General features: G+C 70.5%; 55 protein-coding genes and 1 tRNA gene (2 of these 56 only partly in view). 40 read left to right on the plus strand and 16 right to left on the minus strand.

The annotated features are described in order from the left end of the window. Positions 1-272 carry the 3' portion of a HEPN domain-containing protein gene (locus CKY28_RS10690; protein ID WP_281253234.1) on the plus strand. 109 nt of this gene lie to the left of the window's left edge, so the window shows 272 of its 381 coding nt (coding positions 110-381); its start codon lies beyond the left edge, outside the window; its stop codon occupies positions 270-272. A gap of 2 nt (positions 273-274) precedes the next feature. On the opposite strand, the gene CKY28_RS10695 is transcribed toward CKY28_RS10690, so the two are convergent. After that, positions 275-1,009 carry an SIMPL domain-containing protein gene (locus CKY28_RS10695; RefSeq protein ID WP_095998298.1) on the minus strand — a complete coding sequence of 245 codons (735 nt, stop codon included), beginning with the start codon at positions 1,007-1,009 and terminating at the stop codon, positions 275-277. Positions 1,010-1,232: 223 nt separating this feature from the next. On the opposite strand from CKY28_RS10695, the gene CKY28_RS10700 reads away from it, so the two are divergent. The 7 genes from CKY28_RS10700 to CKY28_RS10730 all read left to right on the plus strand — a co-directional run bounded on the left by CKY28_RS10700 (position 1,233) and on the right by CKY28_RS10730 (position 10,935). Continuing rightward, entirely contained in the window at positions 1,233-2,435 is a 1,203-nt protein-coding gene (locus CKY28_RS10700) for an efflux RND transporter periplasmic adaptor subunit (protein WP_095998613.1), read from the plus strand. A gap of 4 nt (positions 2,436-2,439) precedes the next feature. Continuing rightward, complete coding sequence (locus tag CKY28_RS10705) at positions 2,440-5,658, plus strand: efflux RND transporter permease subunit (RefSeq protein ID WP_095998299.1); 3,219 nt, start codon at positions 2,440-2,442, stop codon at positions 5,656-5,658. Between the two features lie 235 nt (positions 5,659-5,893). Then, complete coding sequence (locus CKY28_RS10710) at positions 5,894-7,168, plus strand: DUF445 domain-containing protein (RefSeq protein WP_176473055.1); 1,275 nt, start codon at positions 5,894-5,896, stop codon at positions 7,166-7,168. Positions 7,169-7,470: 302 nt separating this feature from the next. Beyond that, complete coding sequence (locus tag CKY28_RS10715) at positions 7,471-8,571, plus strand: ABC transporter permease (protein WP_095998300.1); 1,101 nt, start codon at positions 7,471-7,473, stop codon at positions 8,569-8,571. Further along, on the plus strand, positions 8,571-9,374 hold the full coding sequence (locus CKY28_RS10720; RefSeq protein ID WP_095998301.1) for an ABC transporter ATP-binding protein: 804 nt from the start codon (positions 8,571-8,573) through the stop codon (positions 9,372-9,374). Before CKY28_RS10715 ends, CKY28_RS10720 begins: the two co-directional genes overlap by 1 nt. After that, positions 9,374-10,339: an MlaD family protein gene (locus tag CKY28_RS10725; RefSeq protein WP_095998302.1), complete on the plus strand. Its 966-nt coding sequence runs from the start codon at positions 9,374-9,376 to the stop codon at positions 10,337-10,339. Before CKY28_RS10720 ends, CKY28_RS10725 begins: the two co-directional genes overlap by 1 nt. Before the next feature lie 8 nt (positions 10,340-10,347). Further along, the gene (locus CKY28_RS10730; protein WP_095998303.1) at positions 10,348-10,935 is read left to right on the plus strand and encodes an ABC-type transport auxiliary lipoprotein family protein; all 588 of its coding nucleotides are present in this window, start codon (positions 10,348-10,350) and stop codon (positions 10,933-10,935) included. Here CKY28_RS10730 and CKY28_RS10735 read toward each other — a convergent pair. Then, the gene (locus CKY28_RS10735) at positions 10,932-11,933 is read right to left on the minus strand and encodes a peptidylprolyl isomerase (protein ID WP_095998304.1); all 1,002 of its coding nucleotides are present in this window, start codon (positions 11,931-11,933) and stop codon (positions 10,932-10,934) included. The two genes, CKY28_RS10730 and CKY28_RS10735, sit on opposite strands and share 4 nt — an antisense overlap. A 97-nt stretch (positions 11,934-12,030) precedes the next feature. Between CKY28_RS10735 and CKY28_RS10740 the strand changes: the two genes are divergently transcribed. Together CKY28_RS10740 and CKY28_RS10745 are read left to right on the plus strand one after the other, a co-directional pair. Continuing rightward, positions 12,031-12,121, plus strand: a tRNA-Ser gene (locus CKY28_RS10740). A 116-nt stretch (positions 12,122-12,237) separates the two neighbouring features. Next, positions 12,238-13,344, plus strand: coding sequence for an L-dopachrome tautomerase-related protein (locus tag CKY28_RS10745; RefSeq protein WP_095998305.1), 1,107 nt, complete (start codon positions 12,238-12,240; stop codon positions 13,342-13,344). 206 nt (positions 13,345-13,550) lie between these two features. Here the strand turns inward: CKY28_RS10745 and CKY28_RS10750 are convergent, their stop codons facing one another. From CKY28_RS10750 to CKY28_RS10760, 3 genes are all read right to left on the minus strand, one after another. Further along, positions 13,551-14,558 carry a glycosyltransferase family 4 protein gene (locus CKY28_RS10750; RefSeq protein ID WP_095998306.1) on the minus strand — a complete coding sequence of 336 codons (1,008 nt, stop codon included), beginning with the start codon at positions 14,556-14,558 and terminating at the stop codon, positions 13,551-13,553. After that, positions 14,555-16,132, minus strand: coding sequence for an alpha-amylase family glycosyl hydrolase (locus CKY28_RS10755; protein WP_095998307.1), 1,578 nt, complete (start codon positions 16,130-16,132; stop codon positions 14,555-14,557). The genes CKY28_RS10750 and CKY28_RS10755 overlap by 4 nt, the downstream gene beginning before the upstream one ends. A gap of 267 nt (positions 16,133-16,399) precedes the next feature. After that, on the minus strand, positions 16,400-17,023 hold the full coding sequence (locus CKY28_RS10760) for a retropepsin-like aspartic protease family protein (protein WP_425442502.1): 624 nt from the start codon (positions 17,021-17,023) through the stop codon (positions 16,400-16,402). 75 nt (positions 17,024-17,098) lie between these two features. On the opposite strand from CKY28_RS10760, the gene CKY28_RS19110 reads away from it, so the two are divergent. Together CKY28_RS19110 and CKY28_RS10765 are read left to right on the plus strand one after the other, a co-directional pair. Then, positions 17,099-17,359, plus strand: coding sequence for a hypothetical protein (locus CKY28_RS19110; protein WP_245841772.1), 261 nt, complete (start codon positions 17,099-17,101; stop codon positions 17,357-17,359). Beyond that, positions 17,356-18,516 (plus strand): winged helix-turn-helix domain-containing protein, encoded by a 1,161-nt coding sequence (locus CKY28_RS10765; RefSeq protein ID WP_245841774.1) that lies wholly within the window; start codon positions 17,356-17,358, stop codon positions 18,514-18,516. The genes CKY28_RS19110 and CKY28_RS10765 overlap by 4 nt, the downstream gene beginning before the upstream one ends. 407 nt (positions 18,517-18,923) lie before the next feature. Here CKY28_RS10765 and CKY28_RS10770 read toward each other — a convergent pair whose 3' ends face one another. Further along, positions 18,924-19,853 carry a Gfo/Idh/MocA family protein gene (locus CKY28_RS10770; RefSeq protein ID WP_095998310.1) on the minus strand — a complete coding sequence of 310 codons (930 nt, stop codon included), beginning with the start codon at positions 19,851-19,853 and terminating at the stop codon, positions 18,924-18,926. Between the two features lie 113 nt (positions 19,854-19,966). On the opposite strand from CKY28_RS10770, the gene CKY28_RS10775 reads away from it, so the two are divergent. From CKY28_RS10775 to CKY28_RS10790, 4 genes are read left to right on the plus strand one after another with little or no spacing between them, the layout of a single operon-like run. Then, on the plus strand, positions 19,967-20,836 hold the full coding sequence (locus CKY28_RS10775; RefSeq protein WP_245841776.1) for an SMP-30/gluconolactonase/LRE family protein: 870 nt from the start codon (positions 19,967-19,969) through the stop codon (positions 20,834-20,836). A gap of 14 nt (positions 20,837-20,850) precedes the next feature. Beyond that, positions 20,851-22,008: an aldose epimerase family protein gene (locus tag CKY28_RS10780; protein ID WP_245841778.1), complete on the plus strand. Its 1,158-nt coding sequence runs from the start codon at positions 20,851-20,853 to the stop codon at positions 22,006-22,008. Between the two features lie 5 nt (positions 22,009-22,013). Then, a complete protein-coding gene (locus tag CKY28_RS10785; protein WP_095998616.1) occupies positions 22,014-23,186 on the plus strand; it encodes an endo-1,4-beta-xylanase in 1,173 nt (390 codons plus the stop codon). Then, positions 23,183-24,187: a family 43 glycosylhydrolase gene (locus tag CKY28_RS10790; RefSeq protein WP_095998312.1), complete on the plus strand. Its 1,005-nt coding sequence runs from the start codon at positions 23,183-23,185 to the stop codon at positions 24,185-24,187. The genes CKY28_RS10785 and CKY28_RS10790 overlap by 4 nt, the downstream gene beginning before the upstream one ends. Here the strand turns inward: CKY28_RS10790 and CKY28_RS18280 are convergent. Together CKY28_RS18280 and CKY28_RS10800 are read right to left on the minus strand one after the other, a co-directional pair. Then, a complete protein-coding gene (locus CKY28_RS18280; RefSeq protein WP_141243911.1) occupies positions 24,184-25,794 on the minus strand; it encodes a methyl-accepting chemotaxis protein in 1,611 nt (536 codons plus the stop codon). The genes CKY28_RS10790 and CKY28_RS18280 overlap by 4 nt on opposite strands. Before the next feature lie 48 nt (positions 25,795-25,842). Then, entirely contained in the window at positions 25,843-26,577 is a 735-nt protein-coding gene (locus CKY28_RS10800) for a FadR/GntR family transcriptional regulator (RefSeq protein ID WP_095998313.1), read from the minus strand. Positions 26,578-26,695: 118 nt separating this feature from the next. On the opposite strand from CKY28_RS10800, the gene CKY28_RS10805 reads away from it, so the two are divergent. The 11 genes from CKY28_RS10805 to CKY28_RS10855 all read left to right on the plus strand — a co-directional run bounded on the left by CKY28_RS10805 (position 26,696) and on the right by CKY28_RS10855 (position 37,445). After that, the gene (locus CKY28_RS10805) at positions 26,696-28,300 is read left to right on the plus strand and encodes a sodium/sugar symporter (RefSeq protein WP_095998314.1); all 1,605 of its coding nucleotides are present in this window, start codon (positions 26,696-26,698) and stop codon (positions 28,298-28,300) included. Positions 28,301-28,304: 4 nt separating this feature from the next. Then, positions 28,305-29,174 (plus strand): 2-dehydro-3-deoxygalactonokinase, encoded by an 870-nt coding sequence (locus CKY28_RS10810; RefSeq protein ID WP_095998315.1) that lies wholly within the window; start codon positions 28,305-28,307, stop codon positions 29,172-29,174. Continuing rightward, positions 29,171-29,809: a 2-dehydro-3-deoxy-6-phosphogalactonate aldolase gene (locus CKY28_RS10815; RefSeq protein WP_095998316.1), complete on the plus strand. Its 639-nt coding sequence runs from the start codon at positions 29,171-29,173 to the stop codon at positions 29,807-29,809. The genes CKY28_RS10810 and CKY28_RS10815 overlap by 4 nt, the downstream gene beginning before the upstream one ends. Before the next feature lie 151 nt (positions 29,810-29,960). After that, entirely contained in the window at positions 29,961-32,726 is a 2,766-nt protein-coding gene (locus CKY28_RS10820; RefSeq protein ID WP_095998317.1) for a TonB-dependent receptor, read from the plus strand. Positions 32,727-32,771: 45 nt separating this feature from the next. Beyond that, a complete protein-coding gene (locus tag CKY28_RS10825; RefSeq protein WP_095998318.1) occupies positions 32,772-33,710 on the plus strand; it encodes a hypothetical protein in 939 nt (312 codons plus the stop codon). 48 nt (positions 33,711-33,758) lie between these two features. Then, positions 33,759-33,962 carry a hypothetical protein gene (locus CKY28_RS10830; RefSeq protein ID WP_095998319.1) on the plus strand — a complete coding sequence of 68 codons (204 nt, stop codon included), beginning with the start codon at positions 33,759-33,761 and terminating at the stop codon, positions 33,960-33,962. Positions 33,963-34,131: 169 nt separating this feature from the next. Next, a complete protein-coding gene (locus tag CKY28_RS10835) occupies positions 34,132-34,533 on the plus strand; it encodes a DUF2382 domain-containing protein (protein ID WP_095998320.1) in 402 nt (133 codons plus the stop codon). Continuing rightward, positions 34,533-35,453: a YsnF/AvaK domain-containing protein gene (locus tag CKY28_RS10840; RefSeq protein WP_095998321.1), complete on the plus strand. Its 921-nt coding sequence runs from the start codon at positions 34,533-34,535 to the stop codon at positions 35,451-35,453. Before CKY28_RS10835 ends, CKY28_RS10840 begins: the two co-directional genes overlap by 1 nt. A gap of 94 nt (positions 35,454-35,547) precedes the next feature. After that, positions 35,548-36,228, plus strand: a complete 681-nt coding sequence (locus CKY28_RS10845; protein WP_095998322.1) for an OmpA family protein — start codon at positions 35,548-35,550, stop codon at positions 36,226-36,228. 67 nt (positions 36,229-36,295) lie between these two features. Beyond that, positions 36,296-36,718: a DUF937 domain-containing protein gene (locus CKY28_RS10850; protein ID WP_245841780.1), complete on the plus strand. Its 423-nt coding sequence runs from the start codon at positions 36,296-36,298 to the stop codon at positions 36,716-36,718. A gap of 172 nt (positions 36,719-36,890) precedes the next feature. Continuing rightward, on the plus strand, positions 36,891-37,445 hold the full coding sequence (locus CKY28_RS10855; protein WP_095998323.1) for a DNA-3-methyladenine glycosylase: 555 nt from the start codon (positions 36,891-36,893) through the stop codon (positions 37,443-37,445). On the opposite strand, the gene CKY28_RS10860 is transcribed toward CKY28_RS10855, so the two are convergent. Then, the gene (locus CKY28_RS10860; protein ID WP_095998324.1) at positions 37,420-38,478 is read right to left on the minus strand and encodes a patatin-like phospholipase family protein; all 1,059 of its coding nucleotides are present in this window, start codon (positions 38,476-38,478) and stop codon (positions 37,420-37,422) included. The two genes, CKY28_RS10855 and CKY28_RS10860, sit on opposite strands and share 26 nt — an antisense overlap. A gap of 96 nt (positions 38,479-38,574) precedes the next feature. Here CKY28_RS10860 and CKY28_RS10865 point away from each other — a divergent pair, with 96 nt between their 5' ends. The 8 genes from CKY28_RS10865 to CKY28_RS10900 all read left to right on the plus strand — a co-directional run bounded on the left by CKY28_RS10865 (position 38,575) and on the right by CKY28_RS10900 (position 46,203). After that, a complete protein-coding gene (locus CKY28_RS10865; protein ID WP_095998325.1) occupies positions 38,575-39,303 on the plus strand; it encodes a phosphocholine cytidylyltransferase family protein in 729 nt (242 codons plus the stop codon). Between the two features lie 11 nt (positions 39,304-39,314). Then, positions 39,315-40,397, plus strand: a complete 1,083-nt coding sequence (locus CKY28_RS10870) for a hypothetical protein (protein WP_141243912.1) — start codon at positions 39,315-39,317, stop codon at positions 40,395-40,397. A 19-nt stretch (positions 40,398-40,416) separates the two neighbouring features. Continuing rightward, complete coding sequence (locus tag CKY28_RS10875; RefSeq protein ID WP_095998327.1) at positions 40,417-41,514, plus strand: CDP-alcohol phosphatidyltransferase family protein; 1,098 nt, start codon at positions 40,417-40,419, stop codon at positions 41,512-41,514. A gap of 31 nt (positions 41,515-41,545) precedes the next feature. Next, on the plus strand, positions 41,546-42,868 hold the full coding sequence (locus CKY28_RS10880; RefSeq protein WP_095998328.1) for a lipopolysaccharide biosynthesis protein: 1,323 nt from the start codon (positions 41,546-41,548) through the stop codon (positions 42,866-42,868). A gap of 43 nt (positions 42,869-42,911) precedes the next feature. Next, positions 42,912-43,373 carry a DUF2141 domain-containing protein gene (locus CKY28_RS10885; RefSeq protein WP_095998329.1) on the plus strand — a complete coding sequence of 154 codons (462 nt, stop codon included), beginning with the start codon at positions 42,912-42,914 and terminating at the stop codon, positions 43,371-43,373. Between the two features lie 105 nt (positions 43,374-43,478). Next, positions 43,479-44,534: a diacylglycerol/lipid kinase family protein gene (locus CKY28_RS10890; protein WP_176473057.1), complete on the plus strand. Its 1,056-nt coding sequence runs from the start codon at positions 43,479-43,481 to the stop codon at positions 44,532-44,534. Continuing rightward, positions 44,531-45,421 (plus strand): hypothetical protein, encoded by an 891-nt coding sequence (locus CKY28_RS10895; RefSeq protein ID WP_095998331.1) that lies wholly within the window; start codon positions 44,531-44,533, stop codon positions 45,419-45,421. Before CKY28_RS10890 ends, CKY28_RS10895 begins: the two co-directional genes overlap by 4 nt. Next, the gene (locus CKY28_RS10900; RefSeq protein WP_245841782.1) at positions 45,397-46,203 is read left to right on the plus strand and encodes a nucleotidyltransferase family protein; all 807 of its coding nucleotides are present in this window, start codon (positions 45,397-45,399) and stop codon (positions 46,201-46,203) included. The genes CKY28_RS10895 and CKY28_RS10900 overlap by 25 nt, the downstream gene beginning before the upstream one ends. 82 nt (positions 46,204-46,285) lie before the next feature. On the opposite strand, the gene CKY28_RS10905 is transcribed toward CKY28_RS10900, so the two are convergent. Both CKY28_RS10905 and CKY28_RS10910 read right to left on the minus strand, forming a co-directional pair. Continuing rightward, positions 46,286-47,320 carry a ribonuclease Z gene (locus CKY28_RS10905; protein WP_176473058.1) on the minus strand — a complete coding sequence of 345 codons (1,035 nt, stop codon included), beginning with the start codon at positions 47,318-47,320 and terminating at the stop codon, positions 46,286-46,288. A 100-nt stretch (positions 47,321-47,420) separates the two neighbouring features. Then, positions 47,421-47,639: a hypothetical protein gene (locus CKY28_RS10910; protein ID WP_095998333.1), complete on the minus strand. Its 219-nt coding sequence runs from the start codon at positions 47,637-47,639 to the stop codon at positions 47,421-47,423. 124 nt (positions 47,640-47,763) lie between these two features. Between CKY28_RS10910 and CKY28_RS10915 the strand changes: the two genes are divergently transcribed. The 3 genes from CKY28_RS10915 (at position 47,764) to CKY28_RS10925 (ending at position 50,299) form a co-directional block, all read left to right on the plus strand. Then, positions 47,764-48,666 carry an ATP-grasp domain-containing protein gene (locus tag CKY28_RS10915; RefSeq protein WP_095998334.1) on the plus strand — a complete coding sequence of 301 codons (903 nt, stop codon included), beginning with the start codon at positions 47,764-47,766 and terminating at the stop codon, positions 48,664-48,666. Next, entirely contained in the window at positions 48,666-49,691 is a 1,026-nt protein-coding gene (locus CKY28_RS10920; RefSeq protein WP_095998335.1) for an LLM class flavin-dependent oxidoreductase, read from the plus strand. Before CKY28_RS10915 ends, CKY28_RS10920 begins: the two co-directional genes overlap by 1 nt. Before the next feature lie 242 nt (positions 49,692-49,933). Next, positions 49,934-50,299, plus strand: coding sequence for a hypothetical protein (locus CKY28_RS10925; protein ID WP_141243913.1), 366 nt, complete (start codon positions 49,934-49,936; stop codon positions 50,297-50,299). Here the strand turns inward: CKY28_RS10925 and CKY28_RS10930 are convergent. From CKY28_RS10930 to CKY28_RS10950, 5 genes are all read right to left on the minus strand, one after another. Next, entirely contained in the window at positions 50,274-51,386 is a 1,113-nt protein-coding gene (locus CKY28_RS10930; protein WP_095998337.1) for a 5-(carboxyamino)imidazole ribonucleotide synthase, read from the minus strand. The genes CKY28_RS10925 and CKY28_RS10930 overlap by 26 nt on opposite strands. 150 nt (positions 51,387-51,536) lie before the next feature. Next, entirely contained in the window at positions 51,537-52,013 is a 477-nt protein-coding gene (gene purE / locus CKY28_RS10935) for a 5-(carboxyamino)imidazole ribonucleotide mutase (protein WP_095998338.1), read from the minus strand. A gap of 227 nt (positions 52,014-52,240) precedes the next feature. Next, positions 52,241-52,927 (minus strand): 2,3-diphosphoglycerate-dependent phosphoglycerate mutase, encoded by a 687-nt coding sequence (gene gpmA, locus CKY28_RS10940; protein WP_095998339.1) that lies wholly within the window; start codon positions 52,925-52,927, stop codon positions 52,241-52,243. Positions 52,928-52,982: 55 nt separating this feature from the next. Further along, positions 52,983-54,119 (minus strand): M14 family metallopeptidase, encoded by a 1,137-nt coding sequence (locus CKY28_RS10945; RefSeq protein ID WP_095998340.1) that lies wholly within the window; start codon positions 54,117-54,119, stop codon positions 52,983-52,985. Then, on the minus strand, positions 54,116-54,733 hold the full coding sequence (locus CKY28_RS10950; RefSeq protein ID WP_245841784.1) for a DUF4136 domain-containing protein: 618 nt from the start codon (positions 54,731-54,733) through the stop codon (positions 54,116-54,118). The genes CKY28_RS10945 and CKY28_RS10950 overlap by 4 nt, the downstream gene beginning before the upstream one ends. Positions 54,734-54,879: 146 nt before the next feature. Between CKY28_RS10950 and ykgO the strand changes: the two genes are divergently transcribed. Both ykgO and CKY28_RS10960 read left to right on the plus strand, forming a co-directional pair. Next, complete coding sequence (gene ykgO / locus CKY28_RS10955) at positions 54,880-55,005, plus strand: type B 50S ribosomal protein L36 (protein ID WP_095998341.1); 126 nt, start codon at positions 54,880-54,882, stop codon at positions 55,003-55,005. A gap of 48 nt (positions 55,006-55,053) precedes the next feature. After that, positions 55,054-55,548, plus strand: the 5' portion of a protein-coding gene (locus CKY28_RS10960) for an HAD family hydrolase (protein ID WP_095998342.1). It continues 135 nt past the right edge of the window; 495 of the gene's 630 nt are visible here — the first part of the coding sequence; its start codon is at positions 55,054-55,056; its stop codon lies beyond the right edge, outside the window.

Consider the following 55,548-nt stretch of genomic DNA (forward strand, 5'->3'; position numbering starts at 1 on the left):
CCGCGCTGATCGTCGCTGGCGAGCATAGAGCGGCAATGGCCAAGACCCATTCTGGCCTGATCGCCGCCTTCAATCAGCGTTTCGTGCAAACCGGCTTCGTCACCGCCGAACACGGCCGGAATTTCGCATTGGAGTCGAGCAGGAGATTGTTGGCCGCATACCAGGGCGACGTGATCAGTGATGAGGCCGCCGCCGAAGCTATCGATCATGCGACCGCCTTCATCGCCGCCGTCCGCGAATGGACAGTACGGCGGCCCGGCGGGGAAGCGTAGGCTCAGCGCAGCACAAACCGCACCGTCGCCGTCGCGGTCACCTCCTGCTCGCCCGCGGCGATCTGCGTCTTGGCTTCGGCGGCGTCGAACGTGCGCAGCGCGACGGGCGAGGGCGGGCGGGGGCCGTCCACCACCGCGCCCTCTGCGATGGACACGATGCGCTCGACGCGCATGCCCGCGGCGCGGGCATAGAGGTCGGCGCGGGCGCGGGCGCGGCGGATGGCGTCGGTGCGCGCCTCGTCCAACGCGGCGTCGGGCTGGTCGAGCGTCAGGGTGGGGCCGTCGATCTGGTTCGCCCCCTCCGCGACGAGCGCGTCGAGGATCGCGCCCGATCGGGCGACGTCGCGGAAGCGCACGGCGACGCTGTTGGCGGCTTGGTAGCCGGTGACGACTGGCGGCTGGTTCTCGCCGTAGCGGTACTGCGGCTGGAGCGAGACCTGCGCGGTCTGCACGTCGCGCGCGGCGACGCCGGCGCGGCGCAGCGCGGCCAGCACGCGCGCCATGCGGTCGCTGTTGGCGCGGAGCGCCTCGGCGGCGGTGGGGGCTTGCGTCACCACGCCCGCGCGGATCACGGCCAGGTCGGGCACGCGCGTGGTGCGCCCCTGCGCCACCACGTCGAGCACCGCGCCCGAAGCGGGCACCAGCGGTTCCACTGTATGGGGAACGGCAGGAGGGAGCTGCGCCGCCGCGCCGCTCGCCGCCAACATGCTCGCCAGCGTCGCCGTCGTCCACCGCATGCCATCGTCTCCCTTTGTTACGCGGCCGTCATTGTACCGGTGAAAGGCTACCGGAGCTGAACGGCCATCGGCTATTCGTCCCGGCGTCGGGCTGTGGTAAGGCCGCGCCCGGCCGATTGTTCCGCGAAGCGGCGACGCCGGGCTTGAGCCTGGTGATATATGTCTATAACACGGCTGGGTAGGGCCGCCGGGGGCGGCGGGGGAACGGGATCTGGTGGCGCGCATGAACTACGAGTCGGGTGTGATCGAGAGTCAGGGTGCGCACGCGCTGTCCGACGGACGCGAGGACGCGGGTGCCGGGCGTCGGCGCACGCTGATCATCGCGCTCGTGCTCGCCGCGCTCGCGGCGGCGGCCGCCTATTACTTCTTCCGGGGCGGCGGCGAGGCGCAGGGACCGGGCGGGCCCGCCGAGGCGAAGGGCAAGCGCGAGGCGCAGGTGCCCAACGTCACGGTGGTCGCGCCCGGGCTCCAGCCGATCGCGCGCACCATCTCGGCGACCGGCACGCTGGCGGCGCGGCGCGACCTGCCGGTCGGCGTCGCGGGCGAGGGCGGGCTCGTCACGCGCGTGCTGGTCGAGCCCGGCCAGTGGGTGGGCGCGGGCCAGGTGCTCGCGACCGTGGACCGTTCGGTGCAGACGCAGACGCTGGCGCAGCTCGCGGCGCAGGTGAACGTGGCGCGCGCCGAGGCGCAGCTGGCGCAGTCCGAGCTGGAGCGCGCGCAGGCGCTGGTCTCGCGCGGCTTCGTGTCCAAGGCGGACGTGCAGCGCCGCACCGCGACGCGCGACCAGGCGCTCGCCCGCGTCCGCGTGGCGCAGGCCGCCGTCGCCGAGCAGCGCGCGCGCACCGGCCGGCTCGACATCCGCGCGCCCGCCGCGGGCTTGATCCTGACCCGGCAGGTGGAGCCGGGCCAGATCGTCGGCCAGGGGTCGGGCGTCCTGTTCCGCATGGCGGAGGGCGGCCGCATGGAGATGCAGGCGCGGCTCGCCGAGTCGGACCTGATCGGCCTGCCCGTAGGCTCGCGCGCGACGGTGACGCCCGTCGGTTCGGAGCGCAGCTTCCCCGGCCAGGTGTGGCAGGTCTCGCCCGTCATCGACCCGCAGACGCGTCAGGGGATCGCGCGCATTGCGCTCGGCTACGACCGGGCGCTGCGGCCCGGCGGCTTCGCGGCGGCGCAGATCGTCAAGGGCGCGACCCAGGCGCCGCTCCTGCCCGATTCGGCGGTGCTGTCCGACCAGCAGGGCAGCTTCGTGTACGTCGTTGACGCCCGGAACCGAGCGGTGCGCCGCGACGTGAAGATCGGCCAGGTGTCGGACGCGGGCGTCGCGATCGCCGAAGGCCTGGACGGCACGGAGCGCGTGGTGCTGTCGGCGGGCGGCTTCCTGACGCCGGGCCAGACGGTCAAGCCCGTCGTGCAGGCGAGGAGATAGGCGTATGGACTTCCGCAACATCTCCGCCTGGGCGATCCGGAACCCGGTCCCGCCGCTGGTCCTGTTCCTGGCGCTGACGCTGGCTGGCATCGTCAGCTTCATGCGGCTGGACGTGAACAACGAGCCGGACATCGACTTCCCGGTCGCGATCATCGTCATCAGCCAGCCGGGTGCCGCGCCGACCGAGCTCAACACGCAGGTGACGCAGCGCGTGGAGGCGGCGGTACGCTCGCTGGAGGGCATCGACGAGATCAACTCCACCGTGACGGAGGGCAACTCGCAGACGGTGGTGCAGCTGGCGATCGGGACGCCGATCGACCGCGCGGTCAACGACGTGCGCGACGCCATCGCGCAGATCCGCGGCGACCTGCCGGAGGGCATACTGGAGCCGCAGGTGTTCCGCGCGCGCACCACCGACGAGGACATCGCCAGCTACTCCGCGGTCGGCACCGACATGACGGTGGAGGAGCTGAGCTGGTATATCGACAACACGGTGGCCAAGGAGCTGCTGTCCGTGCCCGGCATGGCGGCGGTGAACCGCAACGGCGGCGTGTCCCGCGAGATCCGCGTCATCCTGGATCCCTTGAAGCTCCAATCGCAGGGGCTGACCGCGTCCCAGGTCAACCAGGCGCTTCGCCAGGTGAACCTGAACGCGGCGGGCGGGCGCGCGGAAATCGCGGGCTCCGAGCAGTCGGTGCGCGTGCTGGGCAACGCCACCAACGCGTACGAGCTGGGGCAGACGCAGATCGCGGTGGGCAACGGGCGCACGGTCCGGCTGGCCGACATCGCGGAGGTGCGCGACCTCTACGCCGAGCAGCGCAGCCTGGCGGCGGTGAACGGCCAGCAGGCCGTGTCGTTCGACTTCCAGCGCGCCAAGGGCGCGTCGGACGTGACGGTGTTCGAGGAGGCGCAGAAGAAGCTGGAGGCGCTCGAGAAGCGCAACCCGAACGTCCGCTTCATCCTGCGCCAGACCAGCGTGAAGTATACGCAGGAGCAGTACGAGTCCGCCATCCACGCGATGGTCGAGGGCGCGGTGCTCGCGGTCATCGTCGTGTTCCTGTTCCTGCGCGACTGGCGCGCCACGATCATCTCGGCGCTCGCCATCCCCCTGTCGGCGATCCCGGCCTTCTGGTTCATGGACCTGTTGGGCTTCACGTTAAACCAGATGACGTTGCTGGCGCTGAGCCTGGTCGCGGGCGTGCTGGTGGACGACGCGATCGTGGAGATCGAGAACATCGTCCGGCACATGCGCATGGGCAAGTCCGCCTATCAGGCGTCGATCGACGCGGCGGACGAGATCGGCCTCGCCGTGCTAGCCACCACCATGGCGATCGTGGCGGTGTTCCTGCCCGTGGGCCTGATGCCCGGCATCTCCGGCCAATTCTTCAAAAATTTCGGCCTGACGGTCGTGGCGAGCGTGCTCATGAGCCTCGCGGTCGCGCGCCTCATCACGCCCATGATCGCCGCCTATTTCCTGAAGTCCGCCGGCCCCGCCACGCACGGCGAGGGCAGGCTGATGGACTGGTACATGGCGGTGCTGCGCTGGTCGCTCGACACGCGCGGGGCCATGGCGGCCAAGGCGCGGGGTGGGTGGCGGCGCTGGACCAACCGTTTCCGCGACCACCGCTTGTGGGTGGTCGGCATCGGCGCGCTCAGCTTCTTCCTGACGATCGTGATGTTCGGCGTGCTGCCCAAGTCGTTCCAGCCGCCGCAGGACAGCGACACCTCCTTCGCGCGCATCGAGATGGTGCCGGGCACCACCCTGCAGCAGACCGAGGCGGTGGTGAGCCAGGTCGCGAGCTTCCTGCGCAAGCAGCCCGACGTGGAGTCGACCTATTCGCGCAGTTTCGTCGGCAACGGCCTGGTCATCGCGACGCTGAAGGAGGACCGGAAGCAGACCTCCACCGAGTTCGAGCGGAGCCTCGCGCCCCAGCTCGCCGCGATCCCGGACGCGCGCGTCTCGTTCCGCTCGCAATTCGGCTGGGGCGGCTCGGGGCGCGACATGACCATCGTGCTGGGCGGCGACGACATCGACCTGCTGACCCGCACCGCGCAGCAGATCGTAAAGGAGATGGCGGCGCTGCCGACGTTGAACGCGCCGCGCGTGGCCGGCGACCTGCAGCGGCCGGAGATCGTGATCCGCCCGCGGCTCGACCTCGCGGCGAACCTGGGCGTGACCACGGCCGCGCTGTCCAACGCGATCCGCATCGCGACCTTGGGCGACATCGACCAGAACTCGGCGCGCTTCTCGCTGTCCGACCGGCAGATCCCGATCCGCGTGGCGCTGTCGCAGTCGGCCCGGACCGAGCTGTCGACGATCGAGAACCTGCCGGTGCCGACGCAGAACGGCGGCTCCGTGCCGCTCAGCCTGGTGGCGGACATCGGGCTGGGCGCGGGGCCGACCAAGATCGAGCGGCTGAACCAGCAGCGCCAGATCACGCTGGGCGCCGACCTGGCGCCGGGCGTGCAGCAGGGCGTCGCGCAGCAGCAGATCGACAACCTGCCGACGATGAAGAACCTGCCCGTCGGCGTGAACCGCATCACCGCGGGCCAGGCCAAGTGGCAGGCGGAGATGATGAACAACTTCATCGTCGCCGTCGTGTCGGGCATATTCCTGGTGTTCGCGGTCCTGGTGCTGCTCTACCGTCGGTTCCTGCCGCCCTTCGTCAACATGGGCTCGCTGCTATTGGCGCCCTTGGGCGGGCTGATCGCGCTGTGGCTGACCGGCCACGCGTTGACGATGCCGGTGTTCATCGGGCTGCTGATGCTGCTCGGCATCGTCGCCAAGAACTCGATCCTGCTCATCGACTTTGCACTGGAGGAGATGAACAAGGGCGTGGACACGCTTACCGCGATCATCGACGCGGGCCACAAGCGCGCGCAGCCGATCGTGATGACCACGGTGGCCATGGTCGCGGGCATGATCCCGACCGCGCTGTCCTTGAGCGGCGACTCGTCCTGGCGCGCGCCGATGGGCATCGTCGTGATCGGCGGGCTTATCCTGTCGACGCTGCTCACGCTCCTGATCGTGCCGGCGACGTTCAGCCTGGCGGTCGGGATCGAGCGCTGGGTGGGTCCGCGGCTCGGCCGGCGGCTGCTCACCTATCGCCCCGGCGACGACGGGTCGGAGGTGATCGGCGTCGCCGGACCCGGCGGGCCGCGGCTCGGGCCGGCGCAGGGGAAGCTGGGGTATAAGGACGACGGGGTTCAGCCTGCGGAGTGAGGCCCGAGCCCAGCGGCGCAGCCGCTGGACGAGGATCAGCCGAACGCCGGCCGGCGACCGCGCGAGTTCGTCCTCGCGCGTGTCGACCGACGACGCGGCTTCGCCGCGGCGCTACTTGCTTGCTTGCAGCCGGACTGCCCCTCTCCCCTCGTCGCCTCGCGGCGACTTCGCCCCTCTCCCCTGAGGGGAGAGGGAAGGGCTTGAACTTCCCGCCCGCTCGGGGATTGTTTCGCACATGAAGCTGGAGTCCGTCGCGCGTCCGACCGCCTTCGAGGTCGCCCCGGCGGGTCTCGTCCAGATGCGGTTGGTCGCGACCGGGCTGCTCGTCGTCATGGCCGCGATCTATCTGTCCACCCGACCGCTGGTGGCGGGCGACAACGCCTGGGGCTTCGTCAACGCCTTTGCGGAAGCCGCGATGGTGGGCGGGCTGGCGGACTGGTTCGCGGTGACCGCGCTGTTCCGGCACCCGCTCGGGCTCCCCATCCCGCACACGGCCATCGTGCCGCGCAACAAGGACCGGATCGGCGACACGCTGGCGCAGTTCCTCCGCGCAAACTTCCTCGTCCCCTCCGTGGTGAGCCGTCGCATGCGCCGGCTCGACGTCGCCGGCGCGATCGCGCGCTGGCTGACCGACCCGCCTGAGGGTGCGGGCGGGCGGTTCCGCCAGGGCGCGTCCAGGCTGGTGGCGCAGGTGCTCGAAGGGCTCGACCCGGCGCGGCTCGGCGGCATGGTCAAGAACGCGATCGGGGCTCGCTTACGCGAGACGGAGGTGTCGCCGCTCTTGGGCCAGCTCGCCGCGGCGGCGATGCGCGAGGACCGGCACCAGCCGCTGATCGACGCCGGCGTGCGATGGGCGGGGCGCACGCTCGCCGCCAACGAGTCGATGATCCGCCAGATGGTGCACGACCGCGCGGGCTCCATCCTGCGCTGGACGGGGCTCGACGAGACGGTGTCGAATAAGCTGATCGACGGCCTCGACAAACTGCTCGGCGAGATGGCCGACAACCGGCAACATCCCGTGCGGCTCCGCGCGGAGGAGGCGCTAGACCGCATCGTCTGGGACCTGCAGCACGATCCCGAGACGCGCGCGCGCATCGAGCGGCTGAAGGAGGATTTGATCGCCAACCCTGCCATGCAGCGCTGGCTCGACGGCATGTGGGAAGCGGCGCGCGCGGGCCTGCTGCGCATCGCGCGCGATCCGGAGGCGGCGATGGCCGGGCGGCTGGGCGAAGTGCTGCGCCAGCTGGGCCAGACGCTGCGCAACGATCCGGAGCTGGCCCACCGCATCAACCGCTTCGTCCGCCGCGCGGTGGTGGGCATCGCGGCCGATTACGGCGACGGCATCGTGCGGTTGGTGTCGGAGACGGTGCGGAGCTGGGACGCGCAGACGATCACGCGGCGTCTGGAGAACGCGGTGGGCAAGGACCTGCAGTATATCCGCGTCAACGGGACGTTGGTGGGCGGGCTGGTGGGCCTGCTGATCCACGCGGTGGACATCGGGCTGACGTGAGCGCGTTTCGCACCACCTTCCGTCACCCCGGACTTGTTCCGGGGTCCATCGTCGTCCGGGCGCAACGCTGGAAGGTGTGGAGCGACGGCAGCGCCGCTCCTCGAACGGATTGCCCGCTCTGCGATGGACCCCGGAACGGGACTCCCAGCAAAGTAGTACTTTGCTGGGGTCCCATGTCCGGGGTGACGAGGGCGGAGGAAGCCGGAGGTGGCGACGATCGTCCCCGGGTGGGGCGGGCCTATCCCTAGCCCAACCTCCTCTGTCTTGCCGCGGCGCGTCATTTCCCGCATGGAAACGATCGCATGAGCGGTCCAGCCGACTTTTCCGCAGCCGACGGGGGAACGCTGCGCTTCACCGGCGACCTGTCGCTGTCGCGCCTGGGTACGCTGCCGGATCGACTGAACGCCTTCGACGGCACGGCCACGGTGCTCGACCTGTCCGGCGTCGGCCGGTTCGACACCGTCGGGGCCTGGGTCGTGCACCGCTTCGCCGCCAAGAGCGGCGCGGAGATCCGCGGGCTCGACGCCGACAAGCGCCACCTGCTCGACCAAGTGGAGCAGGCCGACCAGCCCGTCGCGATGCGGCCCGAGCACGTCAACCCGCTCACGCGCGTGCTGGGCGAGGTGGGGCAGGCGGTCGCCACCGCGTTCCACACGCTCCACGGCCTCCTGGGCTTCCTGGGCGCGACCACGCTCGCCTTCCTCAACGTCGCCCGCCACCCTAGCCGCTTCCGCTTCAACGCCGTCGTCCACCGGTTCGAGGTGGTGGGCGTGTCCGCGCTCGGCATCATCGGGCTGATGAGCTTCCTGATCGGCATGGTCATCGCGCAACAGGGCGCGGTGCAGCTTCGCCAATTCGGCGCGGAGGTGTTCACGATCAACCTCGTCGGCCGGCTCACGCTGCGCGAGATGGGCGTGCTGATGACCGCGATCATGGTCGCCGGACGCTCGGGCTCCGCCTTCGCCGCGCAGCTCGGCACCATGAAGCTGACCGAGGAGATCGACGCGATGCGCACCATCGGCGTGTCGCCGATGGAGGCGCTGGTGGTGCCGCGCGTGCTGGCCGCCGTGCTGCTGATGCCGCTCTTGGGCTTCTACTCGTCGATGATCGCGCTGATCGGCGGCGCGCTCTTGAGCTGGGCGACGCTGGAGATCCCGCCCATCACCTTTATCCAGCGCATCCGCGAGGTGGTGCCGATCACCGACCTTTATGTCGGCCTGATCAAGGCACCCGTGTTCGGCGCGATCATCGCCATCGCGGGCTGCTTCCAGGGGCTGCAGGTCGAATCGGACGCCGAGCAGGTCGGCAGCCGCACGACCGCGGCGGTGGTGCAGGCGATCTTCCTCGTCATCGTGCTCGACGCATTCTTCGCGGTGTTCTTCACCTGGCTCGGGTGGAACTGATGGCGCGATCCGACGAACCGATCATCCGCGTGCGCGGGTTACGCAACCAGTTCGGCGAGCAGATGATCCACGACGGCCTCGATCTCGACGTGCGCCGGGGCGAGATACTGGGCGTGGTCGGCGGATCGGGCACGGGCAAGTCGGTGCTGATGCGCTCGATCATCGGGCTGCAACAGCCGACGGCGGGCGAGATCACCGTGTTCGGCGAGCCCACGCTGGGCCGCGACGAGACGGAGACGGTGGACATCCGCAAGCGCTGGGGCGTGCTGTTCCAGGGCGGCGCGCTCTTCTCCACGCTGACAGTGGCCGAGAACGTCCAGGTGCCGCTGCGCGAGTTCTACCCGAACATGGACCCGGCGCTCACCGACCAGATCGCGTCGTACAAGGTCGTGATGACGGGCCTGCCGCCCAACGCTGGTCCCAAATACCCGGCCGAGCTGTCGGGCGGCATGAAGAAGCGCGCGGGGCTCGCGCGCGCTCTGGCGCTCGACCCGGAGCTCCTGTTCCTCGACGAGCCGACCGCCGGCCTCGACCCGATCGGCGCGGCCGCCTTCGACGAGCTCACCAGGTCGCTCCAGAGGACGCTGGGCTTGACGGTGTTCCTGATCACCCACGACCTAGACACCCTCCACGCGATCTGCGACCGGGTGGCGGTGCTGGCGGACAAGCGCGTCATCGCGATCGGCACGATCGACGAGCTGATCGCCACCGACCACCCCTGGATCGCCGAGTATTTCAGCGGCCCGCGCGGGCGCGCGGCCGTGCAGTCGCAGCACGCGGCCCAAGCAAGGACCACAAGCTGATGGAGACCAGATCCAACCACGTGCTCGTCGGCGCGGTCGTGCTGATCCTTTTGGCGCTCCTGGCGCTGTTCACCGTGTGGATCGCCAGGCTCGGCGGCGCGGACGAGAAAGAGTATGACATCTTCTTTCGTCAATCGGTCGAGGGCCTGGCGCGCGGGTCGGCGGTGACGTTCGCGGGCGTGCCTATCGGGCAGGTGGAGGAGATCGCGCTGTGGCGGCCCGACCCGCAATACGTGCGCGTGCGCGTCCGCGTGAACGATGAGACGCCGATCCTGCAAGGCACCACCGCGTCGATCTCTGGCGTCGGCTTCACGGGCGTCAGCCAGATCACGCTGGACGGCGCGCGGCGCGGCGCCCCGCCGATCGTCTGCCCCGAGGAGAACCCGCAGCGCGTCTGCCCGTACGGCGTGCCCGTCATCCCGACGCGGCCGGGCGGCGTGGCGGCGATCCTCAACTCCGCGCCGCAGCTGCTCGAGCGGCTGTCGACGCTGACCGACCGGCTGACCGGGCTGCTCACCGACCGCAACCAGGCGTCGGTGGCGGGCATCCTGGAGAACACCGACCGGCTGACCGACGCGCTCGCCGACCGCGGGCCGGAGATCGCAGAGACGCTGGCGCAGACGCGGCTTGCCGTGCGGCAGGCGGGTGATGCCGCGCAGCAGGTGGGCGAGCTGGCCGACACGGCCGACCGCGTACTCGCCAATGACGTGCAGCCGACGATCGCCAACCTCAACCGCACTATCAATTCGGCGCAACGCTCCGCGGACGCGCTGGGCGAGGCGATCGGCGACGCCCGGCCGGGGCTCCAGGCCTTCTCCAAGCAGACCATTCCGGAGGTGGGCCTGCTCGTCCGCGACCTCCGGCGGACGAGTGAAGCGTTCGCGCAGATCGCCGAGCGCGTGGAGCAGGGCGGTGCCGGGTCGCTCGTGGGGCAGCAGAAGCTGCCGGATTACAAGGGCAAGTGAGGACAGCCATGCGACACGCCATCACGTTCCTGGCCGCGCTGCCGCTGGCGGGCTGCATCAGCTTCGGCGCGGAGCCGCCGCCCGCGCTGCTCACGCTCGAGACGCGCGCCGAGCTGCCCGTCGGCGAGGTCAGGCGCGCGGAGGGCGGCAGCGCCGTCACCGTCCTGTCGTTGACCACGCCGCAATCGCTTAGCACCACGCGCGTGCCCGTGCAGTCGACGCCGACCACCATCGCCTATGTCGAGGAGGCGCAGTGGACCGAGCAACCGGCGCGGCTCTTCGCGCGGCTGCTCGGCGACACGATCGCGGCGCGCACGGGGCGCGTGGTGCTGGGGAACGGCCAGGCGCTCACCGATCCTGGCACCAGGCTCGGCGGCGAGCTCCGCCACTTCGGGCTCGACGCGACGACGCGCGAGGCGGTGGTGACGTTCGACGCCCAGATCGTGCGCGGTGAGGCGCAGGCGGTCGAGAAGCGCCGCTTCGAGGCGCGCGTGCCGATACAGGGCGAGATCGACGCGCAGACGGCCGGGCTGACGCTCAACGATGCCGCGAACCAGGTCGCGGCGCAGGTCGCGGACTGGGTGGGGCGCGGCTAAGGCGCGCGCCTGACCGGCACCGGCAGGTTGCACACGTCCGCGCCGCCCGCGGGCCGGATGAAGAACGCGTCCCGCCGGTTCGCGCGCGCGTCGGCATAGGCCGCGAAGCTCGCGCTCTCCGTGGAGAGGTATTGGAAGCGCGGGCGCTCGGCTTGTGAAAGGTCGCTGGCGAGGCGAATGGAGCGGATAGGTATGCGCTCGGCCGCCGTCCTATAGAAGCCCAGCGCCTCCGTCCCGCGCGGCAGCGAGGAGAGGTGTTCGATCCCCTCCACCACGCGGCCGACCACCGCGATGTTGCGGTCCAGGTGCCTCGGCGCGTGGCCGATCACCGCGTAGAGCTCCGCGCCCGTGCCGGTGTCGGGCGACAGGTTGCGCCCGACGCCGACCGATCCGTAGCAATGGACGGGCCAGACGCGGTCGGGCGCGGTCCCCTTCATCGTCATCGCGAACGGCATGCCGCCGACGAAGGTGTAATGCTCGGCATAGGGATCGGCGAGCTTCGGTGCGCGCGCGGCAGCGGCGTTCGAGGACCGGGCGGGAACGGGCACGATCGCCCCGTTCGACCAGAGGTTCGGGAACAGGCCGGGGTGGAACGGCATCTCGTACTCGCTCTCCGCCACCTTGTTCAGCCCGGGCGGCAGCGGCTTCTTCTCGGAGGCGTCGCCCCATTGCGCGACATAGTTGTCCTGGACCCGGTTGACGCTGGTCCCGTCCCACCAGCGCGCCTTGGCGAGCGTGCCGATGTTCGCGACCCAGCCTTGCGCGAAGGGCGGCGGCGCGAGCTGGATCACCACGCGCCGCGGCCGCCCCGTCGTATCGGGCGCGAGCTCCATGACGATGAGGTCGTCGGGCCGGATCGTCACCCAATCGGACGCGGGCGCGGCGGCGACGATCTCGGACGGCGCACGCTTGTCCGGCGCGACGCGGCCGGAGGACTGGACGGCCGCGGCCTGGGGAGGTTCGGGGGAGAGCGCGAGGGCGAGGAGCAGGCTGAGCATGCCCCATGCTGCCCCGCACGTGGCCTACGCGCAACCGCCCCGCTTGCGCGCGGGCGCGGGCGCGGCTAGGGCGCACGCCTTCCAGGCCTCATCTTGCGGAGCGGTGGCCGAGTGGTCGAAGGCGCTCGCCTGGAAAGTGAGTATACGGCAAAACCGTATCGAGGGTTCGAATCCCTCCCGCTCCGCCATTCCCGCTTCCCGCGCGCCCTGGTTTGAGTGACGGAGATGTTGCGGGTGGGCTGACACCCGGCGCAACGAACCCTGCTTCGAACGGTTTCGCCTCGATCAAGGTCGAGGACCACCCATGAAGAAGCAGACGCTCGCCACCGTTCTGACGCTCGCCGGCGCGGGCGCCGCCGCGGCCGCCTTCGCCCGATCGCGCGTCTCCGGGCGGCTCGAGGAGGTGGCGCGGTTCAACCATCAGGTGACGGGCGTCGCGGCGACGGCGGACGGGCGGCTGTTCGTCAACTTCCCGCGCTGGACGGACGACGCGCCGATCTCGGTGGCGGAGCTGCTGCCGAACGGGCGGCTGCGGCCCTATCCGGACGCGAAGTGGAACGCGTGGCGCAACGAGAAGGCGACGGAGCTGCCGGTTGCTGAGCACTTCGTCTGCGTCCAGTCGATCGTGCCCGACGGCCACGGCCATCTCTGGGTGCTCGACCCCGGCGCGCCCGGCAATGAGCGCATCTTGGAGGGCGCGCCCAAGCTGGTGCGCGTCGAGCTCGCGACCGACCGGGTGACCAAGGTAATCCCGATGCCGGGCGACGTGGCGCTCCAGGGGACATACCTCAACGACATCCGCTTCTCGCCCGACGGGCGGACGGGGTACATCACCGACTCCGGGGCGAGGGGCGCGATCATCGTCGTCGATCTGGAGACGGGAGAGGCGTTCCGCGCGCTCGACGGGCATCCGAGCACGCAGCCCGAGGGCGACGTGGTGGTGAAGATCGACGGCAAGCCGCTTCGCCGGCCCGACGGCCGCCAACCCTTCTTCGCCGCGGACGGGATCGCGATCTCGAACGACGGCGGGACGCTCTACTGGCAGGCGCTGACGGGCCGCACGCTCTACGCGATCGACACGGAGTTGCTGCGGCCCGACGTGCCCGCGGCGAAGTGCGCGGCGGGCATGCGCAAGGTGGCGGAGACGCACGTCGCGGACGGGTTGTGGATGAGCCGGTCGGGTACGCTCTACATCACCTCGCCGGGTGACTCCTCGGTGACCAAGCTCGTGGGCGACGGGGTAGAGATGGTGCTGACCGACCGGCGCTTACGCTGGCCCGACACCTTCTCCGAAGGGCCGGACGGGACGATCTACGTGACGGCGAGCCGCATCCAGGACACCAACTGGTTTAAGTCCACCGCGCCCGCGTCGCTGCCGACGCGCCTCTACGCGTTCCGGCCGGACGCTTGAGCCATGTTTATTCTCGACATCGAATACCCCCTCGTCTCACGTCACCCCGGACTTGTTCCGGGGTCCATCGTCGTGCGCGTAATCCGTTCGAGGGTTACGCACGACCGTCCGCCCCATGCTCGCCAGCGGTTCGCCCGGACAGCGATGGACCCCGGAACAAGTCCGGGGTGACGAGAGGGTAGCCTGACCCGAAGCTGTCAGGCGTTTTAGCCGAGGATGCGCCGGTAGAGCGCGAGATAGTCGTCGGCCATTCGATCGACGCTGAACCGCTCGGCGACGCGGGCGCGGCAGGCGGCGCGGTCGAGGTCGCCCGCGCGCTCGATCGCGGCGACCGCCTCGTCCGGGCTGTCGACGAGGAAGCCGGTGACGCCGTGCTCGATCAGCTCGGGCATCGAGCCCCGGCGCGTGGCGATGACGGGGGTACCGCACGCCATCGCCTCGACCACCGACAGGCCGAACGGCTCGTCGAAGTTGATAAGGTGGAGAAGCGCCCGTGCCGAGCCCAGCGCGCGGACGCGGGCCTCGCCGCCGACGGGGCCGTGGTAGCTGACGTCCATCCCGTCGTTCGCGGGCGCGACCTCGCGGTCGTGGTAGCTCTGGTCCTGGACCACGCCGTACATGTGGAGCCGGCGCCCGCTCGCGCGCGCGGCGGCGATGGCCTCGGCCGCGCCCTTGTCGGGGTGGATGCGGCCGAAGAAGAGGAGGTCGTCGCTGCCGACCGGGTCGAAGGGGAAGTCGTCGAGCGGAATGCCGTGGTGGATCGTTGCGGCGTAGCGGAGCGACGGGTGCCGGTCGGCCTCGCTGATCGCGACGTAATGAACGCGGTCCTGGAACGGCGCGTACATCGGCAGGATGCGCTCGGACCCGAAGCCGTGGATGGTGGTCACCACCGGCGTCTTCACCAGCGGCACGAAGGCGTGGGCGGGGAAGTCGGCCTGGTTGTGTATGACGTCGAAGCTGTGCGCCTGCGCGAACAGGTGCGCGAGGTGGCGGTACTCCCAGACCTTGGCGTCGATCGACGGGTCCTCGGAGTAAGGAGCGGGCACCACGCCGTCGAGCTTGCCCGCGGTGAGGCTGTCGAGCGTCGCGAACAGCGTCACGTCGACCCCGCGCGCGACCAGCGCCTCGGTGAGCAGGCTGGTGACGAGCTCCCACGGGCCGTAGTGGCGCGGCGGGGTGCGCCAGGAGATGGATGCCAACATGGCGACCTTCACGCGATCACCAGCCCCTCGTCGGCGCGGAGCATGCCCGGCTCCGGATCGCCGCCCAGCGTCGACAGCAGCGGCTCGCCGCGCCAGGGGACGGCGATGCGGTCCCCCGTGAGGTTCAGCAGGATGCGCAGCCGTTCGGCCCCGTGCGAGCGCTCATAGTCGAGCACGCCGTCGGGCGCGTCGAGCAGCGAGACGTCGCCGATCGATAGGGCCTCGCGCGCGCGCCGGAGCGCAAGCAACGCGCGGTAGAGGTTCAGCATCGACGTGCGCTCGCCCTCTTGCGCGGCGACGTTGCGCGTCGCCCAATCGGGATGCAGCGGCAGCCAGGGCTCGGCGTCGCTGAACCCGCCGTTCGGGCCCGCGTCCCACGCCATCGGCGTGCGCGAGCGGTCGCGGCCCAAGCCGAGGCCGGGCTGGCGCAGGTCCTGCGGGTCGTGGACGCGGTCGGGCGGGATCGCGACCTCGCCGATGCCGATTTCGTCGCCCTGGTAGAGCGTGGGGGTGCCGCGGAGTGTCAACAACAGCATGGCCGCGACGCGCGCTTGGGCCTCGCCGAGCTTGGCTGCGATGCGCGGGGCGTCGTGGCTGCCCATCACCCAGTTGGGCCAGCCACCCGGCGGCAGCGCGGCCTCGTAGGATGCGATGACCTGGCGCAGCGCATCGGCGCGCCAGGGCGTGTCCATCAGCTGGAAGTTGAAGGGCAGGTGCACGCCCGGCGCGTCGGCCGAGCCGTAGTAGCGCATCAGCGTGTCGAGCGGCAGGCAGATCTCGCCCACGAGCAGCCGGTCGCCATAGTCGTCCGCCAGTTTGCGGAAGCTCGCCGCGATCTCGTGCACCTCCGGCTGGTTCGCTGAATGGAGCTGGAGCACCTTGAACTTCTCGCCCAGCTCCGGCCGGTAGTCGGGGTTGAGCGGGTTGTCGGGCAACCCTTCCGCCTTGACCATGTGCCACAGCACGTCGATGCGGAACCCGTCCACGCCGCGGTCGAACCAGAAACGCAGTACGTCCGTCATCGCCGCGCGGACCTCCGGGTTGCGCCAGTTGAGGTCGGGCTGCTCCTTGAGGAATGCGTGGAGGTAGTATTGCCGCGTCCACGGGTCGTACTCCCAGGCGGAGCCACCCATGTCGCTGGTCCAGTTGTTGGGCGGGCCGCCATTCGGACCGGGGTCGCGCCAGATGTACCAGTCGCGCTTGGGGTTGCTGCGCGACGCGCGGCTCTCGACGAACCAGGGATGCCGGTCCGAGCTGTGGTTGGGCACGAAGTCGAGGAGCAGCTTCAGGCCCCGCGCGTGCACGGCGCGGAGCAGGCGATCAAAGGCGACGAGGTCGCCGAACAGCGGATCGACGCCGGTGTAGTCGGCGACGTCGTAGCCGAAATCCGCCATGGGCGAGGGGAAGATCGGCGACAGCCACACCGCGTCCACGCCGAGCGACGCGACATGGTCGAGCCGGCGCTCGATACCCGCGAGGTCGCCCACGCCGTCGCCGTTCGAGTCCTGGAACGAGCGCGGGTAGATCTGGTAGATCACGCCGCGCTCCCACCAGGGGGCGGGTCGGGGGTGCTCGGGGGACGCCATCGGGGCGGGTTTCTAGGGGCGAGCCGAAGCCGGGTCCATCGGCTTCAAGGGACGCTGACGCCCGACTACCCTATTACCGTCACCCCGGACTTGTTCCGGGGTCCATCGCTGTCCGGGCGAACCGTCGGCGAGCATGGGAACCGACGGTCGTGCACACCCTCGCACGTGCCGTGCGCACGACGATGGACCCCGGAACAAGTCCGGGGTGACGGTGGCGTGGAGTGACGGGGCGGGTTGAAAGACGGGGTGGGCGGGAAACGGGGAGGCCTACGCGTCCGTGACCGGCTGCGGGTGGTTGGGGGTGAGGATCAGCGTGCGGCCCTCGACGCGCCAGCTCTTGAGCTTGGACAGGAAGTTCATGCCCAGCACGTCCACGTCGCCGAAAGCGGGCGAGACGACCACGCCCAGGCCGCCCGCCTTGATGTTGCCGAGCCGGAGCTCGTCCACGCGGCCCGACCGCGCGGCGACGGTGCCGTTAGCGGTGCGGATCAGCACGGGGATGGGCGAGGGCGCGGCGTCCAGCCCGATCTCGCGCGCGGTGCGATCGGAGATGGCGGTGATCGTGGCGCCGCTGTCGACGAGCATACGGCGCTCGACGCCGTCCAGCCGGACGTTGGCCCAGAAATGGCCGTCGGGCGACATTTGAAGGCGCACCTCCTCGCCCACGACCGCTTGCGCGTCGCGCTCGAGCGGGGCGAGCAGGCGGCCGATATAGGGCTCGAACCGGTCGCGCTGACCCGTCACGAGGATCAGCACCAGCGCCACCACCGCCAGCGACCCGAGCCGCGCCAGCCCGGCGACGATCGGCACGCGGATCCAGCCGACGATCGACAGCACGATCAGCGCGAGCAGCAGGGGAAGGATGGCAGTGTCGTTGAGCAGCGGGGTCACGGGTGACATATGGTGACGCTTATGGGCGGTCGCCACTTGCGGGGGGCTGAACGGGTCCGATAGGCGGGGCGGGCCATGGACCTGGACGACCTGCTCATCCGCTATTTCGGCACGGCCGATCTCGACGCGCTCGCTCCCGAAGCGCTGGCGGACGGCAAGGAGCGCATCCGCGTGGCGCTCGGCACCGATCGCGACGCGGGGCGGCGGTTCGCGTTGTGGGCGCTGCTGCACGCGCTGGGCGACGCGCCCGACCCCGCGGCCGTGTTCAAGAACCCCGCCGAGCGCCGCGCCGCCGAGGACTATGCCCGCGCCGCCGAGCGGCTGGAGCGCGAGTGAGTCCCGCCGAGGCGCGCCGTATCGCGCTGGCGGCGCAGGGGTTCGGTGGGCCGAAGCCCGCGACGGTGAACGCCGGCCACCTCCGCCGCAATATCGAGCGGCTCGGGTTGCATCAGATCGACAGCGTCAACGTGGTCGCGCGGGCGCACTACCTGCCCGCCTTCTCCAGGCTGGGTCCATACGACCAGGCGCTGCTCGACCGCGCCGCCTGGGGGCCGCCGGGCAAGCGGCGCACGTTCGAGTATTGGGCGCACGAGGCGTCGCTGCTGCCGTTGGAGCTGCACCCGCTCTTGCGCTGGCGCATGAAGCGCGCGGACGAGGGCAGGGCGGGCTACGGCTCCATGCGCGCCTTCGCGGGCGAGCGGCGGGGGCAAGCGATGGCGGTGCTCGACCGCATCCGCGCCGAAGGGCCGCTCGCCGCGTCCGACTTCGAGGCGAGCCGCACGGGCTGGTGGGCGTGGAGCGACGCCAAGCGGACGCTGGAATGGCTGTTCTACGCGGGCCACGTCACGACGCGCACGCGGCGGCGCAGCTTCGAGCGCGTGTACGACCTGACGGAGCGCGTGATCCCGGCCGCGGTGCTGGCGCTGCCCACGCCCGACGAGCGCGACGCGCACGCCGCCTTGATCGAGATAGCCGCGCGGGGGCTGGGCGTGGCGACGGCCGGCGAGCTGCGCGACTATTTCCGCCTGGGACCGGAGGACGGGCGCGCGGCGGTCGAGCGGTTGGTGGACGAGGGCGTGCTCGTGCCGGTCGCCGTGCCGGGCTGGCCGCCCGCGTACATGCATCGCGACGCGCGCGTGCCCCGCCGGGTACGTACGCGCGCGCTGCTGGCGCCGTTCGACCCGCTCGTCTGGGAGCGCGACCGCGCGGAGCGGCTGTTCGGCTTCCGATACCGCATCGAGATCTACACGCCCGCCGCCAAGCGCCAGCACGGCTATTACGTGCTGCCTTTCCTGCTCGATGAGGCGCTGGTCGCGCGGGTCGATGTAAAGGCGGACCGGCAGGGGCGGCGGTTGCTGGTCCACGCCGTCCACCTGGAGCCGCACGCGCCGGGGCGCACGCTCGATGAGCTCGGAGCGGAGCTGCGGCTGATGGCGGACTGGCTGGGGCTGGACGAGGTGGTCGAACCCTCCCGTTCCGTCATCCCAGCGTAAGCTGGGATCGCGTGGTTCGGGCCGGGTGCGTTCTCGGCCAACGACCCCAGCGATCGGGCACCCAGCAAAGTATCACTTTGCTGGGACCCTTGCTGGGGTGACGATGATGGGGCGCAACCTGACGTTCACGGCTACGCGCTATGCCGGTTTCATGGACGATAAAGAGCTGAGCCCGCTCGCGCTCGCGGCGGTGGTGCTGATCGTGCCCGGCGGCACGCTGATCGCGGCCGCCGTGCTGGCGCGGCGCTGGCGGAGGCGGGCGAGGGGGTGACACTCCTCTTCGTCATGCCGGACTTGATCCGGCATCCACGCGCGTCCGCTTGTTCGAGAGCGCCTTTGCGAACAGGCGTGCCGCGCATGGATCCCGCGTCAAGCCCGGGATGACATTGGAAGAAGGGGGCTCGTCCTTAGAATGTGAACGCCTCCGCGCGCTCGTGGGACGCGACCAGCATCGCGTCGGCGACGAGGCGCAAGGGGCGTACGTCGACGTCCGAGCGCCGTGCGGCGACCAGTTCGGCGAAATGGGCGTAGAGGTTGGGGTATTCGCGGTTTTCCGCCGCCCGCGGCTCCTCGCCGGGGAGCGCGAGCTTGCTGCCGCCCTCGTGGAGCTTGAGCGTGCCCCCGTCCGTGTCGACCTCGATATCCCAGGTCTGCGGGCCGGTCTGGAGGAAGTCGAGCTCGAACGAGCCGTCCGCCCCTCCGGTCCGCAGCTTGAGCGACGCCGCGATCGGCGCATGGCGGTTCTCGGGGGTGCGCAACGCGGCTTCGGTCACGAACAGCTCTTGCGGAAGGATGTGCGTCGCGATCGACAGCGCGTTGATGCCGGGGTCGAACACGCCGAACCCGCCGGGACCCAGGATCCACTCCTGCCCGGGGTGCCAGCGGCGGATATCCTCCTTCCAGGTGATGCGCAGGCCGGTCACCTGCTTGCCGGCGAGCCACTCGCGCGCGGGCTCGACGCCCGCGGCGGCGCGCGAGTGCCAACTCGTGTAGAGGACGACGCCCTTGGCCTCCGCCCGGCGCGCCAGGTCCTCTACCTCCGACAGCGTCGCGGCGGGCGGCTTCTCCATCATGACGTGCAGCCCCGCCTCGATCGCGGCGGCGGCGAGCTGGTGGCGGCCCTGGGGCGGCGTGCAGAGCGGCACGGCGTCGAGGTCGTGGCCCGCAGCGATCATCTCCTCGATGCTGCCGTGGCCGGGCACGCCGTCGACCTGGTGCGGGCTGCGGCTGGCGGTGGCGGCGAGTTCAAAGCGGTCGTCGGCGGCAAGGGCCGGAAGATGCTGATCCCGCGCGATTTTTCCGATGCCGACCAGACCCAGACGGATGCGCTTCGCCATCACCGTTCCCCTTTACAATTATCCGACATATTCGCCATAAGCGCGCCGCTCGCCCGTCTCAACGCCGGACCATCGGGTCCGGGTTCCGGCGGGCGCGTGAAGAGGAAGCGGGATTGGCGCAGCTCAGCGACGTCCGGATCATCAGGCGCGACCGGCGCGACCGGCTGGGCGAGGGGCCGCTGTGGCACGCGGCCGACGGCGCGCTCTACTGGGTCGACATCCTCGATCGGCGGCTGAACCGGCTGGCATTGGCGGACGACAGCGTCGACGATTGGGAGCTGCCGGAAATGACGGGTTGGGTCGTCGCGCGCCGCGATGCGCCCGGCTTCCTGGCCGGCGCGGAGAGCGGGGTGAAGGCGCTGACGCTCGAACCCTTCGCGATCGAGCCGTTCGCCGACCTGCCCGACCACCCGCCCGGCAACCGCATGAACGACGCCAAGGCGGACGCCCGAGGCCGCGTCTGGGCGGGGACGATGCCGATCACCGCCGACCGGCCGACGGGCGCTTTCTACCGCGTCGACACGGACGGAGCCGTCTCGGTCGCGGATCGACCCTACACCATCGCCAACGGCCCGGCGATCAGTCCGGACGGCCGGTGGCTGTTCCACACGGATACGCGACGGCGCGAGACCTATCGCTTCCGCCTGCACGAGGACGGCACGCTCGACGACAAGCGGCTGTGGCTCCGCTTCGAGGAGGCCTGGGGCACGCCCGACGGCATGACCTTCGACGCGGAGGGCGGGCTGTGGATCGCGCACTGGGGCGGATCGCGCGTCAGCCGCTTCGATCCCGACGCCAGGATCGAGCGCGACATTCGCCTGCCCGCGAGCCAGATCACCAGCATGGCGTTCGCGGGCGAGCGGCTCGACCGCATGTTCGTGACCTCGGCCGGGGACGGCGTCGACGAGCCGCACGGGGGCGCGCTGTTCGAGGTTGACCCCGGCGTTCAGGGCGTGGAACCTCACAAGTTCGGAAAAGAATGAGCAAGGAGAATGGGATGCGAGCTTGGGGCTTTGCGGGGGCGGCGCTTCTGATGGCGGCGGCGACACCTGCGCTGGCGGCGGAAGCGAAGCGGTCTACCTTCGGCCGCCTGCCCGACGGGCGCACGGTGGAGGCGGTGACGCTGACCAACGGCCAGGGGATGTCGGCGACGCTGATCAGCTACGGCGCGTCCATCCAGTCGGTGATCGTGCCCGACCGCCAGGGGCAGCCCGCCGACGTGGCGCTCGGCTACGCCACGATCGAGGAGTATCTCGCCAAGCCGCAATATCTCGGCTCGACGGTGGGCCGCTTCGCGAACCGCATCGCGCGCGGGCGCTTCACGCTGGAGGGCCGCGCCTACACCGTGCCCGTCAACAACGGCGAAAACTCGCTCCACGGCGGCACGGAAGGGTTCGACAAGGTCAATTGGACCGTCCGCGACGTGAAGTCGGGCCCGACCGCGTCCGTCACCATGCGCTACGTCAGCCCGGACAACGACCAGGGCTATCCGGGGCAGATGACGGTGGATTGCACCTACAGCCTCGACGAGCGCAACCAGCTGACGATCGAGTACCGCGCCACGACCAACGCGCCCACGATCGTCAACATCACCAACCACGCCTATTGGAACTTGGGCGGCGAGGGGTCGAACCGCGGCGCGATGGGCCACCTCGTCACCATCCCGGCGCAGACCTTCCTGCCGACGGACGCGGGCGCGATCCCGACGGGCGAGTTCCGCCCCGTCGAGGGCACGGCCTTCGACTTCCGCCAGCCCCGCGCCGTCGGCGAACGGGTGCGCGAGGCGTCCGACCAGCAGATCCTGTTCGGCCGCGGCTATGACCATAACTGGGTGATCGGGCGCGAGGTGACGCGCGACCTGCACCTGATGGCGCGCGTGGAGGACCCGGTCTCGGGCCGCTCGTTCGAGCTTTTGTCCAACCAGCCGGGGCTGCAATTCTATTCGGGCAACTTCCTGGACGCGACCACGGTGGGCAAGTCCAAGCGCCTCTACAGGCTGGGCGATGCGATCGTGATGGAGCCGCAGCTCTTCCCCGACACACCCAACCGGCCGGAGTTCCCGTCGGCCAGGCTCAACCCCGGCCAGACCTATCGCAACATCATGGTCTATCGTTTCCAGACCAGCCGCGGCGCCGCTGCCACCGCAGGAGAGTGACCCTCATGAAGTTCAAGCTGACCCTGGCGCTCGCCGCCTCCGTCCTCACCATGGCCGCCGCGCCCGCCGAGGCGCGCGAGATGTGGACCAAGGAGCAGGCCCATGCCTGGTACGCCCGCCAGCCCTGGCTGGTCGGCGCCAACTACAACAACGCGTCCGCGATCAACCAGTTCGAGATGTGGCAGGCGGAGACCTGGAACCCCGCCGAGATCGACAAGGAACTGGGCTGGGCCCAGTCCATCGGCATGAACACCATGCGCGTCTACCTCCACAACATGTTGTGGGAGAACGACCCGGAAGGGCTGAAGCGCCGCATGAACGAGTTTCTGACGATCGCGCAGCGCCGCGGCATCCGGCCGATGTTCGTGCTGTTCGACAGCTGCTGGGACCCCGATCCCAAGGCCGGCCCGCAGCGCCCGCCCATCCCCGGCGTGCATAACTCGGGCTGGGTGCAGGCGCCGGGCGCGGCGCGGCTCGCCGACAAGTCCCAGTACGGCAAGTTCGAAGGTTATGTGAAGGACGTGGTCGGGACCTTCGCCAACGACCAGCGCATCCTGGCGTGGGACGTGTGGAACGAGCCCAACAACGAGGGCGGCGGCAACTACAAGCCCACGCCCAACAAGAAGCAGCTCGTCGCGGGGCTTCTGGACGACGTGTTCGAATGGGCGCGCTCGGCCAACCCGACCCAGCCGCTGACCTCGGGCCTATGGATCGGCGAGAACTGGGACAAGATGGAGACGCTGGACGCGGTCGAGCGCATCCAAGTCACGCAGTCGGACGTCAACAGCTTCCACGACTATAACTGGCCGGAGCAGTTCGAGCGCCGCGCGCGCCAGATGCTGAGCTACGGCCGGCCGGTGCTGTGCACCGAGTATATGGCGCGCGGCAACGGGTCGACGTTCGACGGCTCGCTTCCGATCGGCAAGCGCTACAACATCGCCATGATCAACTGGGGCCTGGTCGACGGCAAGTCGCAGACGCGCCTGCCCTGGGATTCGTGGAAGAAGCCCTACACGATGGACGAGCCGACCATCTGGTTCCACGAGGTGTTCCGCGCCGACGGCCGGCCCTATCGCCAGGCGGAGGCGGACCTGATCCGCCGCCTGGCGAGCGAGCCCAAGGTGGCGCAGCCGGTGGTGCAGCCGGTGCCTGCCCAGCGCCGCCGCCGCGCCCGGTGATCCGCGGCGTCGCCGCCGGTCTGCTCGGCCTTGCGCTCGCGTCGAGCGCGGCGGGGCAGCAGCGGGCGCTGCCCACCGGCTCCGTGTTCGCGGGGGCGGACCCGGCGGCGATGGTGGAGGGCGGGCGCGTCTTCCTATACCCGACGAGCGGGCGGGGCAGGTTGCACAGCTGGTCGTCGACCGACCTGCGGAGCTGGGCGGAGGGCCCCGCGCTGGTCCGCCTGGCCGACATACGTTGGATCCCGACGCGGGAGCGCCGCCAGCTCTGGGCGCCGCACATGACGGCGGCGAACGGGCGCTACTACTTCTACTATTCGGTCGGGCCGCAGGAGCCCTACCCGGCGAAGATCGGCGTCGCGGTGTGCGACACGCCCGCGGGGCCGTGCCGCGACAGCGGGCGGCCGCTGCTCGACGGCGCGGACTCGGACGATTTCAGGGCGAAGCGGCCGGGCGGCTGTTCGGACGACATGCGGCCCACCGGATCGGGCCGCTACGGGTTCGAGGCGATCGATCCCATGGTGTTCGTCGACCCGCGGTCGGGCCGCCGTCTGCTCTACGCGGGCGGCAGCAACGGGTCGACGCTGCGCGTCTTCGAGCTCGGGCCGGACATGGTCACGATCGCGCGCGAGCTGCCGGTCGACCAGCCGCCCTGCTTCACGGAAGGCGCGTGGATGCACGAGCGGGGCAGCGTGTACTACCTGTCCTACAGCTCGGGCCATTGGGACCGGTCGGACTATTCCGTCCGCTACGCCACCGCGCCGAGCCCGACGGGACCGTGGACGTACCGCGGCGCGATCCTGCGGAGCGGGGGCGGGTACAAGGGCCCCGGCCACCACAGCTTCTTCGCCGACCCCCGGACCGGCGCGACGGTGATGGCGTACCATCGCTGGGAGGGGCAGGCGGGCGACGGGCCGTATCGCGGCGTACGGCGTCAGGTGGCGCTCGCGCCGGTGCGTTACCTGGCGGACGGGACGATCGAGCCGGTGGAGCTGGGGCGCTAGGCCGCCCGCAAGCGCTGGAGGAACTCGGCGGACGCGGTCTTCAGCGTCTCCAGTTCGGCGTTGATGCGCGCCGCGGACTCGGCGACGCCGCTGGTCAGCGCGCGGGCGTCGTCGGCGCCGCCGGCGATCTCCACCATGCGGTCGCGGACCTCGTCGACGTGCGCGGCGATCGAGCGGGTTGCGGGCGCCATGCCGCTCGCCAGGTCGTTCTGCCGGTCCACCTCCGTGCGGATGGCGGCGGCGATATGGGCGACGTGGCGGATGTCGGCGGAGGCGTCCTCGATGCCGCTGACCGCGGCGTCCAGGCTCTGGCTGATGCCGTGCACCTGGTCGCGGGCGACCACCGTGGACGAGGCGGTCTGGGCGGCGAGCGCCTTCACCTCGCCCGCGACGATCGCGAAGCCGCGGCCCGCCTCGCCCGCGCGCGCGGCTTCGATGGTGGCGTTGAGCGCGAGGAGGTTGGTGCGCGCGGTCACCTCCTCGATCAGGTCGACGATCTCGCCGATGCGCGCGGCGCGGTCGGCCAGCGTGCGCACGGCATCGGCGCTGGCGGCGGAGCGGTCGAGCGCCTGGCCGCTATGGCCGGCATGTTCGGCGGTGCGGTCGGCGATGGCGGCGATGGCGGCGGACAGCGACTCGCTGCGCGCCTGGAGGTCGTGGACCGCGGCCGAGATGTCGCGGGCGCGCGACGCGGTGCTGCGCGCGCCGGCGACGGCGGTGTCCGTGATGCGGGTGAGGCGGCGGGCGAAGTCGTCGAGCGCCGGCACGACGTTCGCCAGCCCGTCGGCGATCGCCACCACGCCCTGTTCGAAGCGGGTGCCGAGCAACATCAGCTCGGCGCGACGCGTGCGCTCGGCCTCCTCGGCGGCCTGGCGTTCGGCGGCGGCGACGGCGCGGCGCTCCTCCTCGCGGCGGCGCGTGTCCTGCTCCGTCCGTTCGGCCTCGGCGCGCGCGCGCTCGGCCTCGGCCTCGCCCAGGCGGCGCGCGGCGTCGCGGCCCAGCACGACCATGCGGCCGCGTTCCAGGAGCGAGGCGAGCAGGATCACCACGAAGCCCATGATGAGCACCGCCGCCAGCGCGGGCGGCAGGCCGGTGCGGACCATATGGTAGAACAAGCCGGCGAGCGGCGCGGCGCTGAACGCCAGGAAGCCCAGCGGCAGCCCGGCGTAGAGCACCACGCCCACGCTCGCCAGCGCGACCTCGATGCAGGAGGCGAGCATCGTCGCCGCCGGATCGCCCGACGCGGCGACCGCGGTGGTGAGCAGGCACCAGCCGACGCCCAACGCGCCGGCGAGCGCCGTGTGGAAGGCATAGGCGATCCGGACGCGCCACTCCGGCAGCCGCCGTCGGGTCCAGATCGACACGCAAGCGGCCGTCATGATGATAAGGAAGCCGGACACGGCGCGCGCCGCGGTCGGCTCGTGACGGAACACGACGCACAGCACGGCGATGACGAAGACCGTCAGCGGCAGGAGCAGGTTCAGGATCGTCGCGGCCTCGATCACCTGATCATGGTCCGCCTGGCGAGCGAACAGGAATTGCGAGTAGAGGCGCGCACGGGCCACCGCCCGTTCCTTGATGTCCAGCTCCGGCCGCGACTGATCCATGATGGTCGCCTAGCGGCATAGGGTTGAAGCGCGGTTAACCCTGGCGCGTCAGAGCTGCCCCATGCCGTCGGGCTCCGCGCCCTCGATCAGCTGGAGCACGTTGGCGATGAGCAGCCGCATCGCGTCGCGCGCGCGGGCGGCGTCGCCCGCCAGCACGGCGTCCAGCACCGCCTGGTGCTCGGCGATGCTGGCGGAATGGCCCTTGATGCTGTTGGTGAAGCGGATCGACTTCATGAGCGCCGTCGCCACCACGTCGCGGAACTGCGCGTAGAAGGGGTTCTTGGACGCGTTCAGCACCGCGACGTGGAAGGCGATGTCGGCGTCCAGCGTGTCGTCCCGGCCCCGCTCGGCCGCCTCCATGCGCTCCAGCCCCGCGCGGATCAGCTCGCGGTCGGCGGGCTCGGCGTGGCGCGCGGCGAGCGCCGCCGCCTCGGGCTCGATCGCGAGCCTGAGCTGGGTGAAGTGCCGCAGCAGGTCGACCGAGAACTGCCGCTCCAGGAGCCAGCGCAGCACGTCCGGATCGAACAGGTTCCAGCTGCCCGACGGCCGGACGGCGGTGCCCTGGCGGGGGCGCGCGCTGACCAGCCCCTTGGCGGCGAGCATCTTCATCGCTTCGCGCGTGACCGAGCGGCTCACGCCGTGGCTCTTGGCGAGCTCGGCCTCGGTCGGGAAGGGACGGTCCCTGAACCGGCCGGTGACGATCGCGCGGCCCAGGCTGTCGAGCATGCCGTATGTCAGGTTGCGGCTGCTGCGCCCGCCGCCGTTGATCCGCCCGTCCGTCATCGGGCGCGAATGTGACGAATCCGCGCAACCTTGTCACGTCCGCGCGCTGGACAGCCCCGATTTATCCTATAATCCTCCGCCCCAAGCGCGAAGGGACCGGCGCGGGGAGGGGAGTTTCATGAGCCTGTCGACCATCGACCTGATCGTCGTCGTCGCCTACGCGATCGGCATCTTCGGGCTGGCGCAATGGGTCAGCCGCGAGAAGGCCGGACACCAGAAGGACACGTCCGACTATTTCCTCGCGTCCAAGTCGCTGCCCTGGTGGGCGATCGGCGCGTCGCTGATCGCGGCCAACATATCCGCCGAGCAGATCGTCGGCATGGCGGGCTCGGGTTACGCGATCGGGCTGGCCATCGCGTCCTACGAGTGGATGGCGGCCGCCACGCTCTTGATCGTGGGCAAGTTCTTCCTGCCCATCTTCCTGCGCAACAAGATCTACACGATGCCGCAGTTCCTGGAACAGCGGTACGGCCCCAACATCCGCACGCTGATGGCGGTGTTCTGGCTCGCGCTCTACGTGTTCGTGAATCTGACCTCAATTATTTGGCTCGGCTCGATCGCGGTCAATCAGGTGGCCGGGATCAACCAGGATGCGGCGATCATCGGCCTCGGGCTGTTCGCGCTCCTCTACCAGCTGCGCGGTGGCCTCAAGGCGGTGGCGCTCACCGACATCGTGCAGGTGACGTTGCTCGTGCTGGGCGGCCTCGTCGTTTCCGCGCTCGCGCTGAACGAGCTCAGCGGCGGGCAGGGCGTGCTCGCCGGCTTCGGGCGGCTGACGGCCGAGGCGCCCGAGAAGTTCGACATGATCCTGTCGCCCGACAACCCCTTCTACAAGGACCTGCCGGGCCTCTCCGTGCTGGTGGGCGGCATGTGGATCGCGAACCTCAGCTATTGGGGATTCAACCAGTACATCATCCAGCGCGCGCTGGCGGCGAAGAACTTGGGGGAAGCGCAGAAGGGCGTGATCTTCGCGGCGTTCCTGAAGCTGCTCATGCCCGTCATCATCGTGCTGCCCGGCATCGCCGCCGTGCTGCTCGCGCCGAACCTGGAGAAGCCGGACCAGGCCTATCCGACGATGATGCGGCTCTTGCCGCCGGGGCTCCTGGGCCTCGTCTTCTCGGCGCTGATCGCGGCGATCATCGCGTCCACCGCGTCCAAGATCAACTCGATCGCCACCATCTTCACGCTCGACCTCTACGCCAAGGCCAAGCGCATCCCGACCGAGGCGGAGGACGGCGTCCCGGCCGAGACGCGCGGCGCGAACGAGCGGCACCTGGTGCTCGTCGGCCGGATCGCGGCGGCGGTGTCGATCGTGATCGCGATCCTGGCCGCGCGGCCGCTGATCGGCCAGTCGGACCAGGCGTTCCAGTTTATCCAGGAGTTCTCGGGCTTCTTCACGCCGGGCATCACCGTGATCTTCCTGCTCGGCCTGTTCTGGAAGCGCGCGAGCGAGCCGGGCGCGATCGCCGCGGCGGTCGCGTCCGTGGTGCTCAGCTACCTGTTCAAGCAGTTCGCGCCCGACATCCCATTCATGAACCGCATGGGGCTGGTGTTCCTGATCAGCTTGGCGCTGGCGGTGGTGCTCTCGCTCCTGCTGCCGGCCGCCACCGGCCGCGACCGCATCCGCACCGACGACGTCAGCTACGCCACGCCCGCGTCGTTCAACATCGGCGCGGTCGGCGTGATGCTGATCCTGATCGCGCTCTACTACACCTATTGGTGATCGGATGAGCGACCGCTTCATCGCCGTCGACTGGGGCACCAGCAACCGGCGCGAGTATCTGATGGAGGGCGGCCAAGTGCTGGCCACCTCGCGCGACGACCGCGGCATCATCGAGATGGGCGGGACGGGGTACGAGGAGGCGGTCGCCTCCATCCGTGCGCAGCACGGCGACCTGCCCGTGCTGATCGCCGGTATGGCGGGGTCGAACCGCGGTTGGCGCGAGGCGCCATACGCCGACGCGCCCGCAAGCGCCGCCGACATCGCGCGCCAGCTGCTCTGGGTGGAGCCCGGCCGCACCGCCATCGTGCCGGGCGTCGCTTGGCGCGACCCGGACGCTCCCAGCGTCATGCGCGGCGAGGAGGTGCAGCTGTTCGGCGCGGTGGCGGCGGGCCTCGTGCCGCCGACCGCGCTCGTCGCGCAGCCCGGCACGCACAATAAATGGGTCGAGATGCGGGACGGCGCGATCGGGCGCTTCACCACGCTGATGACGGGCGAGCTGTTCGCCCTCCTCAAGCAGCACTCGATCCTGTCGGCGCAGCTCACCGCCGCCATCACGCCCGGGCCGGCGTTCCTGGAGGGCGTGCGCCACGCGCAGGACCGGCCGCTCCCCTCCGCGCTGTTCGGCGCGCGCGCGGCGATGCTGCTCGGCTTCCGGGCCGGCGAGGATACGGCGGACTACGTCAGCGGCCTGCTGATCGGCGCCGACGTCGGTTCGGCGGACGTGCGCGGGCGCGAGGCGTTCATCCTGTCCGACGAGACGCTCGGCGCGCTCTACGGGGCCGCGGTTGCGGAGCTGGGCGGCACGGCCCATCTGATCGACACCGTCGCCGCCTTCACGGCGGGCATGGCGCTGATCCGGAGCCTGTCCAAGTGACCCACCTCGCCGCCTTCGACGCCGCCTTCGCCGAGCTGCCGCTCATCGCCATCCTGCGCGGGCTCCGTCCGCGAGAGGCGGAGGGCGTCGGCGAGGCGCTGGTCGCGGCGGGGTTTCGGCTGATCGAGGTGCCGCTGAACTCGCCCGAGCCGCTCGACGGCATCGCCCGCATGGCGCGCGCGCTGGCGGGCAGGGCGGTGGTCGGCGCGGGCACCGTGCTCACGCCCGACGCGGTCGCTGACGTCGAGGCGGCGGGCGGGAGGATGATCATCTCGCCCAACACCGACGCCCGCGTGATTGAGGCGAGCGCCGCGCGCGGGCTGGTGTCGCTGCCGGGCGTCGCGACGCCCTCCGAAGCGTTCGCCGCGCTCGACGCGGGCGCCACCGCGCTCAAGCTGTTTCCCGCCGAGGGGGCGAGCCCCGCCGTGCTCAAGGCGATGCGCGCCGTGCTGCCCAAGTCGACGCGCGTGCTGCCGGTGGGCGGGATCGCGCCCGACAATATGTGGCCGTGGATCGAAGCGGGCGCGGCGGGCTTCGGCCTGGGCTCCGCGCTCTACAAGCCGGGCATGGCGGCGGGCGAGGTCGCGGACAGGGCGCGCGCCTTCGTCGCGAGCTGGCGCGGGTTGATCGCCTAAGTGGGCGACGTTCACCTGGATCAGTGATGCAGCCGCGCAACAGTGCGGCATTTGTCGTATGATTGGGTTGTCAGGGGTGAGCGCCTCCTTGTAGTCTCCCCGCCACATAACGGCCGCCCACCGTCGGCCGGGCCAACAGGGGAGAACTTTCATGCGTCTCAAGACGCTCGCGCTGTGCTCGACGGCGCTTCTGGTCGGGCTGGCGCCCGCCGCGCAGGCGCAGGTGGTCGAGGACCCCGCCGCCCAGAACAACGACCCGACCGCGCCCTCGCAGCAGACCGACACCGGCACGCCCACCGACCGCGACGCGCCCACCGTGTCGCCGGAGGAGGAAGTCGCGGGCGAGGGACAGGACATCGTCGTCACCGGCTTCCGCGAGAGCTTGGCCTCGTCGCGCAACCTGAAGCGCAACGCCCCGCAGGTGGTCGACGCCGTCGTCGCCGAGGACATCGGCAAGCTGCCCGACCTAGCGGTCTCTGATACCGCGTCGCGCATCCCCGGCCTCCAGGTGCTGCGCCTCGGAGGCGAGGCGAGCCAGGTGCTGCTGCGCGGCCTGGACGAGCAGTTCTTCAACACGCTCTACAACGGCCGCGAGATCTTCACCGCCGAGCGCCGCCAGGTGGCGCTGCAGGACTTCCCGTCCGCAGGAATCGCCGCGCTCGAGGTGTTCAAAACCAGCACCGCCAATCAGGTCGATCCGGGCGTGATCGGCCTCACCAACGTACGCTCACGCCGGCCGTTCGATTTCGAGGGTTTCGAACTTTCGGGCACGGTGTTTGCGCTCCATACGGTCAACGCGGGCAAGGTCACGCCCAACGGCAACCTGCTCGTCTCGAACCGCTGGGATACGGGCGCGGGCGAGTTCGGCATCCTGCTGAACGCCTCCTACACCGAGCTCGACTATCTCGACTCGGAGCCGTCCAACACCGACTTCCTCGCCACGCCCACGATCAACGGGCAGCAGGTCCGCTTCCCCGACGTGCAACGGCTCTTCTACCGGTCGGGCAATCGCCAGCGTCCGTCGTTCAACGGCTCGATCCAGTGGCGGCCGACGCCCGACGTCGAGTTCTACATCGACGGGCTTTATCAGGGTTTCCGCAACCGCGTCGACGATACGCTGGCGGCCGCGCCGCTGTTCAACGGCACCTACAGCAACCTCGTCTTCCGCGACGGCACCAACCTGCTCCGTTCGGGCACGGTGGTCGTCCCCGCGGGCGGCCCGACGATCTTCTCGTTCCGCGGCGGCACGTTCAACAAGACGGACACGTACCAGTTCGCCGCAGGCGGCATCTTCGACTCCGGCCCGCTGCGCATCACGGCGGACGTGGCGCGCACCAACTCGACCTTCACCGGCTCGACCGAGTCGGTGGACCGGCAGTTCGGCATCGGCGGCTATACGGTCGACTTCGACCTCGATACGCCGCAGTTCCGCATCTACAACTACGACGCGTCCAATCCCGCCACCTACCGCTTCGACGGCCTGTACGAGGAGCAGCAGGAGGCGAAGGGCGACGATTGGCAGGCGCGGATCGACGCCGAGTACAAGTTCGACGAGTTCTTCATCCGCTCGATCCAGGTGGGCGCGCGCTACACCACCCGCGACGCGCACCGCGAGTTCGGAAACCGCTTCGCGGGATACGGCGTCGGCTATCGGAACGGGGCCGGTGTCCTGCTTACGCAGATCCCCGTGAACTTCCGTCCCGTCGAGCCCGGGTTCAACAGCACGGACATTCAGCCCTTCCGCACCTTCCTGGCGCCCACCTACGACAGCATCCGCGCCAACCGCCGCGAGCTTCGGCAGTTCGTGCTTTCCAACCCCCGCGCGTTCGGCTTCGGTACGTTTACGTTGGACCCGGTCGCGCCCAACCCGGACTCGATCTTCGACGCGAACGAGAAGACCTATGCGGGCTATGGTCAGATCAACTACAACTTCAACGACGTGATCGACGGCTCGGTCGGTATCCGCGTCGCGCGCACCGAGTTCGACCTTCAGGGCAACGCGCTCGTCGCCGGCGTGGTCACGCCGATCTCGGCCAGCCAGGGTTTCACCGACTACCTGCCCAATGCGTCGCTGCGCTGGCGCATCACGCCCGCGCTGCAGCTGCGCCTGAGCTACACGGAGACGCGCACCCGCGCGACGTTCCAGCAGCTCAACCCGGCGGCGAACGTAGGGGCGCCCGACCCGGCGAACGGCGGCTTGCGCACTGGTTCGGGCGGCAACCCGACGCTGTCACCGATCGAGTCGGAGAATTATGACGCGTCGCTCGAATATTACTTCTCGCGCACCGGATTCGCCGCGGTGACCGCGTTCCGGCGTGACCTCACCGGCTTTATCCAGAATCAGGCCGTGCGCTTCACCGACCCTACGCTCGGGTTCGTGGAGATCACCCGGCCCGTCAACTCGCGGTCGGGCCGGATCGACGGCGTGGAAGCGCAGGTGTCGACCTTCTTCGATTTCGAAGGCGCGCCCGAGTTCCTGCGCAGCTTCGGCATCCAGGCGAATTACACCTATCTCGACGCCGAGACCGACCTGTTGAACGGCAACACGGGTGTGACCTCGCGCGAGCGGATCCAGGGCGTGGCCAAGCACACCTACAACATCGTCGGCCTGTTCGAGCGCGGGCCGCTGTCCGCGCGGGTCACCTACAACAAGCGTAGCAGGTTCCTCGACCAGATCGGCTTTCGCGGCGACGACCTGTATCTGCAGGAAGGTCTGCCGCCCGGCCGCCTTGACCTGTCGACCAACCTGACGGTCAATCCGAATGTCACCGTGTTCTTCGACGCGACCAACCTGACCGCCGAGGAGTTCGAGTACACGTTCAGCTCGGCGCGCGCCGGCGCCGCCCGGGCCGAATATGTCCGCTTTCTCCGCTTCGACGAGCAGACCTTCTCGTTAGGCCTGCGCTTCCGGCTCTGAGCCGGTACAGCTTGCGGCAAGCCCGGGGCCGGTAGGACCCGGGCCATGCTGAAGGCCCTCGCCCCGCTGCTCCTGCTCGCCGCGCCCGCCACGGCGCAGTCGCCGCCCGTGCCCGCCGCCGCGCAGGCGCAACTCGACGAGCTCGCCCGCGCCGTCCAGCGCTACCGCGACGTGCGCGCGGCGCAGGCGGCCGGGTGGGAGCCGTCGCCGATCGGCCGCGAGGACTCGCCGCTCATGGGCGAGCACTGGGTGCGGAAAGGGGCTCCGGAGTACGGGCCGGGCGAGCCGCTCGACTTCACCGAGCCGTCCAACCTCCAATATGCGTGGATCAACGGCCGGCGCGAGCTGGTGGGCGTGTCCTACGTGGTCCGCATCGCGCCCGGTGACCCGCTCCCGCGAGGGTTCGCCGGCGACGCCGACCGGTGGCATGTCCACGACGTCGAGCGCGCGGTGGCGGCGGCGACGGAAGGGCGCTGGCTGCTCCGCGTCCTGGTCAACGGCTGGCTGGACGCCAACTACCGCAGCAAGGGCGACGACCGTTCGCGTCTGGCCATGGTGCACGCCTGGGTGACGGTGCCGAGCCCGAACGGCGTGTTCTCCACCAACAACCGCGCCATCTCCTACCTGCGCGCGGGGCTGCCCGCATCGTTCGCGAACGGCGGCACGGCGGAGGCGGCGCTGGGCGTCAACCTGGCCGCGAAGGACGGTTGCGCCAATACGCTGAACGGCGCGCCGTGGATCGCGCATGCCAAGGACGCGCAGAAGCGATCGCTGCTCGCGACCTGCGAGGCGCTCGGCGCGGAGGTGCGGCGCGGCCTCGCGAGCGGGGCGCGGGCGGTGAACGCGGCGGGGGAGGCGGCCTGGGCCAAGCTGGAGGCGGCCAAGCGCGCGACGCTGACGCCCGACCAGCTGCGGCGCATCGACGCGATCACCGAGCACGATCCCATGCACCACGAGGGGCATGGCGGCCATCACGGATCGTAACGCCCCGTCGAACGTCGAACCCGGCGGATCACACGCCGGAGTTCCCGCATGATCCGCATCCTCCTCGCCACCACCGCGGCCGCGCTCGCCGCCTCGCCCGCACCGGCGTCCAAGAAGCCCTGCCGCGACGCGCAGGGCCGCGTGGTCGAGTGCCCCAAGCCTAAGGCCTCGCCCAGTTCGCGCTGCAAGGACGAGCGCGGCCGCTTCGTGAAGTGCGGGACGCCGGGGGCTCGTCCGGCGACGAACAGCTGACCGATCCCGTTACGGTCCGGCAACAAGAAGCGCTTTCGATCACAGAGATCGGTATCCTTGATCAACTCATCGTGATTTTCACCCGATTCGACCCCAGGTGAACGTTTTCCGGAACATGGTGAACCGACCCCCGTTTTGCGGGCTCCACGCCGTTTGTTTCGAGGCCAGGATGAACGAGCTAGAACGTGAAGTAATCCCGCTCGTTCAAGAAGATATCATCATCTCCAAGCGCCAGCTGGAGACGGGCCGGGTGCGCGTGCGGACCGAGGTGCAATGGCACACGGAGCATGCGCGCGCCGACCTCTTCCGCGACCATGTCGAGGTCGAGCGCGTGCCCGTCGGGCGCGAGGTCGAATCCGTGCCGCCCGTCCGCGAGGACGGCGACACCGTGGTCATCCCCGTGGTCGAGGAGGTCCTGGTGGTCGAGAAGCGCCTCGTCCTGAAGGAGGAGGTCCGCCTGAAGCGCGTGCGCGCGGTCGAACATGTCGACGAGCCCGTGCGCCTGCGCGTCATGGAGGCGGTGGTGGAACGCGAAAGCTCAAGCCCCGACACCCGCAAGGAGGATCTGTAATGTCCCGTACCCTGACCGCCCTGTTCGACAGCCGGGCCGACGCCGAGGCCGCCAAGTCGCGCCTCGAGGCCGCGAGCATCGACATCAGCCGCGTGCACGTGCACGACCAGCAGTCGACCGGCTACAACGAGTCGACCGCCTATTCCACGCACGCCAATCGCGGCTTCTGGGACAATCTGAAGAGCGCGTTCCTGCCCGACGAGGACCGCCACACCTACGAGGAGGGCATCAAGCGCGGCGGCGCGCTCTTGACCGCCGAGGTGGACGAGGACGACGCCGACGAGGCGGTGCGCATTCTTGAGAGCGCGAACTCGATCGACCTGGACGACCGCAGCCAGTCCTGGCGTCAGTCGGGTTGGGATTACGACTCGTCCAAGTACGCGTCGACCGGTGCTGCGACCGGCTTGGCCGCGGGCTCGGCGCTCGGCACGGGTCAGCGCAGCAGCGCGGACATGACCGATCGCCTGACCACCACCGGCAACGAGGAGCGCATCGACGTCGTCGAGGAGGAGCTCGTCGTCGGCAAGCGCGAGGTGAACCGCGGCGGCGTGCGCGTCCGCTCCTATGTCCGCGAGGTGCCCGTCCACGAGCAGGTCCGCCTGCGCGAGGAGCATGTCGAGATTGAGCGCCGTCCCGTCGACCACAAGCTGACGGGCAACGAGGCCGACGCCTTTCGCGAGCGCGAGATCACCATGACGGAGACCGCCGAGGAGGCCGTGGTCGGCAAGACCGCGCGCGTCGTCGAGGAGGTCGTCGTGCACAAGGAGGCGACCGAGCGCACCGAGAATATCGACGACACCGTGCGTCGCACGGAGGTCGACATCGACAATCTCGAGACCACCCGCACGTCGGGTACGGGTCTGGGCGGCGCCACCGGTACGGGCCTGGGCGGCACGAACACGGACCGCGACCGCTTCTAAAAGGGGCCGCACCGGTCTTTAGTCACGCAACGGGGCGGGGGCGCGTAGGGAAAGCGCGCCTCCGCCTTTCGCACTTCTGGCGAGGAATACACGCATGGCGAACAACGACGACCACAAACCGGGCGAACCGAGCCACATCCACCTAGGGCCGAAGCATGAGGGCAAGAAATTCAACTGGCTGCCCTGGCTCCTGCTCGCGCTGGGCCTGCTGGCCCTCCTCTTCGCGCTGAGCCGCTGCGGCCGCGACGAGGCGGCGGTCGCGCCGGTCGTGACGAACGAGACGGACACCACCGTCACGAACACCACGACGACCACGACCACCACCAGCTCCGGCAGCGTCAACCTGCCGGGCGGCACGGTGCTGGCGGTGACGCCGGGCGGGCTGAACGAGCAGGTGGCGGGCTTCCTGGCGGGCACGGACCCGACGCCGAGCCGCGCCTTCCAGTTCGACCGGCTGAACTTCGACACCTCGCGCAGCGAGATCCGGCCGCAGGACCAGGAAGACCTGAACCAGATGGCGCAGATCCTGAAGGCTTACCCGAACGCGCGCATCCGCGTGGTCGGCTACGCCGACGCCCGCGGCTCCGACCCGGCGAACCAGCAGCTCGGCCTCAGCCGCGCCAACTCGGTGCGCCAGGCGCTCGTCGCCCAGGGCATCCAGGAGAACCGCATCGAGACCGCGTCCGGCGGCGAGCAGGACCCGGTCGACACCAACGCGACCGCGCAAGGGCAGGCGGAGAACCGTCGCACCGAGGTCGTGATCGTCTCGCGCTAACTAGGATGGGGCGCGCTCGGGCGGCGGAGGCGTACCTCTCCGCCGCCCGTTTTTTGGAGAGAAATCGATGGATCTCACCGCCATTCTCGGCAGCCAGATGGGCCAAGCGGCATTGCAGCAGGTAGGCGCGCGCGTCGGCCTGCCGCCCGAGATGGTGCGCGTCGCCGCCCAGGCGCTCGCCCCTGCGCTCGCCGGCGGCCTGGCGCGCGCGGGCACGGCGGGCACGCTGCCCGGCGGCATGCCGCAACCGGGGACGGACGACGCGCACGCGCACGGCAACGACGTGCTGGGCCAGGTGCTCGGCTCCAAGGACGCCAGCCGCTCCGTCGCCGCCGACGCCGCGCAGCAGACGGGCATCGACGTGGGCACGTTGAAGCAGCTCCTGCCCCAGCTCGCCAGCATGGCGGCGGGCGCGGCCGGCGGGCAGGGCGGCATGGGCCCGGGCGGGCTCGGCGGCTTAGGGAGCGTGCTGGGCGGGTTGGGGCGGTAGGCTCGCTCTCTCCCCTCCAACCGTCATGCTGAACTTGTTTCAGCATCCAGCGTGGTGCGGTCGACTCAGGTTGAGTCGCGTGTACATCCCTGGACCCCGAAACGAGTTCAGGGTGACGGAAGGCAGAGTGACTGTGTGTCCGCCTCTTCCGCTAATCGATTACTGGCGTGACATGCCCCCCGATTTCTACACCCAGCCCATCCTCGACTTCTCCCGCGCGCTGATCGGCTGCGAGCTGTTGGTCGACGGCGTCGGCGGCGTGATCGTCGAGACGGAGGCGTACGAGGCGACCGATCCCGCCTCGCATAGTTATGTCGGCGAGACCCGGCGCAATCGCGCCATGTTCGGCCCTGTCGGCCACGCGTACGTTTACCGCATCTACGGCCATTGGTGCTTCAACATCGTCGGCGGCGAGGAGCGTGGGTCGGCGGCGCTGGTCCGCGCGCTCGCGCCCACGCGCGGCCTCGACCGCATGGCCGAGCGCCGCGGGACGAGTGACCCGCGCACGCTCTGCGCGGGGCCGGGCAGGCTGTGCAAGGCGCTCGGGCTCTCGGACGCACATGACGGGCTGCGGCTCGACGCACCCCCTTTCGCACTTCTCCCGCGCACGGCCGAGCCGGCGATCGTGACCGGCCCGCGCATCGGCATCACCAAGGCGGCGGAGCGGCCCTGGCGTTTCGGCCTCGCCGGCTCGCCTTCGCTCAGCCGGCCTTTTCCGAGACCTTGAGCCGGAACGTGTCCTGGAGCAGCGGCGCTTCGTCCGGGTTCTGCACGACCGTCAGGCCGGGCTCACCGATCGGCACGTCGCCCGCCTCCAGTCGGTCGATCAGCGCGTGCATCGCAGCCGCGCCAGCCGCCCAGCGCTCGCCCGCCGTCTCGGGCGAGAAGTCGAACGCCTTACCCGCCACCTCGCGGCCCTGGTCCGAATAACTGAGCCGCGCGAGCGTGACCGCCGGCGCAGCGGGTCCGTGGAGGTCGTACACCGTCTTCCACGCGTCCGCAGCGCGCTTCGTCTGCGCCGCGAACACCAGGTCCTGCAATCGCCCAGTCGCCTCCCCGAACGTCGCCGGCTTGGGGGCGGAGAGCGGAAGCAAGTCGAGCGCGATCACGAGCAGCGGCGCGTCGCCAGGCTCGGCCAGCACCGCGTCGGCGGGCAGGTTCGCGGACAGGCCGGGATCGACGTACCAGCGCCCGCCGATCTCGACAGGCGGAAAGGCGGGCATCAGCGCGGTGGACGCGCGGACATGGTCGGGGCCGAGCCGGTTTCGCTCGCTGTCGAACACCGCGTCCAGCCCCGATTCGAGCTCGACCGCGGTGATCGTGAAGCGCACCGGACCGTCGTTCACGCGATCCCAGTCGACCGAGCGCTCCAGCGTAGCCTTGAGCGGGCGCGTGTCGAACAGGCTGGGGCTGGGCGCGCCGTCACTCGCCCAGGGCTGACCGAAGAAGGGTCGCGGCGTGAATGCGTCCATTCGACCCGCGGCGAGCGTGGCCGACACGGCTGCGGTCCTGCGCCATGCATCGAACGTCTCCGGCCACCGGGCGGATGCTGGTGACCAGAAAGCGCAGAGCAGCTCGACTGCGCGTTCCGGCGGATTACCGACGATCATCGCTCCGTTCACCGCGCCGATCGAGGCGCCCGACACGCGGTCGGGCAGGAGCCCGCGCGCCGCCATCGCCTCGAACGCACCCGCCTGCCAGCTGCCCAGCGCGTTGCCGCCACTGAGCACCAGCGCGATCCGGTAAGGTCTATCCGCCATCGCACGCCCGAACGCGCGGGCGCCGCGTCGGAGCCCTGGAAAGCGCGCCGCTCCCTCGCCATGTGTCGGCCGTAATCGAACGGTAACGGGCGGGGCATGAGGGCGATCATCATCAGCGCGGGGGCGGGGACGCGGTTGCTGCCGTTGACGCGCGCGCTGCCGAAATGCTTGGTGCCCGTTGACGGGCGCGCGATCCTCGACCACCAGCTCGACGCGCTGGCGCAGGCGGGCGTGGAGGCCGCGACGGTGGTGGGCGGCTATCGCGTCGAGCAGCTGGCGAGCCACCTGCGCCGCCCGACTCCGCTGCCGACCGAACTCGTCTTTAATCCTTTCTGGTCGATCGCCAGCTCCATCGGCAGCGTCTGGGCGGCGCGCGCGCATCTCGGCGAGCCGTTCGTGCTCCTGAACGGCGATACGCTGTTCGACCCCGCCATCCTCCGCCACGCCGTGTCCGGCCTTAAACCCGGCGTGTCGCTGTTGGTCGAGCCCGTCGCCGCGCCCGAGCTCGACGACATGCTCGCCAAGGTGGCGGACGGTCGGCTGCTCGACGTGCGCAAGGACCTGAGCCCCGCCGACGCGACGCACCGGTCGCTGGGCGTGGTGCTGTCGGCGGGCGGCGATGCCTATCGCGACGCGCTCGCCGACGTGATCGGCGCGGACGGCGGCACCCAGGCGTTCCACCACGCGGTCGTCGCCAAGCTCGCGCGATCGGGCGTGGTGCACGCGGTCACGCCGCCGCCAGGCCTGCGCTGGCAGGAGATCGATCGGCCGCAGGACATCGGCGCGTGGACGAGGGGCATGCCCGGGACCGCCGCCGCCCTCTGATGCGCGGCCCCGTGGCATTCCTGTTTCTCGGCGAGACGCTGCTCATCCCCCATCTTTTCCCCATCGTGGAAGCGCTCGCCGAGCTCGCACCCGATGTGCGGCAGGATCTGTGGGTGTCCACCGCGACGACCGAGGCGCTGCTGGCCGGCTGGTTGGGACAGGACCGGTCGAACATCCGCATCCGCCGAGCGCCCGGATTCCGTCCTGGCCCCGAGCTCCCGGCTAAGCTGCCGATGCTGGCCCGCCTCGCGCCGCGCCTCCTCCGCACGCCCGTCGCGGTGTGCGCGGAGCAGACCAGCCTCTGGCTTCCCCGCGTCTTGCCGATGCGGACCAGGTTCGTGAAGACGAGCCACGGGGTCGGCTCCATGAGCGCGCGAGACGACCCGCGCCGCCGCGCCGCCTGGCGCATGCTGGTGCCGAGCGAGGCGGAGCGGCGCACCTATCTCGACCGCGGCTTCGCGCCCGATCGGGTCGCGGCGACCGGCTACGTCAAGGCGAGCTTCCGCCAGCGTACGCACGCGCGGCCGCCCTTCGCCGACGACCGGCCGGTGCTGCTCTATACGCCGCACTGGCAGCGGTACCGCTCGAGCTGGTGGGAATGGGGCCGCGAGGTCGTCGCAAGGCTGGTCGCCGCCGGGCGCTGGAACCTGATCCTCGCGCCCCATCAGCGCCTCGTCGAGCGTGCGCCCGACCTGCGGCGCGTTCTCGCTGAGGTCGCGCACCTGCCGCACGTCCACGCCGACATCGACAGCTTCGCCTGCGTCGACGGGAGCTACACGGCGGCGGCCGACATCTACCTAGGCGACACGTCGAGCCAGGTGATCGAGTTCCTGCAACGCCCGCGCCCGGCCGTGTTCCTGAACCCGCGACAGGTGCGCTGGGAGGAAGACCCGAGCTACGCGCAGTGGCGCTGCGGCGAGGTGGTGGATGCGCTCGACGACCTCCTCCCCGCGCTGGGCCGCGCCGCGGAACGGCATGCGGAATACGCGGCCGTGCAGGCGCGCTTCGCCGCCGAGCAGCTAGGCCCGCTCGACGGTCGCGCGCCGGAGCGGGTGGCGGGGCATATCCTCGAAGCCCTCGACGCGCGGGCCTGATCCGCTAGGGGCGGGAGCCATGACCGACCGGCCGCACATTGTCCCCGTAGGCGACAACTCGACCAAGATCTGGGGAATGACCAACGGCGAGCGGGTGCGACGCATCGCGCGGGCGCAGAGGTTGGACGGCGGGGGCGGGGCGGCGATGCTCGCCAATCTCGACTACGCCTTCGACCCCGTCTGGACGTCGCACTTGGCGGGCAAGCCGGACACTGTCGTCACGCGCGGGGGCGTGCCCGTGCTGGCGCACATGACGGGCGACCCCGCGCCGGTGGAGCGGGCGATGCGCGAGGGACGACCGCTCGCCGCCGCCGGCCTCGCCGTGATCGAGGCGGAGGACGAGGCGGGCATCTTCAACGAAGCCTTGCGCAAGCGCGAACGGCCCTTCGCCGAGCGGCTCACGCCCGAGAACGTGCCGCTGATCGAGCGGCTGAGCTATCAGGGCGCGTACAAGGGCGTCACCGACCTCCTCACCAAATATCTCTGGCCCGAATGGGCCTTCGTGCTGACCAAGCTCGCGGCCAGGGCGGGGATCACGCCCAACCAAGTCACCGCGATAGGATCCGTGCTGTGCATCGTCGCGACGGTGCTGTTCTGGCACGGCTGGTTCTGGACGGGGCTCGCGCTCGGCCTTCTGTTCATGGTGCTTGACACCGTCGACGGGAAGCTCGCGCGCTGCACTATCACCTCCTCCAAGCTCGGCAACGCGTGGGATCACGGCGTCGACCTCGTGCACCCGCCTTTCTGGTGGTGGGCCTGGGCGGAGGGGTGCGCCGCGTACGGGCGCCCGCTCGACGACCGCACCTTCTGGCTGGTCATCGGCACCATGCTGTTCGGCTATGTCGCGCAACGGCTGATCGAGGGCGCGTTCATCGTCCGCTTCGGCATGCACATCCATGTCTGGCAGCGGTTCGACAGCTGGTTCCGGCTGATCACTGCCCGCCGCAACCCGAACATGGTCATCCTGTTCGCCTCCCTGCTGATCTTCCGGCCCGACTGGGGCATCGTCGGCGTGGCGGTGTGGACGGCCTTGTCGCTGGTGGTGCATCTCGTACGGCTCTTCCAGGCCATGGCGGCGCGCGCGCGGGGCGGGGCGGTCGTCAGCTGGCTTGCTTGAGTAGAGGGTCCGCCTTAGCTTTCCCTCAACCATGTTCAGCGCGCGTCTGCCCACCACCTCGTTCGGCCCTGGGCGCGCAGGGCGGGCGGTCGCGCGCAACCTGGGCTGGCTGTTCGCCAGCCGCGGCGTGCAGGCCGTGCTGTCGCTCTTCTACCTCGGTTTCATCGCCCGCGCTCTCGGCGTCACGGGTTTTGGCCGCTTCGCGCTGATCACCGGCGCGTCCTCGGCGCTGGCGACGCTGGTCGCCTTCCAGAGCTGGCAGATCATCGTCCAATACGGTGTCGCACCGTTACGCGCCGGGAACGACGAGGCGCTCGGCCGACTGTACAAGGGCGCGGCGCTGCTCGACCTGTTCAGCGCGATCGTCGGCGCGGGCGTGGCGATCATCTTACTGGAGCTGTTCAGCGAGGAGTTTGGCATCGGGCCGACGCTGAAGCGCGCCACGTTGATCTTCGCCGTCGTGCAGGTGGTCACCATCCGGTCCACGCCGCTCGGCATCCTGCGCCTACGCGACCGGTTCAGCCTCGCCGCGTTGGCCGACAGCACCACCGCGATCACGCGTTTCGTGGGTGCGGGCGTGGTCATGATCGTGCACCCGACGGTGCAGGGCTTCATGGTCGCCTGGGGGTTGGCCGAGGTGCTCGCCGCCGCCGCCTACTGGTACGCGGCTTCGCGTGGCGGCGACCTGAAGCTCTTGTGGCGGGGTAGGAACGTCCGGCAGCTGCTGCGCGAGCATCCCGGCATCGTCGGCTTCGCGCTCAGCACCAACGCCAACTCGACGCTGGCGCTGTCGTCCAAGCAGGTGCCGCTGCTCGCGGTGGGCGCGGTCCTGGGCACGACGGCGGCGGGCGCGTTCCGGCTGGCGGCGCAGCTGGCGCACGCGCTCGCGAAACTGTCGCAACTCGTCGCGCGCGCCGCCTTTCCCGAGGTGGTGCGCGCCGTACGGCACGCGCGGCCCGAGGCTGTGCGCCACATCCTGTTCCGGGCCGTGGGCGCGAGCGCGCTGGCGGGGCTCGCCATCCTCGCGATCGTCGTCGCGCTCGGTAAGCCGGTATTGGGGCTGATCGCGGGCCCGGAGTTCATCCGGGCCTATCCGATCCTGGTGGTGATGGCGGCGGCGGGGTGCGTCGAGCTGGCGATCGTCGCGGCGGAGACGGTGATGACCGCGCGCGGGCAGGCGGGCAGCGTCTTCGCCGTGCGCTGCATGGGGCTGGTCGCGCTGGCGGCGGTCGCGGCGGTGATGATGGGGAGCTTCGGCGCGACGGGCATGGCGATGGGCGTGCTGGCCGGGTCGCTGAGCGCCGCGGCGCTGCTGCTGGCGCTGTCCTGGTGGCGTCTGCGGCCGGCCGATTGAGCAAGCCCCGGTTCAGGCCACGTGCGCTAGGGACGCTCTCATCATGAAAAGCCTAGCGATCATCCTGGCCGGCCTCGCCGCCGCGCTGCCCGCGACCGCGCGGGCGCAGGGCTGCGTCGGCCCCGCCGCGCCCGGAACCACCCGCCTCGTCGTCGAAGCCACCGGCCTGCGCACGCCCAAGGGCGAGGTCGCGTTCACCGTCTATCCGGACGACAAGCGCCGCTTCCTGGCCAAAGGCGGCAAGCTGCTCCGCGCCCGCGTGCCGGCGCGCGCGCCCGTGACGCGGGCCTGCTTCAACCTGAAGCCCGGTTCCTATGCGGTGGCGCAATATCACGACGAGAACGGCGACCGCGACTTCAACCGGACGCTGTGGACGCCCAAGGAGGGGTTCGGCTTCTCCAACGACGCGCCCACCAAGATCGGCCTGCCCAAGCTGGAGGCGGCGCGGTTCGGGCTGCCCGCGGGCGGGCGGACGCTGCGTATGCAGATGCGCTACGGCCGCTGAGCCGGAGCGGCTGTCACATACCCGCCCCGAGCGCGCCACATTTCTCGCGTCTACGAGTAACCATTCTGTAGCAATCGGCGCGCCTGCGCCTAAGTTGGCCGCATCGTGAACGGAACGATCTACGACTTCTCCGGGCTCCCCCGGGTCGCGGCGTTGGGGCCGGACGCGCTGCCGTGGCCGCCACGGGAGCGCGCGCGCCGCTGGGCGCCCGCGTCCGCGCCCGAGCGCGTCGGGCTGATCAGCAATCCGCGCAGCCACCGCAACTCCACCGTCGCGCTCGCCGGGTCGGACCCGCGCCCGGGTGTGGTCGCCGCCGCGCCCAGGACGCGCGCCGAGCTGCGCGACGTGCTCACCCGGTTCGCGGAGGAGCGGATCGATCTCCTGGTGATCGACGGCGGCGACGGCACGGTGCGCGACGTGCTCACCTGCGCGGGCGACGTCTGGGGAGCGCGCTGGCCGCGGCTGGCGGTGCTGCCGTCGGGCAAGACCAATGCGCTCGCGATCGATCTCGGCACGCCCAAGGAGTGGACGCTCGACCAGGCGCTGGCGGCGGCGCGCGACGGCGGCACGACGTCGCGGGCGCCGGTCGTGGTCGAGCGGCGGGACGGGGCGGACGGCGCGGTGCGCGGCTTCTTGTTCGGCGCGGGTGCGTTCGTCGGCGCGACCGCGCTGGCGCAACGTACCCATCGTGCGGGCGCGTTCAACGGCGTCGCCGTGGGACTCGCGCTGTCCTGGGCGGTTGCGCAGACGTTCTTCGGTTCGCCGTCGGGCGAGTGGCGGCGCGGAGAGCGGATGCGCGTTCGGCATCATGAACGCTCGGCGCCAATGCATGACGCGGCGCTCGCGAGCGATCGGGCATCGTATTTGTTTCTAGCCTCCACGTTGGAGCGGCTGCCTCTCGGCGTGCGGCCGTTCGGGAGTTCGCGTCCCGGCCTGAAGACGCTGGCGATCGACGCGCCACCGCGCCGCATGCTGTCCGCGGTCGGCCCGCTGCTCGGCGGGTCGGAGGCGGCGTGGCTGGAGCGCGCGGGTTACCACCGCGTGGACGCGCCGTCGCTCGACCTGGACCTGGACGGCGAGTTCATCCTGGACGGGGAGCGTTTCCCCGCCGGGCGATACCGCATCTCCGAGGGCGTGCCGCTCAACTTCGTCACGCCGTGACCGACCACCTGCTGGCGTTCACCGAGCGGTCGCTCCGGCGGCCGGTCCCGGACTTCGTACGCGCGGTAGCGGGCGAGCTGGCCGGTGAGGGCGTGCGCGCCGTGCTGTTCTACGGGTCCAACCTGCGTACCGGGTCGGCCGACGGCGTGCTCGACTTCTACGTGCTGACGGAAGGCGAGCGCGAGCGCGGCATCTGGCCGCGCGTGGGCTATCGCGAGTTCGTGCATGACGGCGCGACGCTCCGGGCCAAGATCGCGACGATGACGCTGGCGACGTTCGCGCGGGCGGCGGCGGGGCGGATGCTGGACACGACGGTGTGGGCGCGCTTCGTGCAGCCGTCCGCGCTAGTCTGGTCCGCGGACGCCCAGGCGGCGGAGGAGGTCGTCGCGGCCGTGTCCGCCGCGGCGGCGACGGCGGCGCGGTTCGCCGCGGCGCTCGGGCCGAAGCGCGGGTCGGCTGAGGATTACTGGCGCGCGCTGTTCCGCGCGACCTACGCGGCCGAGTTCCGGGTGGAGAAGCGGGGCAGGGGTGACGAGATCGTCGCGCACGACCGCGAGCGCTACGCCGAGCTGCTACCGCTGGCGTGGGAAGCGGCGGGAGTTGCGTTCGGAGCGCAAGCGGGCGTGCTCGCGCCGTCGTTGCCCGTGTCGGAGCGGGCGCGTGTCCGGAGCCGCTGGGGCCGGTCGCGACGCGCCGGTAAGCCGCTCAACCTGCTGCGGCTCGTGCGCGCGGCGTCCACCTTCGAGGGCGCGGCGCGCTACGGGGCGTGGAAGATCGAGCGGCACACGGGCGTGCGCGTCGCGCTGACGCCGTGGCGCGAGCGGCATCCGGTGCTCGCCGCCCCCGGCGTGCTGTGGCGCGTGTGGCGGGAGCGGCGCAGCTCGTGAAGGCGGTGGTGCTCGCCGGCTCCAGGCCCGGCGCGGTCGATCCGGTCGCGGCCTATGCGGGGGTGGCGCACAAGGCGCTGATTGAGCTGGACGGCGCGACGTTGCTCGCGCGCGTCGTCGAGGCGCTGCGCGGGGCGGGGTGCGAGGCGGCCGTGTCGGCGAACGCGCCGGAGGTGGTGGCCCAGGCGGAGCGGCTGGGCCTGCCCGTCCTGCCGACCGAAGCGGGGCCGAGCGCCAGCGTCGGGCGGGCGCTCGTCGAACTGGGCACTCCGTTGCTCGTCACCACCGCCGACCACGCGCTGCTCGAGCCGGAATGGGTACGGCGCTTCGTCGTTGACGTGCCCGCGAACGCGGACGTCGCCGTGCTGCTCGCCCGGCGCGAGTCGATCGAGGCGGCGCTGCCGGGGACGCGGCGGACTTATCTGCGCTTCGCCGACGGGAACTGGTCGGGGTGCAACCTGTTCCTGCTACGCACGCCGGCGGCGGCGCGGGCGATCGACCTGTGGCGGCTGGTCGAGGCGGATCGCAAGCGGCCCTGGCGGATCGTTCGGCGGTTCGGGTTGAGGATGCTGATGCGCTACCTGCTCGGGCGGCTGACGCTGGCGGCGGCGGTGGCGCGGCTGGGCGAGCTGGCGGGCGTGCGTGCGGCGGTGGTCGAGAGCCCGTTCGGGCTGGCGGCGGTAGATGTAGACAAGCCGGAGGACCTGGAGGCGGTGCGGGAGCTTACCAGGAACCCTCTCCCGCTTTCGCGGGGGAGGGACAGCGGCGCAGCCGCAGGGTGAGGGCACCCTCTTACGTCAGAGCGGACCCTCACCCTGGCCCTGCGGGCCTGTCCCGCATCAGGTAAACCGTCCCCCGGACGGTTTAGGTCATGCCGGGGGCATGACCGACCTGATGCGCCCGCGAAAGCGGGAGAGGGGTGGGCGCGAACGCGGCCTCAACCTCCAGGAGCATCTCGGCCTCGCGGCCCTCGTTGCGGGACGAGAAGTGGAACGGTTCTACGCGGCGCGCCTGCGCCGCCCGCGCGATCTCGCCGGCGGCGGTGGTGGTCAGGTGCGCGCGGTCGCGGGCGCGTTCGGCTTCGTCGGCGGCGAAGCTCGCTTCGATGAACAGCGTGTCCGCGCCGTCGCACAGCGCGGCGACGGCGGCGCGGTTGGCGGGTGTGTCGCGGATGTCGGTGATGTAGCCGAGCTTCTGGCCAGGCTCGACGCTGACGAGGTCGCGCAAGGTGCCGAGTTCGGCGGTGCCGTCCGGGAGCGTAATCACGGTATCGTCGGGCGCGCCGTCGCGGATGGCCTCCTTGAGCGGCTTGAGCCAGGGACCGACCGCCAGACCGCGCTCCTCGACGCGGTTGCGCCAGACGTTGACGTGGACGGGCTCGGTCAGCGCGAAGCCGAGGCTGGGGCCGTGATGCTCCAGGATGGCGGCGTGGACGGAGAAGGCGGGCGTGCGCGCGACCAAGCCGCCGGGCGCATCCGCCTCGCCCAGCTCCTCGCGCGCGAAGCCGGTGAGGAAGCGGTAGCGGGCGCGCCGGAGACGATCAGGGGCGACCAGCTCGGCGACGTCGATGACGAGGTCGGTGTCGTAGCGGCTGACCAGGTCCCAGGTGTACGCGCGGAGCTTGTGGCCGACCGCGTCGATCAGGCCTTCCGGCCCGACCAGATCCACCTGCTTCTCGCGGCCGACGAGCACGCGGAGCCAGCTGTCGAAGCCGACGAAATGGTCCATGTGCATGTGCGACACGAACGCGTGGGTGACGCGCAGCAGGTCGCGGGCGGAGAGCGGGTGGAGGTCGCCCAGGTCGAACAGCAGCGCCCCGCGCTCGTGCGCGCGGTCCACAAAGAGCGCGGGGTCGCCGTAGCGGCCGTTGACCAGCCGGGGGTGGAAGCTGGGCGTCACCCTTAAACCCGTTCGTTTCGAGCGCAGTCGAGAAACGGTCCAGACGTGGTGCTGCCAAGCTTCTCGACTAGGCTCGAAGCGAACGGAAGAGGAGCGGCGTTCAGGCGTTGGTGCGTCCGAGCTTGCCCGGTATCGCCTCGCCGTTGGGGCCGGCGTCGTTCTCCACGTCGCCTTCCTCCGTGTTGTCGGCCATCAGTTCGTCCGGGTCCTCGCCGGTCGCGAAGGCGCCGCCCGACTGGCCGATGCCGGGGTTGCGGTCGAGGTCGTTCTGGAAGGGGGTGTCACCTTCGGTCGACTTGTCGTGCTTGCTGGTGGTCATGGGTGGTCTCCTCTCGGGCGTCGTTAACCCTTTCGCTTCCGGCCCTGTTCCGCGAAGCCGAGCTTGGGTGCGGCCAAGCGCGCGGGGCTGGCGGGCGGTGGCGGGGGGTGGCAGGGGCGGGCGGATGCACGACCTCTTGATCCTCTACGAACACCCCGAATGGTTTCGCCCACTCTTCGCCGCGCTGGACGCGCGCGGCGTCGACTACGTCGCGCGGACGCCGGACGGGGACTGGAACCCCGCCGACCCGACGCCGCCCGCCCGCGTGGTGCTGAACCGCATCGCCATGTCGAGCTTCCTGCGTTCCGACGAGCACCCGATCTTTCACGTGACGGCGATGCTCGACCACTGGGCTCGCGCGGGCGTGCGGGTGATCAACGGCGCGGAGGTGCTGGCGATCGACTCGTCCAAGGCGCGGCAGCTGTCGCTGCTGTCGAGGCTGGGCCTCGCGATCCCGGAGACGCGCGTGGTGCACCGGGCGGCGGACGTGGAGGGCGCAGCCGCGGAGGTGGGCTACCCGCTCGTGGTCAAGGCGAACATCGGCGGGTCGGGCGCGGGGATCATGCGGTTCGATTCGGTCCACGAGTTGCGCGCGGTGGTCGCGGCGGGCGACCTGCCGCGGAGCGTGGACGGCGTGCTGCTGGTGCAGGACTATGTGCCCGCACGCGGCGGTACGATCACGCGGATCGAGACGCTAGCTGCGAAGCATCTCTACTCAATCGAGGTGGCGGGCGGAGGCGCGTTCGACCTGTGCCCGGCGGACGCCTGCGTCGAGGGATCAGGCATCAGCATGCGCGCGGTCGAGCCGGCGGCGGAGCTGGTGGACGCCGCCGAGCGGGTCGCGCAGGCCATGCGGCTCGACGTGGGCGGCGTGGAGGTGATGGTGGACGACCGCGACGGTGTGCCCCGCTTCTACGACATCAACGCGCTGTCGAACTTCGTGGCCAAGCCAAGGCAAGTGCTGGGCTGGGACCCGCACGAGCGCTTGGTCGATTTCATTCAAGAGCAGATCGGGGGCTCACGCTGATGCGCTACGGTTACTGGATGCCGGTGTTCGGCGGCTGGCTTCGCAACGTGCCGAATGAGGGCATGGAGGCGAGCTGGGACTACACCAAGCGGCTGGCGCAGGCGTCGGAGAGATGGGGGTACTCGCTAAGTCTCGTCGCCGAGCTCAACCTCAACGACATCAAGGGCGTGGAGAGCCCCGCGCTCGACGCCTGGTCGACGGCGGCGGCGCTGGCGGCGGTGACGGAGTCGCTGGAGCTGATGGTCGCGGTCCGGCCCAACTTCCACCACCCGGCGCTGTTCGCCAAGGCGGCGGCGAACATCGACCGGATCTCGAACGGGCGGCTGGCGCTCAACGTCGTGTCGAGCTGGTGGGCGGACGAGGCCAAGCAGTACGGCCTCCAGTTCGACCAGCACGACGACCGCTACGCGCGGACGTCCGAGTGGCTGAAGGTGGTGGAGGGCCTGTGGTCGGAGAACCGGTTCAGCTTCGACGGCGACTTCTACAAGCTCCAGGACGCGATCTGCTCCCCCAAGCCGGCGCACCATCCCGTCATCTACGCGGGCGGCGAGTCAGAGAAGGCGAAGTCGATGATCGCCGAGCAGTGCGACGCATACGTCATGCACGGCGACCCGGCGGACGCGATCCGGCCCAAGATCGCCGACATGGCCGCGAGGCGCGAGGCCGTGGGCAAGCCGCCGATGCAATACGGCATGGCGGCCTACGCGATCGTGCGCGACTCGGAGGCCGAGGCGAAGCGCGAGCTGGAGCGGATCACCACCGTGACCGAGCTGCCGGCGGGCTACGCCAACTTCGACCAGTGGCTGAGCGGCACGCAGCTGGAGCGCGAGCTGAAGATCCAGGAATATTCGGTGTCGAACCGCGGGTTGCGGCCCAACCTGGTCGGCACGCCCGAGCAGCTGCGCGAGCGGATCGAGGAATATGAGGACGCCGGGCTCGACCTGCTGCTCCTCCAGATGAGCCCGCAGATGGAGGAGATGGAGCGATTCGCGGCCCAGGTGATGCGGGTCGCGGAGCCCGCCTGACGGCTTAGCTTCGCAAATTTCGCGCCCGTTCGGCAATTCCGTATCGTCGGTCGGCAACTTTGTTGCGTGACGATAAACGAGGTGGGCTCGTCGGGATCAACGATGAGAAAGAGCAGCGACCCGGACACGGCCGAGTCGCACGCCGGCATGGCATGGGCGATAAGCTGTAGGACAGCCCCTTGCCAATCGCGTTTCGATATGAAACTAATCTGTTCGGAGCGGGTGCTGCGGAAGGGAGCGACGTGGAACGGGCATTGTTCGCATCCTGGCTGCTGCTCGCGGCGGTGCACGCCATGCCGGCGGCGGTCTTGTTCGCGCCGCGACTGACCGAGCGGCTGTACGGCGTGGCTCCCGGCGGTGCGGTCGGCATACTCATCGTGCACAGGGGCGCGCTGTTCCTGGCCGTGCTCGCGGTCGCAGTGTTGGCGGCTTTCTCCCCCGATGCGCGGCGGGCGGCGTCACTGGTGGTCGGGATCAGCGTCGTCGCATTCCTGACCGTCTACGCGGCGAGCGGCATGCCGTCGGGCCAGCTCCGGACGATCGCGCTGGCGGACGCCGTCGCGCTCGCTCCATTGGCGCTCGTCACCTGGGCGGCTTGGAGCCGGTGAGCGGACGCTCCACCCAGGTCGCGTGGCCCATCTTCCGCCCCGGCTTCGCGTCACGCTTGCCGTAGAGGTGGAGGTGGGCCGCCGGGTCGCGCAGGAGGTCGGGCCAGCGGTCGGCTTCGTGGCCGATCAGGTTCTCCATCACGACCCGATCGCCGGTGCGGGCGGTGGAGCCCAGCGGCAGGCCGCAGATGGCGCGGATGTGGTTCTCGAACTGCGAGGTGACCGCACCTTCGATCGTCCAGTGGCCCGAGTTGTGGACGCGCGGTGCCATCTCGTTGAACACGGGGCCGTCCTCCGTCGCGAAGAACTCGCAGGTGAGGACGCCGATATGGCCCAGCCGCTCGGCGACGCGGGTGGCGAGCGCGATCGCGTCGGGCGCTTGGTCGAGGACGAGCGGGGAGGCGGGCACGGTCGACGTATGTAGGATGCCGTCGCGGTGGACGTTCTCCGGCGTGTCGTAGACCGCGACCTCGCCGGCGGCGGAGCGGGCGAGGACGACGGAGAACTCGGCCCGGAAGTCGACGCGGCGTTCCAGGATGGCGGGGACGCCGTGTTCGATCGGGTGCGGGCGGCCGATGGCGCTCCAGGCGGCTTCGGCGTCGGCGGGCTCGTCGAGGCGGGCCTGGCCCTTGCCGTCGTAGCCGAACAGCGTCGTCTTGAGGATGGCGGGGGCGCCGATCTCGTCGACCGCGCGGCGAAGCGCGTCGGGGCCGTCGACGGGTCGCCACTCGGCGGTTCGGCCGCCCAGCTCGGCCACGACCGTCTTCTCGGCGGGGCGGTAGTGGGAGATTTCGAGCGAGCGGGCCGACGGCGCCACGGCGACGCGGCCGGACAGGTAGGCGACCGCGTGCGGGTCGACGTTCTCGAACTCGTAGGTGGCGATGTCGACCTTTGCGGCGAAGGCACGCATCGCGTCGGCGTCCTCGAAGCGGCCCTGCGTCCATTCGGCGGCGACCTCGGTGGCGGGGCCGCTGGCTTCCGGCGCGTAGACGTGGGTGCGGTAGCCAAGCTGGGCGGCGGCGACCGCGAGCATGCGGCCGAGCTGGCCGCCGCCGAGGATGCCGACCGTGGAGCCGGGGGGGATCATCTTATCCGCTCACCCCTCTTCGTCATGCCGGACTTGTTCCGGCATCCATCGTCGTGCGTACGGTCCCGCTGGAGTGTGCGGACGACGATGGACCCCGGAACAAGTCCGGGGTGACGGGTAGGGGTATGGCGGGCGGGTGCGCTCGCCACCTTAGGCCGGCTCCTCCGCGACGCTCTCCGTCTGGTGAGCCCGCCACGCCTTCAGCCGTTTGGCCAACGCCTCGTCCGCGGTCGCCAGGATGCTCGCCGCGAGCAGCCCCGCGTTGATCGCGCCGGCCTTGCCGATCGCGAGCGTGCCGACGGGGACGCCGCCGGGCATCTGGACGATGGAGAGGAGGCTATCCATGCCCTTGAGCGCAGCGGATTCGACAGGGACGCCGAGCACGGGCAGGTGCGTCATCGACGCCGCCATGCCGGGCAGGTGCGCGGCTCCCCCTGCGCCGGCGACGATGACCTTGAGGCCGCGCTCGGCCGCTGCGGTTGCGTAGTCGTAGAGGCGCTGCGGCGTGCGGTGGGCGGAGACGACCTTGCACTCGTGCGGGACGTCGAGCCGGGCGAGCACGTCCGCGGTGTGGCGCATCGTCTCCCAGTCAGAGGTGGAGCCCATGATGATGCCGACTTGGCTCATGGGGTGCGGGTAGCGGGGGAGGGGGCGGGGCTCAAGTCCTACCCCGCATCGCAGATGCGGGGAGGGGGACCGCGCCTGTAGGGTGTGGTGGAGGGGGCGTAGTTCGATCAGCGACAAGCCGGGGGCCTGTCGCCGGCCGTAAGTGATGCCGCATCCCGTAGCTCCCCCTCCACTATGCTTCGCATGGTCCCCCTCCCCCGCTGTAAGCGGGGGAGGATTAAGAAGGATCAGCGCTCGCTTAGATAGTAGCGCTCGACCTCGCGCAGATCCGCGTCGAGTTGGTAGACGATGGGCTGGCCGGTCGGGATCTCCAGGTGGACGATCTCGTCGTCGCCGATGCCGGACAGGTGCTTGACGAGCGCGCGCAAGCTGTTGCCGTGCGCGGAGATGAGGATGCGCTGGCCGCTGCGGAGCGAGGGCGCGATGCGCTCCTCCCAGTAGGGGAGCACGCGGGCGATCGTGTCCTTGAGGCTCTCGGCCTGGGGGATGGGGATGCCGTGGTAGCGGCGGTCGTTGGCGAGGTCGTAGTCGCCGCCGGGCTCGGACGCGGGCGGCGGGATGTCGAACGAACGCCGCCAGATCTTGACCTGCTCGTCGCCGTGCTTGGCCGCGGTCTCCGCCTTGTCGAGGCCGGTCAGGCCGCCATAGTGGCGCTCGTTGAGCCGCCAGTGCTTCTCGGTCGGGAGCCAGAGTCGGCCCATCGCCTCCAGCGCGAGGTTGAGCGTCTTGATCGCGCGCGTCTGGAAGCTGGTGAAGGTCATGTCGAAGTCGAGGCCCTTGGCGGCCATCAACTCGCCCGCGGCCTTGGCCTCCGCCGCGCCCTTCTCCGTCACGTCGACGTCCCACCAGCCGGTGAAGCGGTTCTCCAGGTTCCAAGCGGATTGGCCGTGGCGGATCAGGACTAGCGTGGGCATGCGGACTCCTCTGTTACAGCGCGACCGTTAGCGGGGCGGGACGGGTCCGTGAACCTCAGCCGCGCGCGTGGAACGGCACGTCGTCGATCATCTCCGCCAGCACCTCCAGGCACGCGTGCGCCAGCTTCTTCGACCGTTCGGGCGACCAGCCGAACTCGGGGTCGGGGTTCCGGTCATGGTCCTTGAACGGCATCTCCAGCGTGCACGCGACCGCGCGGTAACGTTCGGCGAGCTGGTTGGTGGACATGGACAGGTTGGCGTTGCCGGCGCTCGCCTTCTCATAGCCGAGCTCGGTCTGGAAGTCGGGCGTGTGCGCGGCCAAGCGGCGGCCGAACTCGTAGAAGTGCGCGCCGTGGTCGTCGTTCCACGACGGGATGCCCTCGTAGCCGGCGATGAAGTTGGCGGGGATCGCCTCGTCGCCGTGGACGTCGATCGCGAAGGCGACGCCCGTCTCGTCCATGGCGTTGCGGACGTGGAGCACCTCCGGGCTGCGCTCGGGCGTGGGGGCGTGCCACTCGCGGTTGAGGTTCACGCCCGCGGCGTTGGTGCGCAGGTGCCCCCGCCTGGACCCGTCCGGGTTCATGTTGGGGACGCAGTGGAGCGTGGCCTTCTCCAGCAGGGCGGCCGCGTGCGGGTTGGCCCTGTCGGTCAGGCGCTCGAGCAAACCTTCCATGAACCACTCGGCCATGCTCTCGCCGGGATGCTGGCGGGCGTAGATCCATACGGGCTTGGCGCCGGAGCCGACCGTGAGGCAGTCGATCGCCTGGCCGTCGAGACTGAGCCCGAGTTCGCGGTGGCGAACGCCGGGCCTGGCTGCGATGCGGGCGACGAGCGCCTCGTGCCGCTCCATCGTGTAAGGGGCGAAGTAGGCGAACCAGCAGAGCTCGGTGTCGACCGCCCACTCCCATTCGAGCACGCCGTCGGCGTAGCGCGTCGGCACCTGCCGCCACGCCTCGCGATCGGTCGAGCCGCGCACCTTGTAGCCCGGCCAGCCGAACGGATAGGCGCTGCCGCCGGCGTTGAGGATGCGGAAAGAGAGCGTACGCCCGCGCGCGCCGGCGACGCGGAAATGGAACCATTGATAGAAGTCGGACTGGTGGTCGGGGACGATCTCGAGATCCACGCGGTCGCCGTTAAGGGCGACTACGCGGATGTTGCCGCTGTCAAAAGCGGCATTGAGAGTAATGCTCATTCGATCTCGATAGTGCGTCCCGACTCGCCCGGAAAGCCCGTGAACAGCGCGCGGGCGAGCCGCTGCGCGAGCGCGCCCGTGTCGCTGGCGGGGTTGCGCGCGTCGGCGGCGGCGCGCGACTGGCCTTCCCAGACGCGGCTCTGGTCGGCGCGGCGGCGGATCGCGACCTCCAGCTCCGACACGACGATCTGGCTTGCGCCGCCACCGCCCACGGGGATGCCGACGCCCACTCCGCCGCCGACCGCGCTGCGACGGCCGAAGTCCGCGCCGCCCACGCCCAAGCCGATCGAGAAGGGCGAGCGCCGCGGCGGCCCGGCCTGGGTGCCGCGGCGGAAGGCGACGGTCGCCAGGAAGTCGGGTTGCGTACCCGCGGGCGCGAGCGCGTAGCCGTTGCGGAGCAGCTCGGCCTCGACCGCCGCGGCGTAGGACCGGTACTCCAGGCTGGGCGGCGCGCCGGGCGTGGTCTCGAGCGGCTGGACCTGGATCGTACCGCGCGGGATGGGCTGGCCGAGATGAAAGCGGATCGCCTCCGCGGGCGGCAAGGGCGCGGTCGTCGCGCAGCCCGCCAGTGCGATACCCGTCGTCAACACCGCCGCCATCGCCAACCGCTTCATATCGCCTCCGCTTTTCCGGTCGTTACAGCCCGGTAACGCACGAGCGCGTCAAGCGGATGCACGAACCTTGACTTGGGGCGGGGCCGACTATAGGCGGCTCGCTTCCATCAAATCTCCACCCGTTTCACCGGAAGCACCCGCGCGCCATGAAGATCGTCAACTCGCTCAAGTCGCTCAAGGACCGGCACCGCGACAACCGCGTGATCCGCCGCCGCGGCCGCACCTACGTCATCAACAAGACCAACCGCCGCTTCAAGGCGCGCCAGGGTTAAGAAGTACCCCACAAAGTGGTACTTTGTGGGGACCCCGAACTGCGCTCGTTGCGGCCGACGGCGGTCATCTTCGACGTCGGCCGGGTCCTGTACGACTGGGACCTTCGGTTCCTGTACGAGCAGCTCATCGAGGACGGTGAGCTGCTCGACGCCTTCCTGCGCGACGTGGTCACGCCGGAGTGGCATTATCAGCACGACGCGGGCCGGTCCTTCGCCGAGACGTCGGCGGAGCTCGCCGCGCTCCACCCGCACCACGCCGAGCTCATCGCGCTTCTGAAACCGCGCTTTAACGAGACGAACCGGGCGATGATGCCCGGCATGGAGGCGTTGTTCGACGAGCTCCACGCGGCGGGCGTGCCGCTCTACGCCATCACCAACTTCTCCGCCGAGTTCTTCCCGCCCTTTCGCGAGAAGCACGCGGGCGTATTCAACCGCTTCCTCGGCATCGTCGTGTCGGGCGAGGAGAAGCTGATCAAGCCCGATCCCGCCATCTACCGCCTGGCGCTCGACCGCTTCGGCCTGGAGGCTGAGCGCACGGTGTTC

Source organism: Sphingomonas lenta (assembly GCF_002288825.1).
GTDB lineage: Bacteria > Pseudomonadota > Alphaproteobacteria > Sphingomonadales > Sphingomonadaceae > Sphingomonas > Sphingomonas lenta.

Bases quoted from the DNA above. Each gene is read 5' to 3' on its own strand.
- CKY28_RS10715 (WP_095998300.1), top strand. From the start codon at position 7,471: ATGAGCGGTCCAGCCGACTTTTCCGCAGCCGACGGGGGAACGCTGCGC.
- CKY28_RS10860 (WP_095998324.1), bottom strand. From the start codon at position 38,478: ATGGCGGATAGACCTTACCGGATCGCGCTGGTGCTCAGTGGCGGCAAC.
- CKY28_RS10805 (WP_095998314.1), top strand. From the start codon at position 26,696: ATGAGCCTGTCGACCATCGACCTGATCGTCGTCGTCGCCTACGCGATC.
- CKY28_RS10855 (WP_095998323.1), top strand. From the start codon at position 36,891: ATGCCCCCCGATTTCTACACCCAGCCCATCCTCGACTTCTCCCGCGCG.
- CKY28_RS10850 (WP_245841780.1), top strand. From the start codon at position 36,296: ATGGATCTCACCGCCATTCTCGGCAGCCAGATGGGCCAAGCGGCATTG.
- CKY28_RS10885 (WP_095998329.1), top strand. From the start codon at position 42,912: ATGAAAAGCCTAGCGATCATCCTGGCCGGCCTCGCCGCCGCGCTGCCC.
- CKY28_RS10820 (WP_095998317.1), top strand. From the start codon at position 29,961: ATGCGTCTCAAGACGCTCGCGCTGTGCTCGACGGCGCTTCTGGTCGGG.
- CKY28_RS10720 (WP_095998301.1), top strand. From the start codon at position 8,571: ATGGCGCGATCCGACGAACCGATCATCCGCGTGCGCGGGTTACGCAAC.
- CKY28_RS10950 (WP_245841784.1), bottom strand. From the start codon at position 54,733: ATGAAGCGGTTGGCGATGGCGGCGGTGTTGACGACGGGTATCGCACTG.
- CKY28_RS10865 (WP_095998325.1), top strand. From the start codon at position 38,575: ATGAGGGCGATCATCATCAGCGCGGGGGCGGGGACGCGGTTGCTGCCG.
- CKY28_RS10835 (WP_095998320.1), top strand. From the start codon at position 34,132: ATGAACGAGCTAGAACGTGAAGTAATCCCGCTCGTTCAAGAAGATATC.
- CKY28_RS10920 (WP_095998335.1), top strand. From the start codon at position 48,666: ATGCGCTACGGTTACTGGATGCCGGTGTTCGGCGGCTGGCTTCGCAAC.
- CKY28_RS10745 (WP_095998305.1), top strand. From the start codon at position 12,238: ATGAAGAAGCAGACGCTCGCCACCGTTCTGACGCTCGCCGGCGCGGGC.
- CKY28_RS10705 (WP_095998299.1), top strand. From the start codon at position 2,440: ATGGACTTCCGCAACATCTCCGCCTGGGCGATCCGGAACCCGGTCCCG.
- CKY28_RS10730 (WP_095998303.1), top strand. From the start codon at position 10,348: ATGCGACACGCCATCACGTTCCTGGCCGCGCTGCCGCTGGCGGGCTGC.
- purE (WP_095998338.1), bottom strand. From the start codon at position 52,013: ATGAGCCAAGTCGGCATCATCATGGGCTCCACCTCTGACTGGGAGACG.
- CKY28_RS10755 (WP_095998307.1), bottom strand. From the start codon at position 16,132: ATGGCGTCCCCCGAGCACCCCCGACCCGCCCCCTGGTGGGAGCGCGGC.
- CKY28_RS10910 (WP_095998333.1), bottom strand. From the start codon at position 47,639: ATGACCACCAGCAAGCACGACAAGTCGACCGAAGGTGACACCCCCTTC.
- CKY28_RS10840 (WP_095998321.1), top strand. From the start codon at position 34,533: ATGTCCCGTACCCTGACCGCCCTGTTCGACAGCCGGGCCGACGCCGAG.
- CKY28_RS10770 (WP_095998310.1), bottom strand. From the start codon at position 19,853: ATGGCGAAGCGCATCCGTCTGGGTCTGGTCGGCATCGGAAAAATCGCG.
- CKY28_RS10875 (WP_095998327.1), top strand. From the start codon at position 40,417: ATGACCGACCGGCCGCACATTGTCCCCGTAGGCGACAACTCGACCAAG.
- CKY28_RS10725 (WP_095998302.1), top strand. From the start codon at position 9,374: ATGGAGACCAGATCCAACCACGTGCTCGTCGGCGCGGTCGTGCTGATC.
- CKY28_RS10915 (WP_095998334.1), top strand. From the start codon at position 47,764: ATGCACGACCTCTTGATCCTCTACGAACACCCCGAATGGTTTCGCCCA.
- CKY28_RS10830 (WP_095998319.1), top strand. From the start codon at position 33,759: ATGATCCGCATCCTCCTCGCCACCACCGCGGCCGCGCTCGCCGCCTCG.
- CKY28_RS10780 (WP_245841778.1), top strand. From the start codon at position 20,851: ATGCGAGCTTGGGGCTTTGCGGGGGCGGCGCTTCTGATGGCGGCGGCG.
- CKY28_RS10695 (WP_095998298.1), bottom strand. From the start codon at position 1,009: ATGCGGTGGACGACGGCGACGCTGGCGAGCATGTTGGCGGCGAGCGGC.
- gpmA (WP_095998339.1), bottom strand. From the start codon at position 52,927: ATGCCCACGCTAGTCCTGATCCGCCACGGCCAATCCGCTTGGAACCTG.
- CKY28_RS19110 (WP_245841772.1), top strand. From the start codon at position 17,099: ATGGACCTGGACGACCTGCTCATCCGCTATTTCGGCACGGCCGATCTC.
- CKY28_RS10700 (WP_095998613.1), top strand. From the start codon at position 1,233: ATGAACTACGAGTCGGGTGTGATCGAGAGTCAGGGTGCGCACGCGCTG.
- CKY28_RS18280 (WP_141243911.1), bottom strand. From the start codon at position 25,794: ATGGATCAGTCGCGGCCGGAGCTGGACATCAAGGAACGGGCGGTGGCC.
- CKY28_RS10810 (WP_095998315.1), top strand. From the start codon at position 28,305: ATGAGCGACCGCTTCATCGCCGTCGACTGGGGCACCAGCAACCGGCGC.
- CKY28_RS10825 (WP_095998318.1), top strand. From the start codon at position 32,772: ATGCTGAAGGCCCTCGCCCCGCTGCTCCTGCTCGCCGCGCCCGCCACG.
- CKY28_RS10710 (WP_176473055.1), top strand. From the start codon at position 5,894: ATGAAGCTGGAGTCCGTCGCGCGTCCGACCGCCTTCGAGGTCGCCCCG.
- CKY28_RS10800 (WP_095998313.1), bottom strand. From the start codon at position 26,577: ATGACGGACGGGCGGATCAACGGCGGCGGGCGCAGCAGCCGCAACCTG.
- CKY28_RS10945 (WP_095998340.1), bottom strand. From the start codon at position 54,119: ATGAGCATTACTCTCAATGCCGCTTTTGACAGCGGCAACATCCGCGTA.
- CKY28_RS10785 (WP_095998616.1), top strand. From the start codon at position 22,014: ATGAAGTTCAAGCTGACCCTGGCGCTCGCCGCCTCCGTCCTCACCATG.
- CKY28_RS10930 (WP_095998337.1), bottom strand. From the start codon at position 51,386: ATGATCCCCCCCGGCTCCACGGTCGGCATCCTCGGCGGCGGCCAGCTC.
- CKY28_RS10735 (WP_095998304.1), bottom strand. From the start codon at position 11,933: ATGCTCAGCCTGCTCCTCGCCCTCGCGCTCTCCCCCGAACCTCCCCAG.
- ykgO (WP_095998341.1), top strand. From the start codon at position 54,880: ATGAAGATCGTCAACTCGCTCAAGTCGCTCAAGGACCGGCACCGCGAC.
- CKY28_RS10880 (WP_095998328.1), top strand. From the start codon at position 41,546: ATGTTCAGCGCGCGTCTGCCCACCACCTCGTTCGGCCCTGGGCGCGCA.
- CKY28_RS10845 (WP_095998322.1), top strand. From the start codon at position 35,548: ATGGCGAACAACGACGACCACAAACCGGGCGAACCGAGCCACATCCAC.